At 43.5% G+C, this 42,760-nt stretch carries 41 protein-coding genes and 2 riboswitches; of the genes, 4 read left to right on the top strand and 37 right to left on the bottom strand.

Features of this window, described 5'->3' with window-relative positions; translation table 11 throughout:
• Window positions 1–53: 53 nt before the first annotated feature.
• From CHI10_RS06350 to CHI10_RS06340, 3 genes are read right to left on the bottom strand one after another with little or no spacing between them, the layout of a single operon-like run.
• Entirely contained in the window at window positions 54–881 is an 828-nt protein-coding gene (locus CHI10_RS06350; protein WP_095243472.1) for a MetQ/NlpA family ABC transporter substrate-binding protein, read from the bottom strand.
• An 18-nt stretch (window positions 882–899) separates the two neighbouring features.
• Window positions 900–1,550 (bottom strand): methionine ABC transporter permease, encoded by a 651-nt coding sequence (locus tag CHI10_RS06345; RefSeq protein ID WP_095243471.1) that lies wholly within the window; start codon window positions 1,548–1,550, stop codon window positions 900–902.
• Window positions 1,540–2,571, bottom strand: coding sequence for a methionine ABC transporter ATP-binding protein (locus tag CHI10_RS06340; protein WP_095243470.1), 1,032 nt, complete (start codon window positions 2,569–2,571; stop codon window positions 1,540–1,542). Before CHI10_RS06340 ends, CHI10_RS06345 begins: the two co-directional genes overlap by 11 nt.
• Window positions 2,572–2,729: 158 nt before the next feature.
• A riboswitch (SAM riboswitch) is annotated at window positions 2,730–2,831 on the bottom strand.
• Between the two features lie 100 nt (window positions 2,832–2,931).
• Window positions 2,932–3,031: riboswitch (SAM riboswitch) on the bottom strand.
• 181 nt (window positions 3,032–3,212) lie between these two features.
• Here CHI10_RS06340 and CHI10_RS06335 point away from each other — a divergent pair.
• On the top strand, window positions 3,213–4,628 hold the full coding sequence (locus CHI10_RS06335; RefSeq protein ID WP_095243469.1) for a PAS domain-containing sensor histidine kinase: 1,416 nt from the start codon (window positions 3,213–3,215) through the stop codon (window positions 4,626–4,628).
• Window positions 4,629–4,658: 30 nt separating this feature from the next.
• Here CHI10_RS06335 and CHI10_RS06330 read toward each other — a convergent pair whose 3' ends face one another.
• Complete coding sequence (locus tag CHI10_RS06330) at window positions 4,659–5,414, bottom strand: NRDE family protein (protein ID WP_095243468.1); 756 nt, start codon at window positions 5,412–5,414, stop codon at window positions 4,659–4,661.
• An 88-nt stretch (window positions 5,415–5,502) separates the two neighbouring features.
• On the bottom strand, window positions 5,503–6,606 hold the full coding sequence (locus CHI10_RS06325; RefSeq protein ID WP_095243467.1) for an AI-2E family transporter: 1,104 nt from the start codon (window positions 6,604–6,606) through the stop codon (window positions 5,503–5,505).
• Between the two features lie 244 nt (window positions 6,607–6,850).
• On the opposite strand from CHI10_RS06325, the gene CHI10_RS22245 reads away from it, so the two are divergent.
• Window positions 6,851–7,021, top strand: a complete 171-nt coding sequence (locus tag CHI10_RS22245; protein ID WP_179288967.1) for a hypothetical protein — start codon at window positions 6,851–6,853, stop codon at window positions 7,019–7,021.
• Between the two features lie 444 nt (window positions 7,022–7,465).
• Here CHI10_RS22245 and CHI10_RS06320 read toward each other — a convergent pair whose 3' ends face one another.
• The 7 genes from CHI10_RS06320 to CHI10_RS06290 form a co-directional block, all read right to left on the bottom strand.
• On the bottom strand, window positions 7,466–8,659 hold the full coding sequence (locus CHI10_RS06320; RefSeq protein ID WP_095243466.1) for a PDZ domain-containing protein: 1,194 nt from the start codon (window positions 8,657–8,659) through the stop codon (window positions 7,466–7,468).
• A gap of 179 nt (window positions 8,660–8,838) precedes the next feature.
• On the bottom strand, window positions 8,839–10,290 hold the full coding sequence (locus CHI10_RS06315; protein WP_095243465.1) for a S41 family peptidase: 1,452 nt from the start codon (window positions 10,288–10,290) through the stop codon (window positions 8,839–8,841).
• 258 nt (window positions 10,291–10,548) lie between these two features.
• The gene (locus CHI10_RS06310; protein ID WP_095243464.1) at window positions 10,549–11,901 is read right to left on the bottom strand and encodes a murein hydrolase activator EnvC family protein; all 1,353 of its coding nucleotides are present in this window, start codon (window positions 11,899–11,901) and stop codon (window positions 10,549–10,551) included.
• 157 nt (window positions 11,902–12,058) lie between these two features.
• Complete coding sequence (gene ftsX, locus CHI10_RS06305; RefSeq protein ID WP_095243463.1) at window positions 12,059–12,952, bottom strand: permease-like cell division protein FtsX; 894 nt, start codon at window positions 12,950–12,952, stop codon at window positions 12,059–12,061.
• The gene (gene ftsE, locus CHI10_RS06300) at window positions 12,942–13,628 is read right to left on the bottom strand and encodes a cell division ATP-binding protein FtsE (protein WP_048009813.1); all 687 of its coding nucleotides are present in this window, start codon (window positions 13,626–13,628) and stop codon (window positions 12,942–12,944) included. The genes ftsX and ftsE overlap by 11 nt, the downstream gene beginning before the upstream one ends.
• A gap of 440 nt (window positions 13,629–14,068) precedes the next feature.
• Window positions 14,069–14,422 carry a cytochrome c551 gene (cccB, locus tag CHI10_RS06295; RefSeq protein WP_048009814.1) on the bottom strand — a complete coding sequence of 118 codons (354 nt, stop codon included), beginning with the start codon at window positions 14,420–14,422 and terminating at the stop codon, window positions 14,069–14,071.
• 52 nt (window positions 14,423–14,474) lie between these two features.
• Entirely contained in the window at window positions 14,475–15,341 is an 867-nt protein-coding gene (locus tag CHI10_RS06290) for a YitT family protein (protein WP_095243462.1), read from the bottom strand.
• 283 nt (window positions 15,342–15,624) lie between these two features.
• Between CHI10_RS06290 and CHI10_RS06285 the strand changes: the two genes are divergently transcribed.
• A complete protein-coding gene (locus CHI10_RS06285) occupies window positions 15,625–16,122 on the top strand; it encodes a coiled-coil domain-containing protein (RefSeq protein WP_095243461.1) in 498 nt (165 codons plus the stop codon).
• 169 nt (window positions 16,123–16,291) lie between these two features.
• Here CHI10_RS06285 and CHI10_RS06280 read toward each other — a convergent pair whose 3' ends face one another.
• The 4 genes from CHI10_RS06280 to larB are packed head-to-tail and all read right to left on the bottom strand — an operon-like array spanning window position 16,292 to window position 19,311.
• Window positions 16,292–16,915 (bottom strand): HoxN/HupN/NixA family nickel/cobalt transporter, encoded by a 624-nt coding sequence (locus CHI10_RS06280; RefSeq protein ID WP_095243460.1) that lies wholly within the window; start codon window positions 16,913–16,915, stop codon window positions 16,292–16,294.
• Window positions 16,916–16,975: 60 nt separating this feature from the next.
• A complete protein-coding gene (gene larE, locus CHI10_RS06275; protein WP_095243459.1) occupies window positions 16,976–17,800 on the bottom strand; it encodes an ATP-dependent sacrificial sulfur transferase LarE in 825 nt (274 codons plus the stop codon).
• Between the two features lie 20 nt (window positions 17,801–17,820).
• Window positions 17,821–18,543 carry a nickel pincer cofactor biosynthesis protein LarC gene (larC, locus tag CHI10_RS06270; protein WP_048009819.1) on the bottom strand — a complete coding sequence of 241 codons (723 nt, stop codon included), beginning with the start codon at window positions 18,541–18,543 and terminating at the stop codon, window positions 17,821–17,823.
• 27 nt (window positions 18,544–18,570) lie between these two features.
• The gene (larB, locus tag CHI10_RS06265) at window positions 18,571–19,311 is read right to left on the bottom strand and encodes a nickel pincer cofactor biosynthesis protein LarB (RefSeq protein ID WP_048009820.1); all 741 of its coding nucleotides are present in this window, start codon (window positions 19,309–19,311) and stop codon (window positions 18,571–18,573) included.
• A gap of 61 nt (window positions 19,312–19,372) precedes the next feature.
• On the opposite strand from larB, the gene larC2 reads away from it, so the two are divergent.
• The gene (gene larC2 / locus CHI10_RS06260) at window positions 19,373–19,828 is read left to right on the top strand and encodes a nickel pincer cofactor biosynthesis protein LarC2 (protein ID WP_095243458.1); all 456 of its coding nucleotides are present in this window, start codon (window positions 19,373–19,375) and stop codon (window positions 19,826–19,828) included.
• Window positions 19,829–19,927: 99 nt separating this feature from the next.
• Here the strand turns inward: larC2 and CHI10_RS06255 are convergent, their stop codons facing one another.
• The 21 genes from CHI10_RS06255 to prfB all read right to left on the bottom strand — a co-directional run bounded on the left by CHI10_RS06255 (window position 19,928) and on the right by prfB (window position 42,587).
• A complete protein-coding gene (locus CHI10_RS06255) occupies window positions 19,928–20,557 on the bottom strand; it encodes a bifunctional 4-hydroxy-2-oxoglutarate aldolase/2-dehydro-3-deoxy-phosphogluconate aldolase (RefSeq protein WP_095243457.1) in 630 nt (209 codons plus the stop codon).
• 15 nt (window positions 20,558–20,572) lie between these two features.
• Entirely contained in the window at window positions 20,573–21,529 is a 957-nt protein-coding gene (locus tag CHI10_RS06250) for a sugar kinase (protein WP_095243456.1), read from the bottom strand.
• Between the two features lie 5 nt (window positions 21,530–21,534).
• On the bottom strand, window positions 21,535–22,419 hold the full coding sequence (locus CHI10_RS06245) for a fumarylacetoacetate hydrolase family protein (RefSeq protein WP_095243455.1): 885 nt from the start codon (window positions 22,417–22,419) through the stop codon (window positions 21,535–21,537).
• An 18-nt stretch (window positions 22,420–22,437) separates the two neighbouring features.
• Complete coding sequence (locus tag CHI10_RS06240) at window positions 22,438–23,397, bottom strand: C-terminal binding protein (RefSeq protein WP_286137203.1); 960 nt, start codon at window positions 23,395–23,397, stop codon at window positions 22,438–22,440.
• Window positions 23,398–23,464: 67 nt separating this feature from the next.
• On the bottom strand, window positions 23,465–24,412 hold the full coding sequence (locus CHI10_RS06235; RefSeq protein WP_095243453.1) for a U32 family peptidase: 948 nt from the start codon (window positions 24,410–24,412) through the stop codon (window positions 23,465–23,467).
• Window positions 24,409–25,320 (bottom strand): dihydrodipicolinate synthase family protein, encoded by a 912-nt coding sequence (locus CHI10_RS06230; protein WP_095243452.1) that lies wholly within the window; start codon window positions 25,318–25,320, stop codon window positions 24,409–24,411. Before CHI10_RS06230 ends, CHI10_RS06235 begins: the two co-directional genes overlap by 4 nt.
• Window positions 25,321–25,336: 16 nt before the next feature.
• Window positions 25,337–26,485: a galactonate dehydratase gene (dgoD, locus tag CHI10_RS06225; RefSeq protein ID WP_095243451.1), complete on the bottom strand. Its 1,149-nt coding sequence runs from the start codon at window positions 26,483–26,485 to the stop codon at window positions 25,337–25,339.
• A gap of 91 nt (window positions 26,486–26,576) precedes the next feature.
• Window positions 26,577–28,043, bottom strand: coding sequence for an alpha-ketoglutaric semialdehyde dehydrogenase GucD (gene gucD / locus CHI10_RS06220; RefSeq protein ID WP_095243450.1), 1,467 nt, complete (start codon window positions 28,041–28,043; stop codon window positions 26,577–26,579).
• A gap of 19 nt (window positions 28,044–28,062) precedes the next feature.
• The gene (locus CHI10_RS06215) at window positions 28,063–29,277 is read right to left on the bottom strand and encodes a UxaA family hydrolase (protein ID WP_286137202.1); all 1,215 of its coding nucleotides are present in this window, start codon (window positions 29,275–29,277) and stop codon (window positions 28,063–28,065) included.
• Window positions 29,225–29,524: a UxaA family hydrolase gene (locus tag CHI10_RS06210; protein WP_095243448.1), complete on the bottom strand. Its 300-nt coding sequence runs from the start codon at window positions 29,522–29,524 to the stop codon at window positions 29,225–29,227. The genes CHI10_RS06215 and CHI10_RS06210 overlap by 53 nt, the downstream gene beginning before the upstream one ends.
• Before the next feature lie 4 nt (window positions 29,525–29,528).
• Window positions 29,529–30,425, bottom strand: a complete 897-nt coding sequence (locus tag CHI10_RS06205; protein ID WP_095243447.1) for a fumarylacetoacetate hydrolase family protein — start codon at window positions 30,423–30,425, stop codon at window positions 29,529–29,531.
• A gap of 152 nt (window positions 30,426–30,577) precedes the next feature.
• Window positions 30,578–31,345, bottom strand: coding sequence for an IclR family transcriptional regulator (locus CHI10_RS06200; protein ID WP_095243446.1), 768 nt, complete (start codon window positions 31,343–31,345; stop codon window positions 30,578–30,580).
• Between the two features lie 63 nt (window positions 31,346–31,408).
• Window positions 31,409–33,619, bottom strand: coding sequence for a dihydroxy-acid dehydratase domain-containing protein (locus CHI10_RS06195; protein ID WP_095243445.1), 2,211 nt, complete (start codon window positions 33,617–33,619; stop codon window positions 31,409–31,411).
• 57 nt (window positions 33,620–33,676) lie between these two features.
• Window positions 33,677–34,927, bottom strand: a complete 1,251-nt coding sequence (locus tag CHI10_RS06190) for a nickel pincer cofactor-dependent isomerase, group 22 (protein ID WP_095243444.1) — start codon at window positions 34,925–34,927, stop codon at window positions 33,677–33,679.
• A gap of 16 nt (window positions 34,928–34,943) precedes the next feature.
• Complete coding sequence (locus tag CHI10_RS06185; protein ID WP_095243443.1) at window positions 34,944–36,218, bottom strand: TRAP transporter large permease; 1,275 nt, start codon at window positions 36,216–36,218, stop codon at window positions 34,944–34,946.
• 30 nt (window positions 36,219–36,248) lie between these two features.
• Complete coding sequence (locus CHI10_RS06180) at window positions 36,249–36,800, bottom strand: TRAP transporter small permease (RefSeq protein ID WP_048009837.1); 552 nt, start codon at window positions 36,798–36,800, stop codon at window positions 36,249–36,251.
• Between the two features lie 71 nt (window positions 36,801–36,871).
• Complete coding sequence (locus CHI10_RS06175; protein ID WP_095243442.1) at window positions 36,872–37,900, bottom strand: TRAP transporter substrate-binding protein; 1,029 nt, start codon at window positions 37,898–37,900, stop codon at window positions 36,872–36,874.
• Window positions 37,901–38,053: 153 nt separating this feature from the next.
• Window positions 38,054–39,319, bottom strand: a complete 1,266-nt coding sequence (locus tag CHI10_RS06170) for a TRAP transporter large permease (protein WP_095243441.1) — start codon at window positions 39,317–39,319, stop codon at window positions 38,054–38,056.
• Window positions 39,320–39,342: 23 nt separating this feature from the next.
• On the bottom strand, window positions 39,343–39,876 hold the full coding sequence (locus CHI10_RS06165; RefSeq protein ID WP_095243440.1) for a TRAP transporter small permease: 534 nt from the start codon (window positions 39,874–39,876) through the stop codon (window positions 39,343–39,345).
• A 66-nt stretch (window positions 39,877–39,942) separates the two neighbouring features.
• On the bottom strand, window positions 39,943–40,992 hold the full coding sequence (locus tag CHI10_RS06160) for a TRAP transporter substrate-binding protein (RefSeq protein ID WP_095243439.1): 1,050 nt from the start codon (window positions 40,990–40,992) through the stop codon (window positions 39,943–39,945).
• A 481-nt stretch (window positions 40,993–41,473) separates the two neighbouring features.
• A protein-coding gene (gene prfB / locus CHI10_RS06155; protein ID WP_142301765.1) for a peptide chain release factor 2 occupies window positions 41,474–42,587 on the bottom strand; the annotation gives its coding sequence in 2 pieces (ribosomal slippage) (window positions 41,474–42,514 and window positions 42,516–42,587; 1,113 coding nt in all).
• Between the last annotated feature and the right edge of the window lie 173 nt (window positions 42,588–42,760).

Here is a 42,760-nt window from a genome sequence, read left to right as displayed (position 1 = left end):
CCTCTGAGTCTAGAAGTGGGGGTCTTACTGCCCGTTAGACTGCGATATTTTAATTACCAGCCAATATCACTTAATGGAATGAAAGTCGGGATCATGCTTCCGTCATATTCTTTCGTGATGAAATCAGCAACATCATCTTCCTGGTAAAGTTCAGCAATTCTCTTAAGCGTTTTGTTATCCTTGTCTTCTGTTCTGACAGCAATGATATTTACATAAGGTGTAGCGGTTTCGCTTTCAATAAACACTGAATCCTTAGTTGGCTTAAAGCCGGCGTCTACGGCAATTCCGTTATTGATGACTGAAGCCGAGACATCCGGAAGGGCACGCGGCGTCTGCGCTGATACCATTTCTACAAATTCAAGGTTCTTCTTGTTTTCAACGATTTTATTCAAGTCCAGATTTCCGTCATAGTCCTCGGATAATTTGATCAGGCCAGATTCCTCCAGTAAAAGAAGGGCTCTACCGCCATTTGAAGCATCATTTGGAATGGCGATCTTGCCGCCTTCCGGAATGTCTTCTACAGATTTTACTTTCTCAGAATAAAGACCCATTGGTGCTAAAACAGTTGTCGCAATCGGTGTAAGATCCATATTATGCTCTTTAATAAAAGTGTCGAAATAAGCGACTGTCTGGAATGCATTCACGTCAAGATCATCTTCTGCGAGGGCGACATTTGGCTGTACATAATCTGAGAATGTCACAACCTCAATTTCAATGCCTTCCTTTTCAGCTTTTTCTGCAATAAAGTCCCAGATGCGTGTATCTGATCCGCTGACACCCAATTTAACCTTCTTAGTTTCTTCCCCGCCAGTTGTGCTTGAGCATGCCGCAATGAACACAGCCAATGCTAAAATAATGAATGATAAAAACAGTTTTTTCATGATGTGTTTCCTCCTAAGTTATCTTCTTCTGATTTTTTTGGATAAGATATTTCCGAATGACTGCAGGCCTTGAACCATGACCACTAAGATTGCAACGGTAATCAGCATGACGGTTGTATCAAATCGCTGATAGCCATATGTAATGGCAAGGTCACCTAGGCCTCCGCCTCCGACTGCCCCGGCCATGGCTGATGCTCCGACCAGACCGATTGTGGCAATGGTGAAACCTAATACCAGCGAACTGAGTGCTTCCGGAATCAGGAATTTAAGGATAATCTGTCCCGGCGTCGCTCCCATTGCTTCTGCCGCTTCAATGACTCCCGGATCAACCTCAAGCAATGAATTCTCTATTAATCTCGCTATGTAGGGTCCTGCATAAAAGACGAGCGGCACTACGGCTGCAGCAGTTCCAATCGATGTTCCGACAATCATCCGGGTGATAGGGATGATGGCTACCATTAAAATGATGAATGGGACTGATCTAAAAATATTAATAATGCTGTTTATGATGTTAAAAACAACGGTGTTTTCCAGCAGATGCCCTTTCCTTGTCACGACAAGCAATATGCCAAGCGGCAGTCCGATAAGAGCTGAAAACAGTAATGAGAATGCCACCATTTGGATTGTTTCAATTAAGGCTTCGATGATTTTTTCCTGATTAACTAGCACGTGATGTCACTTCCTTTATTGAAACTTTTTCCTGGCTGATGTACTGAATAGCACGCCTGATTTCACTGTCCGGACCCTGAAACTCGACAATTAGGTTGCCAAATGGTGTTCCCTGTAGTTCAGTAATATTTCCAAACAGGACGTTGAAATCGATACTAAACTTTTTGGCAACTTGCGAAAGCAGCGGCTGCCCGGCAGAGTTTCCGACAAAGTTGATTCTGAATACCTTTTGAAGCCCCTGCTGTTTTTCAATTACTTGCTTAATGGAGTCAGGTATTTGATCATTCATAACCGTGCTGACAAAGTTTTTCGCTGTTGGAGTTTTTGGTGAGGAAAAGACATTGAAGACGGTTCCTTCTTCAATAATTTTTCCTGCCTCAATGACAGCGACACGATCACAGATCTCCCTGATAACAGACATTTCATGGGTAATGATCAGAATGGTAATGTTGTATTCTTTATTTATTTTTTTCAGCAGCTGCAGGATCGAGCTGGTGGTCTGCGGATCCAGAGCTGAAGTTGCTTCATCACATAATAGAATGGAAGGCTGGGTTGCCAGCGCCCTGGCAATTCCGATCCGCTGCTTTTGCCCGCCTGACAGCTGATCCGGATAACTGTTCGCCTTGTCGGCAAGCCCCACGAATTCTAATAGTTCATGGACACGCTTTTTTATTTCATCCTTAGGGATCTTAGCCAGTGTAAGCGGCATCGCCACATTAGCAAACACGGTTTTCGAGTTTAGAAGGTTAAAGTGCTGAAAGACCATCCCGATGTTTCTTTTCACTTCACGAATTTCTTTTACAGATAAAGCCGTCAAATCATGCCCGTTGACAATGACCTTCCCTGAAGTCGGCTTCTCCAGCCAATTGACACAGCGGATCAAAGAGCTCTTTCCCGCACCACTGAAGCCAATCACTCCGAAAATCTCACCCTTGTTAATCCTTAAATCTATTCCATCCAGAGCAGCTACCTGCTGACCTCCGCTTTCATAGACCTTCTTTAAATTTTGAAACTCTATCATGTTGCATCTCTCCTCTGGTGTGACAGGTACCTATACCAATTTGATAAACTGGTATAGGTACCTGTCACCGCTTTTTAAACAACTATTCCTATATGAAAACTAAGAATTATGCCCTGAAATTTACCCCTTCCATCAGAAGAGGTTTTTTAAAAGTCCCCTCCTTATCTTTCAGGCTTTTTGCCTGCTGGATTTGGCACAGTGCGGTCTGCCTGCTGCCGAAGCTTCATTGGGCCAGGTCCCTCTGCTTCTCTTGATAAGAATTATTCATATGTTTATGAATAGAATCTTGATGTATTTTTCCGCATAAAACAAAAACCCTCTTCTAAAGAAAGAAGAGGGCAGCATTTATCAATGGTCCTCTTCTTATCTTTCAAGCAATGCTTGCTGGATTTGGCACGGTACACTTTTGTCCGCTGCCGAGGTGTCATAGGGCCAGTCCCTCAACCTCTCTTGATAAGAAGATTTTTCATATGCGGTTTTAATATGTTTATTACTTTACCATCTTAAAGAAAAGGAAGTCAATATAATTTTTTAAATATTTTCATTTGGTTAAAAAATGATAGTTAAATCCTATGTGTCTAATACCCTGACTCATGTATAATAATGGAAAAGTGTCATTTTTCATAAAAAGGAGGGACAAAATGATTATGACCGAGAATCCGGCAGATTTATGCGCGGACAAAGTCGAAGCGAGGAATCTGCAGCTGGCCATTCAGCATTCCAGTGACGTGATTGCAAGAGTGACAAAAGAAGGCATTGCTTTATATGTCTCCCCTTCCTGCCTGCCGACACTGGGGTATTCACCGCAGGATTTTCACCGGAGCAGCCTTTACACATACTGCCATCCAAATGACCGGGATCTTCTAAGAGATGCACTGGCCGAGCTCGACCAGCTTCCGCATAATCGGGTGACTTTCCGTTTCAGGCATAAGGAAGGACATTATTTGTGGCTGGAAGCCAATTTTTCAGTCATTAATGACGATAAAGAAATGATGTGCATCATTCGGGATATGACTCAGAGAATTATCATGGAAGAGGAAATTCTTGAAACACAGGAGAAGTACCGTTTTCTGGTGGAGTACTCCAAGGATACGATCGGAATGGTGACTCAAAAGGGGATTTGGACCTATATCAATAATGAAGGGAAGAAGCTCTTCGGGTACACGAGCATCAAAGAGATGATCGGCACCTCCCTCCACGACTACATTCCTCCTTCAGAACATTCCACCCTCGATGAATTTCTGCAAACAAAGCTGAGCGTGAATTTTGAGCTTAATCTGATCCGGACTGACGGACAAATAAGAAAAGCCGAAGTCCAGCTGATTCCAACCACTTTCAAGAACAGAAAGGTCTACCAGATCATTATCAAAGATGTAACCGGACAAAAGAAGACAGAAGAAAAGCTGCAGAATGCTGAAAAGCTTTCCGTGGTAGGTCAGCTTGCAGCAGGCATTGCCCATGAAATCCGCAACCCGCTCACAGCCATAAAAGGCTTTACACAGTTATTATACGAAGAACATAAAGACAATTTCGCAGAAGTCATTCTAAATGAGCTGGAACGTATTGAAGGCATCGTCAATGACCTGCTCGTTCTTGCTAAACCTCAAATAACCGAAATAGAAGAAACATGCCTGACAAACGTAGTAAAAAGTGTGATTACTCTATTGAACAGCCAGGCAGTCATGGAAAATATTCTGATCGAATTAACTCAGTCGCCCGGAGAATTCTTTGTAAAATGTGAAAAAGATAAAATTAAACAGGTGCTGATAAACATCATTAAGAACTCAATGGAAGCCATGCCAATGGGCGGCAAAATAAACGTCGATATCCGCCAGGAGGACCACTCTGTCATCATCACTGTCGAGGATGAAGGAATCGGCATACCGGAAGAACGCCTCGCCAAACTGGGAGAGCCGTTTTACAGCACAAAAGAAAAAGGGACAGGCCTTGGCATCATGATCTGCAAAAAAATCATTAAAAACCACGGAGGAAACCTTTACATCGACAGCAGGGAAAATGAAGGCACAACGGTGCAGATTACTTTGCCGTTTGCCTGAAAAAAGAAGCCAGATGCCTGAGCTGGCTTCTTATTTTTGAAGGATAAATTCCTGTTCCTGCGTCTCATCCCCATTATGAACCCTTTCCTTATAAAAAATTTCATCCTCTGACATCAGCAGCACTGTTGAACTCCTGGTTCCATAGCCATCGCTTTTGATAAATAAAGGAGACAGAATTCTTTCCCATTCAAGAGAAACTCCTGTTTTCGGAAGCCTATCATCCGGGGCAGGGTCTGCATTCCGGAGAAGTGTGAACAGTTCTTCTGTTAAGTTTCCCTCTGCATTATCTAAGAGAGCAGATAAGCCCTCCTTCCCTTTTTTTACCTTCGGCCACTCGGTATCCAGCACATGGTTGCTGACCCCGTACATCCCTGGCTGAAGCTGCTCTATTCGATCCTCCACGTTCGAATAATAAAAGAGCTCATCCAAATTGCCCGCCAGCAGATTGTAGCCGGGATAACTGCTGCGATGTTCAGATGCTCTGTTCATAAAGTCAGCAGGCGAAGCACTGCCCTTCAAAAAATCCGCCACCAAATCTCCTCTCGACATCTTGCCTTCTGTCACTTCATTCGGGTCGCGGTAATTTGTCAGAGCTGCAAATCGTCCATTCTTAGTAACACCCATCCAAGTCCCCATCTTCCTTAGATCTCGGCCAGCAAGAATGTGGGGGTGGTCCTCCCAAAAATGTGCAGGTGCAGTCGGACGCTCGTAAAATTCGTCGCGATTGGCTGCAGCAATGAGCTTATATTTCGGATGAACCTTGTATGCGAAAAGGATTAGACACATGGGGATCCCTGCTTTCGTTTTATTTTCATTATTACTTTACATGCAAATACAGCAAAAAGCCCCTTTCAGAAAAGGAGCTTCCCCATCTTCACGTAACCGTCTCCTCGAGCCGAGCTGCTTTCCTCGCCCTTAAAAACCTTATTGTATTTAAAACAATCGTTTTGGTCACAGCATAAGTAGGAATCGCCAGAATCATGCCAAGAATTCCGGCAAGATTGCCTGCAACCAGCAATAGGATAATGATGGTGGCCGGATGTGTGTTTAAGGTTTTGCCGAGAATCAGCGGCGACAGCACGTTCCCTTCAACCTGCTGGGCAATCACGATGACTACGACAACCAGAAGGGCCTTAGTCGGCGAGTCAAAAAGTGCGACGATTACGGCAGGTGCACCGCCAAGAAATGGTCCGACATAAGGAATGATATTAGTGATGGCCACAATCAGCGCCATAACAAGTGCATAAGGCAGATCAATGATTAAATAACCGATAAATGATAGTGTCCCTACAAACAGCGCCACAGTAATCTGCCCCTGAATGTAAGAAGAAAGGGTTTCGCCTGTTTCCTTAAGGGTTTTAACCCCTTCTTCTCTGTAAGCAACAGGAAGAAACTTCGAAACGGCGGCAGGAAACTTATCGCCATCTTTGAACATATAAAACAACAGGAATGGCACCGTTACAATCGTGATTGCAATATTCGTGACCAGGCTGACAATGCCGGCTACTCCCTGTGTCAAACGGCTTGGGAGCGTATTCGCATAATCCATAATGCGGGCTTCAATTTCTTGTATTGAAATGTAGTCCTGTGCCAAAAACCACTTAAACTCTTCTGTGTTAGACATTGAATTAACAAAGTCTCTTGTCGTTTTCGCATATCCCGGCAGATCATTGAATAATTCAGTAACCTGTCTGCTGATAAGCGGTGCAATGTTGCCAATCACAAGCGTCACTAAACCGATAACAGCTGCATAAATGATTAGAATAGCTGCCGTTCTTGGCACCTTATAGCGCTGCAGCAATCTGACCAGCGGGTTCAATAAGAAATACAGAAATCCCGTTATAATGATTGGAAAAAACAGAGTAGATACAAAGATGCCGACCGGTATAAACAGAAAAGAAATTTTTGTTGATACATAGATGATTGTTAAAATTATCAGTAATTGCAAAGTCCAGTAATGCAGTTTTTTCTTTGCCACATTGTCACCTTTTTCTATGAATAGATTAAATAAAGAATACCATATTCGCTTGTTTACTCCTACGAAGATGCTACTTCTTTTACGAATAGGGATGGAAAAGGTTTCGGAAAAGATGAGAGATTTCTTCTGGACTATCAAATTTCCACAGCAGGGAATATCAATTAAAAAAATAACATTTTTTGGTTTATAACTCCCATAAAACAGGGTATAAAGAACTATATAAATTCCAGGAGTGAACAGACATATGACCACATTAGACATTTTTAAGAAAGAACTCAATCTGCTGACAGTTGAAATGCAGCGCTGTAATAATTCAAGAATAAAAAATCAAATTCTTAGTGATATTCTTCTCATTCAGAGTGCAGTTATAGACATTCTCAAAACTGCTGAGCGAGCTATTCATAAAAAAATTTAACAGAGCCCAAAATGAAAAGAGCCGCTCAGCAGCTCTCTATTCTTTGCCATAAATTAATGAAACTTTTTAACACCAGCAATCCTCACCTTCACACACTACAAAATCATGATACCGGAATAATGTGACCGGATGCATTCAACTTTCTGCCTGTTGGGTTGCTGATGATTATAACAATCCTTTCATTCTCCCTTCCAATCTGTTATTCATACCATTGTTTTTTTCTAACGTATATCTGTAGAAACCTGACCTTTTTAATAAGACAAGGACACCTAATTTGGCAGCCTTATATCAATTAACGTTTGTTTAGCTCAATGTACCTTAAATCAAAATTCGATATAAAAAGGATGAAGTTTTTCGTTTAAACAAAACTCCATTCTTTACTGGAAACTTTCCCCAAGCTTTTGAAATCATTCCGTGTATTTATGTAACAATTTAATTTTTAAATTAAACCGCTTCACTATCCCATTTCTTCTCATCCTGCACAAACAGCAGCCCCAGTTCATGATGGTCACCTTCATAGAGAGCACGCTGAACGAAACGAACCTGCCCGTTCACATCAAAGACCTCGAGCTTGCAATGAGCTCCGTTCTTTTGCAGAGCCTCGTAGAAGCCTTTCTCATCATGGATTTTTACGCCATTGACTTTTGTAACAACCTCTCCCACTCCAAGAAACATTTTATCAGCTGGTGAATCAGGAACTACCCCGAGTACCATGATTCCCTGATTGCGCTTGGAAAAGTAAAACGGCGCCTGATCCTCTGCCATTCTCTGGCGTAGCGAGATGAATTCTCGCCCGATGATCGCAAGTGCAGCTGCACCCACAGCAGCAAGCGGATACCAGTAGCCTGCAGCTGATATCAGCAATAACAGTATGCCAAACACGCTGATTCTTTGTCCAAGCAGAGCTGTTGCCTCTTTAGGAAGCGTGCCTTGGATTCTCTGATGAAATCCGATTGAAAACGGGACAAGAATGAGTGAATACGTTTCACCGCCAATCGGCAGCATTGGCCACCACTCAAACGGCATCTGCAGCGCCTCTCCCGGGATCAATAGAAACACAGGCACCATCCAGATTCTTTTGGACTCGTGTATGCCGATAGTTTGTCCCCTTTTACTCTTTACAAGCCTTGGAGATGTACCTTTCCTACCGTTTCTTATAATCAGGAAGCCTTCTGCAATCACCAAAAGGGCAAGGAGAACAGCGATGGATGGGAAGATGGAAGAGTCAACATCTGATGCCGACTGGGCGAATGACGGCAATGGCCACTTCTGTTCAAAAGCAAACATTGTGGCGAAAAAGGCAAAGCCCAGCGTATAAACTGGCGCCATCCATCTCACTTTTGCCGTTAAGCTCCACAGAAACGTAAGTGCCGCGGTAAACACAATCGTCTCCAACGGCAGAACTATTCCCGCTCCCACCATTACCACGCTTACGGCAAGACCTGCCAGAATCCCCAGCGGAAGAAGCTGCCTCAACTCAAAATAGGCATTTTCTGCACGGACCGAAAAGTCCTTTCGCTCTCGCTTCACACGGGAAATACCTAAAAAGGCTGCCACAAAAAACAGGTAATAAAATACCGGATTCAACAGCAGCTTTCCCGTTCCTTTAAGAAACTCAAAAATCCACTCTTCTATCAAAATTGCCACCAGCCTCTATTTCTAAATTCTCATGAATTATGTAAACAACAGAAAACTCTATTACTCTATATTCTACCAAAAGCACCTTACAAAACCTATTACAATCTCGCTTTAAATAAAAAATAGCAGAAGGAAAAATCCTCCTGCTTCATTCGACAAAATTCGGGTGGTGCCTGTCACTATTTGGCTACATATCTCAAAGCCGTCTGCAGCTGCAGATCGTTCTGCTCTTTTTTCATTTCTTCGATGGCGGCCTGTTCAAGCGCTGCTGCGGTTTTTTTGTCTATTCGGCCGGTTGCTTCAAGCTCTTTTTGCTGCTGAAAGACTTTCACTGCTGCTTCAGTGGAATCATTGAAATAGCCATCTGTCCTGCCCGGAGCATATCCCAGACCCGCCAGAATTCCCTGTGCATTCTTCACCATTTCATTATTCATATCGATTGCCAAAGGCTTCTCCACCTGCAAAGGATGAGTCTGATAGATGTCCGGCTGTTTCACCTCAAGGGTAGGCTTGATTCCTTTGTTATGAATCCAGTTTCCGTCCGGAGTCAGCCATTTAAATAAAGTGAGTTTGATATTACTGCCGTCCCCCATCGGAACAGGCTGCTGAACAGTCCCTTTTCCAAATGATTTCTCACCGATAATGGCATAATCCTCCGCTTCTTTCAGGGCGCCGGCCAGAATCTCCGAGGCAGAGGCACTTCCTTTATCCACAAGAACGGCAATCGGATAGCTTTTTGGATTTTCTAGTGTGGAAAAATATCTCATTTTCTCCCCATTCCGCTTTTCAATCTGCAAATAGGGTTTGTCAGCCGTAACTAATTCCTTCAGGATTTCCTGAACAGAGGTCAGGAGGCCGCCGGGATTTCCGCGCACATCGATAACAAGTCCCTCGATCCCTTCCTGTTCCATTTCACTCAGCTGTTTCGCAAATTCTTTCGATGTATCTTCGGAAAAGGAGGTGATCTCCAGATACCCTACCTCTTTTCCTCTTTCCTTCTTAATTTCTGAGTAAACAGTAATTTGAGGAATCTCATCTCTTTTTACTTTTATCTGGAGAGGCTCCTTCAGACCTTGGCGTGCAACTTCAAGCTCTACTTTCGTACCTTTTTTACCGCGGATTTTCATGGTCGCTTTATATAAATCAAGACCCTTCACACTTTCCCCATCCACTTTTAAGATTTCATCTTTTGGCTTTAACCCCGCTTTTTCAGCCGGTGAATCCTTAAAAGGCGCCACAATAATGATTTTCCCGTCCACCATGCTGACTTCTGCACCGATCCCTTCAAAAGAGGATTCCAATGTATCACTGAATTGTTTTGCCGTTTCTTCATCCATATAAACTGAGTATGGATCTTCGAGGGTTGCAAGCATGCCCTGGATAGCTCCTTCCACAAGCTGCTTTTCCTCTACTTTTTCCACATAGCTATTTAAAATCAGCTGATAGGCTGTTTCCATCTTTTCGACCTTCTCTTGATCAGCTTGTTTTCCGTTTTCCTTGGAATCTATTAATTGATTTGGGGCTCCTGTCTGCGGAGCTTCCTTTGCCAGCCACTGCATGCCTGCATATGTACCGCCAGCCCCTGTCAGCAATGATCCCGTCATCAGCACGGCGATCCACTTTCTGCTCATCGTCATCTCCCTTTCCAGTTTCCTGCGTTTCCTGTATATATTCAGCGTCTGCGGTCTTCCCCGATTTTTAAGTAAATAAAAACAGCCCGCAAAGGGGGCGGGATGTCTTCGCTTATTTCATCCTATGTTAGGTGTGGACGAGTTATGATTTCTTTTGCTTGAGACTTTTTTAAAAACAAACGTCCCATAGGATTAAAGACCCTCTTTTCGGGTAAAAGAAAAGTGGAAGAAGCTAGGCTCCTTCCACTTTCACTATTTTTATAGAGGCACGATGCCAATTGGATTGATTGCATTTGTTTTGCCTGCATTCCAAGAACCTCTGTGAAGTTCGAAGTGCAAATGCTGGCCGTAAGATTGTCCCGTGTTACCCATGATGCCGATTTGCTGGCCTTTAGAAACAGTCTGGCCAGAACCGACAGAACGGCTACTCATGTGGGCATATACAGTAGTATACGTTTGTCCGCCTACAGAGTGGGCAATGAAAATCGCATTTCCATAGCTGCTGGAATAGTATGAACGGATGACAACACCATCAGCTGCCGCCATGATTGGCACTGTACCGCCTGAAGCAATATCTACTCCAAAGTGGTCACCTAATGAACGGTTACCAAAACCGGAAGAAAGTCTTCCTGATGCAGGTCTTGTCCATGCACCGCTAGATACTGAAGGTGCAGATACCTGCGGGCTGTTTGATGTACCGCTGTCAGATGATGAGCTGCTTCCTGCTGATGAAGAACTGCTCTTCTTGGCCGCTTTAGCTGCTTTAGCCGCTTCTGCTGCCGCCTTTTGTTTTGCCAGTTCAGCTTGTCTTGCTGCTTCTGCCTGTCTTTCCTGCTCAAGCTTGATCGCTTTTTGAATTGCCGCTTCCTGCGCTGCAAGAATCTCATTTTCTTCAGACAGTTCAAGCTTGTGGGCATGCATTTCCTCTTCTTTATGCTTTAGGGATGCAAGTAGTTTATCTTTCTCTGCTTTTTGAGCGTTTAAGCTCTTTTTCATGCCTTCAAGCTCGGCACGCATTGTTTCTAAAGAGGCTAGCTCTTCTTTTACCTGATTCTGTTTTTTCTCAAGCTCGTCTTTATCCGCCTGATGCGCTTGTAAAATATCCTGGTCAGCTTCTACGATTGTTGCAACTGCTCCAACGCGTTCAACAAAATCTCCAAAGCTCTGCGCACCCATTAAAACATCAATATAACTCACCATTCCGCCAGTTTCCTGGTAGTTGCGTGCACGGTCTTTTAATAGCTCATTACGCTTTTTGATGCGCTCTACTAATACTTTAATTTCTGCTTCAAGTTTCTCAATTTCCTTTTTAGTATCAGCGATTTCTTGATTCTTTTCTTCAATTTTAGCTAAAGCATCACTAATCGCCTTATCCAGACGCTCAATCTCACTTTGTACAGATTGCTGCTCGCTCTGGTTTTCGCTGATCTTATTATCTGTATCGTTTAATTTCGATTCTACTCCGGAACGCTGTTCGTTAATTTTGTTCTTTTGACTGTTTAAATCGTTTAGTTTATTTGCTGCAGACGCCTTCTCAACAGGCATCCCCACTGTTATGCTGCCAAATCCCAGAACGGCAGCTAATGATAATGTGATGATGGATTTCTTCAATTTCCGATTTCTCCTTTCAATGAACACCATATGTACAGGTTAATCGTTCTATATTTCATCCAAGTCTGAAACGTTTAGCTACTCTGAATCGTCTAATATAATGAAGCTTGAAGGCGCCTGGACAGGTTCCCCCCACCGCAGGGCCTTCTAAGCTGGTTTATACTTTCAGGAACTTTCTGACTGACATCAGGCTTCCCCATACACCAATGAGGGCACCCATCAGGATAAGAAGCCCGGAAATCTGATAGACAAACGGACTAAACTCCAGCAGCTTGACAAAATGTCCTTCAAGCTTTGGCGCTAAGTAATCATAGGCGTAATAGTATGCTGATGAAACAAGCGCAATTGGAATAATGGATCCAAGCAGTCCAAGCCATAAACCTTCAAGGAAGAATGGCCATCTGATGAACGAGTTGGTTGCTCCTACCAATCTCATAATCTCAATTTCGTTTCTTCGTGACATAATCGTAATTTTAATGGTATTGGAAATCAGGAACATGGCAGTAAATAATAAGCCGATAATCAGCACAAGGCCAACATTTCGTCCGGCATTGATAAAGTTGAATAGTTTTTCAACCTGTCCCTGCCCATATTTTACTTTTGCCGCATATTCCATTTTCTCAATCTGCTTTGCAGCTTTCATTGTGTCTGCCGGGTTTTTCGTCTTTACGATAAATACATCGTTCAGCGGATTATCCTGTTCGAACAGTTTGAAGGCTTCGCCTTCTTCACCAAGGCTGTTTATTAAACTATCAAGCTCTTTTTCCTTAGTTGAATATTCAACTGTTTTGACTTCGGGTATTCCTTCGATTTTTTGCCGTAAAACGTCCTGATCCTGCTCATTTGCAGCAACATCGATGTGAACGCGGATTTCCACGTCCTCTTCAATGGTTGTAGCCACCTTGTTGAGATTCATCATAATGACGAAAAATACGCCAACTAAAATGAGGGTTACTGTGACCGCACTTGCCGAAGCAAATGTCATCCAGCCGTTTCGCCCGAGACTTTTAAAACTTTCGCGGAAGTGCCGGCCCAATGTTCTAGCTTTCATAGCCGTAATCACCTCTTTGCTCGTCACGCACAATTCTTCCGCCTTCAATGGCAATAACGCGGTGCTTAATCGTGTTAACAATTTCTTTATTATGAGTTGCCATGACCACAGTCGTTCCTCTCGTGTTGATTTCATCAAAGATGTTCATGATTTCCCATGAGGTATCCGGGTCAAGGTTTCCTGTAGGCTCGTCCGCTATCACGACCTTTGGAGAGTTAACGATTGATCTGGCGATAGAAACACGCTGCTGCTCCCCGCCTGACAGTTCAGTCGGAAGCATTCTTGCCTTATGCTTTAAACCTACAAGGTCCAAAGTTTCCATGACTTGTTTTTTAATATTCTTCGGATGCTCTTCAATAACCTCAAGAGCAAAAGCAACATTCTCATAAACAGTCAAAGTTGGGAGTAGCTTAAAGTCCTGGAAAACAACCCCGATTTTACGGCGCATTAGCGGCACCTTTGCATTCTTCAATGTAGCCAGATTCACTCCGTCAATGGTGATCGTTCCGCTCGAAGGCTTTTCTTCCCGGTACATCATTTTGATAAAAGTGGATTTACCGGCTCCACTCGGTCCTACTACATAAACAAACTCACCTTGCTTAATATGAATATCAATCCCGCTGGCAGCTGTAACGCCATTGGGATATCTCTTATATACGTCTTTCATTTCAATCATGTATATCACCTAGCAATCTAGTGTGTATTAAGAATTAAATAAGCAGACGGCTTTTTTCGCTAAAAAACGACATCCTTTCGACATAGAGGATGACAAAATACTTGTAAATACTGCCTATTTAGCCATCTAAAATTCTCACACAACCCATTATAACATCATAAGTTGTCAAAATAACGGAAAAAATTATTACAGTTTCTTTTCAATCCTGATGATATTGTTACTATCTTCCTGAATTTCTTTAATATTCTAGTGCGTTATTCTCTTAATCGACTGATTTTTCCTTCTTTTTTCATATTGCTTTCACTCGATATTTGTCATAAATTGTGTCAAGTTGTAAATTAACACTTCTTAAAGGTGGGAGTTTTAACTTAAGCCGTAAATTGTACGCTTAGAAAAAAATAAAAACACCCTGCTAAACAGAGCGTTTTTATCTGATCTTATTATTTCTTGCCCGCTAGCCAAGATGCTACAGCAGAAGCTTCTTCTCCCTGAAGCAATCCTTTTGGCATAGCTCCTTTACCGTTAGCTATCGTGTTTTCAATATCTTCCTGTGATAGGTTTGCACCGATCTTATCAAGTGCAGGCCCTACACCGCCTTCAAGATTTGCACCGTGACAGCTTGAACATTTCTGTTCATAAAGCTTTTGTGCATCGCCAGCGTCAGCCGTATCAGTTGTTGTTTCACCGCCGCCGTTTGTCGAAGTGTCCTTGTCTTCAGCAGCATCGTCTCCGCCGCCGCAGGCTGCAAGAACTAAAGATGTACCCATCAGTAGTGCTAATAGCTTCTTCTTCACCTATAATTCCCCCTCAGGAAAAAATACTAAGTACAGCTATATTATACCAACTCTACGCTCGTTTGAAACCCTCGCCCAACACCTCAGAAGCATCCGCAACTATGATAAATGCTGTAGGATCAATGGTTTGAACCAGTTGTTTCAATTTTGTGAACTCCGTCTGATCCACCACACACATCAGGACCGGACGTTCATGGTCGGTATAACCACCGTATGCTGATAGTTTTGTCACACCACGGTCAATTTTATTCAAAATTCCTTCACGAACTTCACTTTGTTTTTCAGTAATGATTAAAGCCATCTTTGTCCGGCTGAATCCAAGCTGTATGAGATCGATTGTTTTGCTTGTTACATATAAAGCAATCAAGGCATACAGCCCCTGCTCTATATCAAAAATAATTGCAGCGGACAACACGATCAATCCATCGATTATCGCAACACAAGTGCCAAGAGACAAACCTGTATATTTGTTAATAATCTGTGCTGCAAGGTCTGTCCCTCCTGTAGATGCTTTACCCCTGAAAACAATTCCTAAACCAAGGCCGACGCCAATTCCGCCAAACAGAGATGCGAGCAGCGGGTCGGATGTCCATGGCTCATATTCCTTTGTCAGAAAAACAACAAACGGCAGGAAAATAGTCCCGGCCAGAGTCTTTGCTCCAAATTGTTTTCCAAGCAGCAGCACACCAGCAATAAAAAGCGGTATATTAAATGCCCACTGTACATAAGCAGGCTCCCAGCCAACAACTGCATCCAGGATCGTACTGATCCCGCTTACCCCGCCTGATGCAATCCGATTGGGAAGCAAGAACACATTAAACGCGACCGCTACAATACCTGACCCTATCAAAACGTATAAATACTCCAGCATTCGCTCCGCTTTTGTACTATAAGTATATCCTCTTCTATATTTGCCCATTTCTTCTCCCTCCGGTGTCCCCGATCTATGCACAAGCTGATATTCCATTTTTACCGTCAGTGAGTATAGCATGGAGTTTGTGGCCTGTAAATGCCATTGAACTGCCGTATTAAAGGACTATCCTCTGCCTTTTCATTATGTTGCGATAAAAGCGTTCAATTTATCATGCATTATTAATGTGTGAAATGTTTATGAACTTTGTGGAAGAATACTCCCAGGCCGCCTTCTCATCAGCATGAAATGCAGTGGCATGTGGTATAATGTCGAAAAGGAGGTGAGAAAGTTGGAGAAGATTCTTAATGAAATTTTAAGTACATTGAGGGACCATTCAAAGAGGTTTGATTCAATTGATAAGAGGTTTGATTCGATTGACCATGAAATCTCTGATGTTAAAAGCAGACTTGGGAATGTTGAGAACAGGCTTGGGAATGTTGAAAGCAGAATGGAGAATGTTGAGAACAGGCTTGGGAATGTTGAAAATAGAATTGAGAATGTTGAGAACAGGCTTGGGAATGTTGAAAGCAGAATGGAGAATGTCGAGAACAGGCTTGGGAATGTTGAAAATAAAATTGAAGTACTGTCTGAACAGATTGAGAACAATGCGACCGAATTCAGAAGCCATTTTAAGCATATTGAAACAAAGCTGGATCAGCATGAAGAGACTTTCCATGTAATTTCAGATACATTGATGGGTACAAAAATTGATATAGAACATCTTAGTAAAAAAAGCGGAGTCCACGAAACTGAAATAAACCAGCTCAAAAAACGCATCCACTCCTAGAGCACTCCCCATTCACCGGCTAGCTCAGTTAAAATTCCATAAAAAAATAAGCCTATGCCGGTAACATGCCAGCATAGGCTTTCTTGCATTTAATCCTGAGGCAAAATCAATTTTGAGCACAAAAACATAAATAACTCATTACTTGCTAAATACCCTATAACCAAAACTTCTAAAGGAATAAATCACTGCCAACCTCAAAAATATAATAAATCCCATATAGTACACTTGCAACTGAAGAGACCCTTATAAGATTTAAGTGTATTTTCTTTTGAGCTTGAGAAGTGATTAAAAAGGGCAACCCAAGAACAGTAGTAAAGAGAAGCATTCCAATAATTGTTCCTGCTCCAAAAATGAGGATAAAAAGAAAAGCTTGCAACTCTGTTTGAGCCTGTGCAGTTGTTAATAGAACTAAAGCTGCACTGCCAGCCAGACCATGAATCCCACCAATGATAAAAGACTTCTTGTGATAATGCTTTGTGTTCAGCCTTTGCTGTTTATTGTCCTTAAAGCCAGTAAAGCCAAGATATATAAGCATTATGCCCACTGCCAATTCAAGAGAAAGAGCAAGAGGGCCAGGAATATGCTGATTAAGTGCTATAACCGTTACCCCAAATAACAGGAGCATTAACGTGTGGCCCAGCCCCCAGAAAACACCTGAGAGCGAAGAGCGAACCAAGCGCTTTGTCTGGCTTGCAATTGTTGAAACCGCGATAATGTGATCGGGCTCTGTTGAATGTTTTATTCCTAATGTGAAACCAAGCAATAATATAGAAAGTAATCCGCTTTCAAGCATCTAAATTCCCCCAGCGGCAAAATTCTGCCTTTCCCTCTCCAATACAGTTAAGTTCCTTCATTATAAAGCTGTTCCTTCCAGCAATTTATTCATACTTCCGCTTTTATATCCAGCCAGGTCCATAGCTGTATATTTAAATCCAATCAATTTTAATTGCTCAGAGATTTCTTTATGATACTTTAAGAGTTCATTCATATCTGACGGATCAACTTCGATTCTTGCAATTTCATTGTGAACTCTGACACGGACCTGCTTGATTCCAAATCCCTTAATAAACTGCTCGGCCTCATCAACTTTCCTCAACTTCTCAATTGTGATTTTTTCACCATATGCTATTCTGGAGGATAAACATGCGAGTGAGGGTTTGTCCCATGTATCAAGTCCCAGCTCCTTGGAACGAATCCTGATATCTTCTTTCGTTATATCAGCCTCGGCCAGAGGGCCTCTTACATTCTTTTCAATAGCAGCCTTTACACCAGGGCGATGTTCTCCTAAATCATCTTTAATGAGACCAAAAGTCAAGTTATGATACCCTTTTTCAATCATAATTGGATACAAATTTTCAAACAGTCCCTTTTTACAGTAATAGCATCTGTTTGAATCATTTTCCGAATATCCGGGAATGGAGAGTTCTGACATCTTAATAATTTGATGTGGGGCATCAATGGCATTGGCGATTCGAATAGTTTCTTCCAGCTCGGAAGGAGGAAAAGATTCCGAGTCGGCTGTAATAGCAAGCACATTTTCTTTACCTAAGGTATCTAAAGCCACCTTTAATAAGTAGGTACTATCTACCCCTCCCGAAAATGCAATAATAATCCGCTCCATCTTTGAAAGTATTTCCTTCAGCTTTTGTTCTTTGACTAAACTGTTATGTATATTCATTTGGACACTTCCCCCTCCTGTTATTGTTCTCCGATCACAAACCTGACAACATTTGGGTGGGATTTGAAATCCTTTGACCCTGCGCCATATCCTATTTTCTGAACTTTCATGGAAGGCATGTTCCCGAACTCATTAGCCAGGGTACGGACAATGGCAGCACCAGTAGGTGTCGTCAATTCACTTTGAATGTCAGTTTTCCGCAATGGAATATCTTTTAGAATTTCCAATGTTGCCGGGGCTGGCACAGGATAAAGGCCATGAGCAATTTTGATATATCCATTTCCTGCAGCAACCGGAGTACAGACTACCTTTTCAATGTTTAATGTATTGTAAGCAATTGCGGTACCTATAATATCAATCATCGAATCTACACCTCCAACTTCGTGGAAATGCACCTTTTCGAGAGTGCTGTCATGTATTTTTGCCTCTGCTGACCCTATCGTTTCAAACATTTTTAGGGCCGTTTCTTTTTCTGCCTCTTCAAGGTCAGACTCTTCAATTGCTTTTTTTATGTGTGTATAGTGGCGGTGTGAGTGTTTTTCTTCTTCTGTATGAATGACTAATTCCGTACTGGAGATCCCCTTCTTTACAACCTTTTTTGTCCCTAGCGAAAACTCTTCCTTAATTACAGATTTAAGCTTTCTTTCTACAATTGATAAATCAACGCCCAATTCTGTGAAGGCTGCCAGAGACATATCTCCAGCAATGCCGGAAATACCACAATCTATAAATAATATGTTCATTACATTTACCCCGCTTTGTTTTTATGTTCAGACTCTTAGCATCAAAGAAGCTGAGTAGCCCGCACCAAATCCATTGTCTATATTCACCACCGTTACGCCGGAAGCGCATGTGTTAAGCATGCTTAACAAAGATGTAATGCCATTTAAGTGTGCACCATATCCTATGCTGGTCGGAACCGCTATAACAGGAGTGGAAACCAATCCCCCGACTACACTGGGAAGTGCACCTTCCATTCCCGCTACAACAATCAATACATCACACTTTTTAATCTCGTCAATTTGCGCAAATAAACGATGAATCCCCGCTACTCCAATATCATAAAAACTTTCGTAATGGTGTCCCATAGCTTCAATCGTCACTTCTGCCTCCCGGGCCACAGGAATGTCAGAAGTCCCTGCACAGATAACCCCAATTTTCTTCTCCGTCTTCAGTTCATAATCCTCAGGCTTATACAAAAGTGTTCTGCCGGATGAATCATATACAGCTCCATCCACCTGCCTGCATACTTCTTCTGCAGATTTTGGGTCAACCCTTGTAGCTAAAACCGTATTCCCCTTATAAACCAAATGCTTAAATATATGTAAAATTTGTTCTGTGGTTTTGCCTGCCCCAAAGATAACCTCAGGAAATCCTTGTCTGAATTCACGCTCATCGTCCACTTTGGCAAATCCGTAATCTGTAAAGCCCTTCAATTGTTCCTCAGCTTCCTCAATTGAAAGATGGCCATTTTTTAATTGTGCTAAAATATGTGTAGTATAAGATTGCATTCATTTCTTCCTTTCTTTTCTTCATCTAAAATATATACCAGCTAAAGGAGGCTCGTAAAAAATGCAGCATGGCCAAGAGCATACTGATCATGACATGGTTAAAATTGAAGTAAATCTGGACGACATTTCTGGAGAATGGCTGGGACATGTTATGGACTTATTGTTTCAATCCGGGGCCAATGATGTCTTTTATATTCCGATATACATGAAGAAAAATCGGCCGGGTACCATGCTCCAGGTTTTGTGTGAAAACAAGAAAAAATCCGAGATGATGAATATCATTTTTAGAGAAACCACCACATTGGGCGTGCGATACTACCCGCTTTCAGTAAATCGGCTTGGCCGGAAATTTCGAAAGGTCGAAACACCATGGGGGACTGTCTCTGTTAAAGAGGGGCTGATGCAAGGTGAAATTGTTCAGCAAGCCCCGGAATTCAGTGATTGCAAAGCTATATCTGAGCAATACGGAATCCCATTAAAATTGGTTTTTCAAGAGGTTTGGAAGCGGCTAAAATAAATCTAAATCAACTAATCCAACAATCTGGCAAAAGGACCTCTGCCTATCCTAATGGCAGGTCCTTTTGACTTGAATTAAGCTTCCGAAACTGCCAATGATTCAAGAATTTATTAATTCAGAAAATCCCTTTGCCTTTTCAGTCAGTTTTAAATAATCCTCATCCTTATTTAGATTCTTTGCATTTACTAACGAACTGCCTACTCCTGCGGCAACTGCCCCCGCTTTTAAATATTCCCGGACATTTTTGACATCAATACCCCCGGTTGGCATCAGCGGAACATGTGGAAGCGGCCCCTGCAGGCTTTTGAAATAAGAAACACCCATGACATCGGCTGGGAACACCTTAATAAGATCTCCGCCATTTTCATAGGCTGTCAGGATTTCAGTTGGTGTAAGGGCACCAGGGATACTGAGGACACCGTAACGTTTTGCCAGTTTAATGGTTTCCTTATTAACGATTGGCGAAAATATGAACTCCGCTCCAGACATAATGACTGCACGCGCTGTTTCAGGATCCAGCACGGTCCCTGCCCCTACAATTGTCTGGTTTCCAAACTCTTCTTTTACTTTTTCTATTAATGAGCATACTTTTGGTGTTTCTACTGTTATCTCAAATGTGCTGACACCGCCGGCCAGCAGCGCATGAGCAATGGGCAAAATCTGATCCTGACGTGCACCGCGAATAACAGCAACAATCTTGCTCTTCTTTAAATCTTCTAACGTGCTCACTGATTTCCCTCCTTTTTATCTCGTAACATCTTCCAGATTGCCTTTCATAAATGACACAAGATCAGATCGAGTTGGCAAGCCTTCTGCATCTCCATTCACCATTGTTACCATTGCTCCCATCGCGTTGCCCTGCAGTACTGCTTCTTCAAGCATTTTTCCTTCCAGCAGTCCTGAAAGGACACCTGCAGCAAATGCATCACCCGCTCCAACAGGATCGATTACCCGCTCAACCGTAAAGCCTGGGATTTTCTTCACCAAACCCGATGAAGATGATATTAGCGACCCTTCTTTTCCCAATTTCATAATGACTGTTTCAATCCCAAGATCATGAAATTTCTCTACATATTCCTCAGGTGAAAATGTGCCGAACAGAAACTCTGCTTCCGAAATGCCAGGAAGGACTATATCACTTTCAGAAGCATATTTTTTCAAAAATTGCCGTGCTTCTTCTTCATCACGCCAAATTTTCAAACGGAGATTGGGATCAAAAACAATTTTCGTCCCATTTCCTTTTGCTATCCGGATTGCCTTTTCAAGCATCTCCCGGCATGAGAGGCTTAGTCCTGGCGTAATGCCTGTAAGATGAAGATATTCAGCATCTAAAATGGACTCATCCAAAAGCCAGTCGGCATTCATTCTGCTAGCCGCAGAATCTTTTCTATAATAATAGACACGCGTGTCATTCAAGCGCCTGAACTCTTTAAAAAATACGCCTGTCGGCGCAGTTTGATCGCGCGTCACATAGGAAACATCCACTCCTTCGCCGCGGATGAATGACAGCATAGCATCACCGAATTCGTCCTCCCCAAGACGGCTGATCCATCTCGAACGATGTCCGAGACGGCTCAATCCGATGGCGACATTGGATTCTGCCCCGCCAAATTTCATTGAAAAAGAATGGGCATGGCGAAGCATGCCCTCCTCATTCGGTGTAAAAAGAGCCATCGTTTCCCCGATTGTTACAACATCCATGTCTATCAGCCCTCTTTCTTCTGTGAATCACCTTTTACGTAATTGGAAAGTGTTCCGATGTTTTCAATGGTAATACTCATTTTGTCACCGTCTTTCAGCCACACCTTTGGATCCCGGCCCATTCCAACTCCTGGAGGCGTTCCTGTTGCAATTAAGTCACCCGGTCTTAGCGTCATAGACTGCGATAAGAAGGAGATAATCTGCGGTATGGTAAATATCAGGTTGCTTGTATTGGAATCTTGCATAATTTCCCCATTGAGTTCGAGTGAGATTGATAGACTGTGCGGATCCCCTGCTTCATCCTTTGTCACAATCACTGGTCCTGTTGGCGCAAAGGTGTCGGCTGTTTTGCCCCGGGACCACTGTCCGTCCTTAAATTGCAAATCGCGCGCGCTAATATCATTCATGATCGTGTAGCCAAAAACATAATCGTTTGCCTCTTCTTCCGTTACCCGCTTAGCTTCCTTTCCCATGACAACAGCAAGCTCTGCCTCAAAATCAACTTCACTTGAATTGATAGGAATCTCCACCGCGTCATGATGGCCGACGATGGCATTCGCATATTTTGAAAAGATCACCGGTGAAGCAGGCGGCTCCATTCCGGTTTCTCTGCAATGATCAATATAATTCAAGCCAACGCAAATGATTTTTTCCGGAGCCTGCATCGGCGGAAGGATTTTCACATCGGATATTGGAAAAACAGCCTCCTCATTGGTACCCTGGCTAATAAGCTTTTCAGCAAGCGGCAGCAGTTCTTCACTTCTTTCTATAAAGGTTTTCAGGCACGAAGGAAATTGATTTCCGGCAAGTATTGTTAAGCTGATGGCTTTCTCTCCCTGGACAACACCAATATGCTGTTGAGAATTAATCGTGAAAGCAGCTAGTTTCATATTCGGCACTATCCTTTCTTACGTAAGGGCATAAGGTGTTTTTTCACCTTTTAAAACCTGTACGATATTTTTCGCGGCCTTTTGTCTTAGCTCCACCATGGCTTCCTCTGAATACCATGCGCTGTGCGGAGTAATAATGACATTATCCATATGAAGAAGCGGGCTATCGATGCTAATTGGCTCTTCTTCGGCTACATCGAGAGCGGCACCTGCTATTTTGCCATTTTCAAGCGCTTCTATCAGGGCCTTTTCATCAATAATCGGACCACGTGCAGTGTTAATGATGACAGCATTTTTCTTCATTTGGCTAAATCGGTCTGCATTTAATAAATGGAAGGTATCCTTAATTAACGGAACATGTACCGATAAATAGTCGGCTTCACTTATGATTTCATGCAGCTCCATTTTTTGCACTCCGGCTGATGCCATATCCTCTGCGGAAACAAAGGGATCATATGCGGCCAATTTAAAGCCAAGGGGTTTTACCTTTTCAATAAATCTTCTTGGAATGCGCCCGAACCCAAGAACTCCTACTGTTTGATTGGTAAAACGGTGAATAGGGACACAAGCTTTGAAATCCCAATTTCCTCTTTTTACTTCATTATTTAATAGAGTCACTTTACGGGCCCATGATAAAAGAAGAGCCAGTGCGTGGTTTGATACCTCTTCCATCCCATAATCAGGAACGTTAGCTACGGTAATGCCTTTTTCATTGGCTGCATCTAAATCAATCGTGTTCACACCAACACCATAGCGGGAAATCACCTTGGTATTTTCAAGGGATTCTATTACACGTCTTGAGATTGGTGCGTATTGATTTAAAATGGCGTCTGCATGTTTGGCCTGCTCGGCCACCTCATCTTCCGTTTTGCACTGCGCTTTAACGAATTCAATATCAAGGCCGCTATCTTTAAATACGTCTTCCTCATATTTGAGATTTTCAAATTCATAGTCTGTTAAAAGTACTTTAAGTGTCATTCTTTTCACCCCTGGAATAATAGTAAGAAATCCCTGGAACGGGTTGGAACCGCTCAGGGATTGAAAATTATTTAGCTAGCGTTTTTTCAGCCGTCGGAACCCCAAGCCCTTCTGCACCAAGCTTTGAAGTAACTGCTTCCGGATAGTAGCGTTCAATCATTTGAATACCAATGGAAGCACGGCGTACACGCTCTTTTACGAGTGAGATATTCGTGCTTTCCCATTGCTTTCCGGAAGGATACACATCCGGGTGATTGCGAAGGCCAAATTTAATATAAACGGGAGCGAGCACCCGAATGATTTCCGGGATTTCGTAGTAGCGCAGGAATCCGCCGAAATTATCCGGAACCTCCACGTACAAGTCAATTGGAATATCAATGGACTGGCGGATTGCAGCAAGCTTTGCGAGCGGCAATGCAGAAGGCACATTATACGTATCTGCTCCGATATCCTGCATCAGTTTTACTGAAACAGGGTTTGCCGAGCCCATTTGCACAGATACCTTTACAACGAAGTCTTCAGGAAGCTGGCCCTTTTTCTTCATTTCTTTTGTTAAAAGAAGAAGCCCCTCATCAGCTACAAGTGCGCCTCTTAAGCCCAGTTCAGCACCGCGCTTTAAATCTTCCATAGCATAAACAAGCTGATCCGCTCCCTCGTGGCGAAGCGCCTGTGATTTGCCCCCCGATGTAAACGGAGCTGCACTGATATCCCAAATGCCTCTTGGTCCTACAAATAAGCTTAACTCCATTCCTCGTTCTGCTGTCAGTTCGCACATTTCTTTGATTTCCTCATCTGTTTGAAGCATAATGCCGCTTCCCTGAGAAACGCGGTGAATCGTCAAGCCAAGGCGATCGATTTCTTCAAGCGTGGCTTTTAACGCTTCAGGCCCTTCAACACTTGGAATCTCAACCCGGTATTGTGCACCGTCCGGGAATCTTTTTGCCGATGTCGGCAATTCTTGAAAATCGCTGGATGGGTAGCCTAATTGTTCAAGCAATTCGCGGGATTCTTTCATAATTGGACGCCTTCTTTCGTTTTAATAGTTTGTAATAAACTTCGAACATTTTCACGTAGATCGGCAGGGTATACATCAAACGGAACACGATGGCCTGCTGCTTTTTCAAACCAGCGCTGATGAACAGCTTCTTTCATCGTTGTAAAAAAGGTCGGGCAATACGTATAAACATCCATCAGCCGGGAGATTTGCTGGTGGTTATTCCGGGCTTCAGCTAAATCCCCTCTTTGATAAGATTCATATAAATCCACTGAGACTTCTGGAGCAAATACAGCACTGCCATTGATGCTGCCAGCGGCGCCAATCATCAGGGCCGGGAGCATATGCTCGTCAAAGGCTGAGAAAACAAGGAAATCAGGACGGACCTTTTTCACTTCTGTAATTACCTGCCGGATATGGCCAAAATCACCGACAGTTTCTTTAATGCCAGAAATGTTCGGATAGTCTTTGGCCAATTTGACGATTAGCTCAACCGGCAAATTTTGGCCGGTTAATTGCGGGATATTGTAAATAAACACGGGAAGCTCTGTATGATTGGCAACAGTTGAATAAAAGCGATAAAGCTGATCATCCGAAAGCTTCCAATAGTAAGGGCTGACAACAAGCACACCATCTGCTCCCTGTTCCTCTGCATAAGAAGTCAGTTCAAGGACTTCCTTAAGAGCTGTGTGGCCCACACCAACCATAACTTTTACGCGCCCATGGATATGTTTAATCATTTCCCTGACATAAAGCTTCCGCTCTTCGATGGAAAGAGAAGAAAACTCACCTGAGCTGCCCATCAGCAATATCCCATGAGTATTCTGAGAAATCAGCTTATCAAGATACCTTCTATTCAGCTCCAAATCCAAATTTCCCGCTTCATCAAATAAAGTGACAACCGGGGGAATAATTCCATGAAAGCTCATTCGATTTCCTCCTCATTTACCATTCGGCAATGCTGCCATCTTCATGGCGCCAAATAGGATTTTTCCAATCATGTCCGGCTTCTGCTGCCTGCTTTACTTTTTCCTCGTTAATCTCTATACCGAGTCCAGGCTGATCCGGAATGTTTACATAGCCATCTTTATAGGCGAATACTTCAGGATTATTAATATAATCGAGAATGTCCATTCCCTGGTTATAGTGAATGCCAAGGCTTTGTTCCTGGATGATGAAATTTGGAGTAGAAGCATCCAGATGAACCGAAGATGCCAGTGTCATTGGTCCAAGAGGACAATGCGGTGCAATCGACACATCATACGCCTCAGCCATTGCGGCAATTTTCTTTCCTTCCAGAATACCGCCTGTGTGCGAAAGGTCAGGCTGGATAATATCTACATATCCGTCCTGCAGAAGCTGCTTGAATCCCCAGCGTGTATACATCCTTTCACCGGTGGCAATTGGACAGGTTGTATGCAGGGCAATCTCACGCAGAGCCTCATTGTTTTCCGGAAGCACCGGTTCTTCAATGAACATTGGGCGATATGGCTCCAGCTCTTTCACTAATGTTTTGGCCATGGTTTTATGAACGCGGCCATGAAAATCAACCCCTATGCCGAAGTCCTTGCCGAGTGCCTCACGAATAGAAGCCACACGCTCAATAACCGCTTCCACTTTTGAAAAGCTGTCTATGTAATTCATTTCTTCAGATGCGTTCATCTTAATCGCTTGAAAGCCCTGTTCCTGTTTTACTTTTGCTTCCGCAGCAACTTCAGCCGGCCGGTCCCCCCCGATCCAGGAATACACTTTAATCTTCTGGCGCGCTTTGCCCCCGAGCATTTCATAGACTGGTATATTGTAATACTTGCCTTTAATATCCCAGAGCGCCTGCTCGATCCCGGAGATAGCACTCATCAAAATTGGGCCCCCCCGGTAAAAACCGCCACGGTACATTGTTTGCCATATATCTTCGATGTCATTAGGATTACGGCCAATAATATAATCTGATAGTTCATTGACGGCTGCCTTTACTGTTTCAGCGCGCCCTTCGACAACAGGCTCTCCCCAGCCGGAAATGCCTTCATCTGTTTCAATTTTTAAAAACAGCCAGCGCGGCGGAACTTTATATAATGAAAGTTTCGTAATTTTCATATGGGCACCTCGCAACTTTTTGATAAAAAGGAGATTTCTATTTTGGAAATCTCCTTTTTAGGTTTGAATGGTTTTCCTCAATTTAGCCGATTTAAGAGCCTTTTATGAAAACTGTTTTAATGGCTGTATAGAATTCTTTTGCAGCTTCACCTTGTTCACGTGAGCCTGTACTTGAAGCCTTCATTCCGCCAAATGGCGCCTGAAGTTCTACACCGGCGCTTTCCGCATTGATCCGGACGAGACCCGCTTCAATTTCATCGATGAATTCCAGAATCGAGCTGATATCTGAAGTAAAGATCGATGCACTCAATCCATATTTAGTATTGTTTGCCACTTCGATTGCTTCTTCCAGGTCAACGGCTCTAATAAGCGCAATGACCGGCCCAAAGATCTCTTCCTGTGCAATCGTCATATCAGCTGTGACTTCTTCAAAAATAGCCGGTTTAACGAAGAAGCCGTTATCATATTCACCGCCTGTCAGCACTTCGCCGCCATGAACCAGTCTGGCACCTTCATTTTTTCCGATTTCAATGTACTTGTTAAATGTGTTGAACTGGCTTTCGCTTGCACAAGGTCCCATCCAGACTCCCTCTTTGAGTCCATTGCCTACAGTGATTTTTTCAGAGGCTTCGATTAACTTCTGCTTAAATTCGTTATAAACATCAGATTCTACAATGACCCTGCTTGAAGCCGTACACTTTTGTCCAGATGAGCGGAATCCGCCGCTGATGACCGCTTCAACAGCCTGGTCAAGATTGGCATTTTTCGCAACAATAACAGGGTTCTTTCCGCCCATTTCAAGCTGGAATTTGATGCCGCGCACAGCAGCTGCTTTCGCTACGCTTTGTCCGACACTTTCTGATCCTGTAAAAGTAATGGCATTCAATTTAGGATGATCGATCAACCCCTGGCCGATCTCAGAACCTGAGCCCGTTACAAAGTTTAAGACACCTTCAGGGAAGCCGGCCTCTGCAAAGCACTCGACCACCTTAGCAGCAGTGACAGCCGCTTCGCTCGCAGGCTTGAATACAACTGTATTTCCGTACACAAGTGCAGGCGCGATTTTCCAGATTGGAATTGCAACCGGGAAGTTCCAAGGTGTGATAACACCTACTACTCCAAGCGGTGCACGCTTTGTGAACATAAGGGCATCTTTATCAGTTGATGGAATAACATCCCCCTCTTTGCGCATTCCTTCCCCTGCATAATAACGAAGAATTGCAATGCCTCGGGCAGTTTCCCCTTTGGCTTCATGCAGAGTCTTTCCCATTTCTCTTGTCATGCTTTCGGCAATTTCATCCAGCCTTGATTCAAGAATGTTTGCTGTCTGGAACAATAGCTGGCCTCTTGCTGCCTGGCCAAGCTTGCGCCATGCTTTCTTTGCATTAGAAGCTGCCTCTACAGCCTGATTCAGTTCTTCCTCAGTCGATTTTTGCACATAGCCAACCGCTTCCTTTGTAGCAGGGTTAATGCTTTCAATGACATTTCCGGATGCAGATTCTTTCCATTCGTTATTAATGAAGTTGCTGTATGTTTTGGTTTCGATTGTAGTTTTCATGCTTATAATCTCCTTTTTATTAAAAAGTTGGACCAATACGCCAAATTCCAAAGTCGTGCTGCTTCAATATTTCTGCTTTTGTTAATTTGCCATTTGCGACAGCCTGGATTTCCTTCATGATCCGTCCGCCGACTTCTCCGACTGTTTCTTTGCCGTCAACGATGGTTCCGGCATCAAGATCCATGTTTTCGCTCATGCGTTCGAACATTGGTGTGTTTGTCGAGATTTTAATAACAGGGGCAATCGGCGATCCGGTAGGTGTTCCACGCCCGCTTGTGAAAAGGACGATTTGTGCTCCGCCTGCAACCATACCCGTTAGCTGTTCAATATCATGGCCCGGGGTATCCATCCAGACCAGCCCTTTTTTGGTTGGCCTTTCTGCATAGTCAATCACTTCTTCCAAACGTGTCGTGCCTGACTTTGTTGCAGCTCCGAGCGACTTTTCTTCAAGTGAGCTTAGGCCGCCTTCAATATTGCCCGGGCTTGGATTGCCGGTACGGATATCAACACCCATCTGGATGGAGCGGTTTTCCATCATTTTAATGACGGCATACGCCTTTTTTGCGACTGAATCATTCGCTGCACGGTTGGCCAGCAAATGCTCTGCACCGATTAATTCGGTTGTTTCAGCTAAAATGGCGGTGCCGCCCTGTTCAACAAGCATGTCGCTTGTACGCCCAACAGCCGGGTTTGCCGAAAGGCCGGAGCATGCATCCGAGCCCCCGCATTCTGTACCGACAATCAATTCGCTGAAATCACATAGCTCACGCTGCACCATAGATGCATCCTGAACCATTTTCACCGCAATTTTAGCCACCTCGGCAATGGTTTGAAGTGTGCCGCCATGTTCCTGTATCGATACGGTCTCGACCGGCTTGCCGCATTTGGCAATTTCGTCGCCAATACGGTGTGCCTGATGGGTTTCACAGCCTAAGCCGAGAACGATCACACCGTAAACATTTGGATTCATTCCCATTCCGGCATATGTTCTGGCCGTCTGGTCATAATCGGTTCCAACCTGTGCACAGCCATGCTGATGAATAAATGTAACGGTTCCGCTTACAAGCTCTGTTACCCGCTGTGCCGTTTGCGTTGCACAAGTAATCGTTGGCAGGATCAGCACATGGTTTCTTACTCCAACACGGCCATCAGGACGGCGGTACCCCCAAAACTGAAGCTTCTCATTGAACAACTTTGTCACCCCTTCCTCTTTTGCCTTCGAGATTATGAACATGCACATGTTCCCCTGCATCGATTGGAGCGACTGCTGCCCCGATTACCTCACCATATTTAATAATGTCGTCTCCCTGGGAAATGGCCCGTACTGCAAATTTATGGCCAAAACGGATAGGCTCAAGAATTCTAACTGTTTTTTCGATGCCCTCTGTTTTAACAATCACTTCCGCTCCCGCAGGTATATCGGAAAGAGCTACAGCTACACTATCCTTTTCATTTAAAAACAGTGTCTTGTACCCACTCATCAGCTCACCCCTTAGCTGCCTGCCCTACTTGCTGGCTTTGGACAACCGGGTTATTCAGGATGCCAATGCCAGGGATTTCAATTTCAATTCGGTCATTTTCCGCTAAAGTAAATTCGTTTGGCGGCACAACGCAGGTTCCTGTAAGAAGGACCGTTCCGTCAAAGATTTGGTTATCCAGCACCAGGTATTGGACCAGCTCATCCAGGGTGCGCTTCAGCTGGCTGACTTGAGCATCTCCATAAAATACAAGCTCTTCATCCCGGTAGATGCGGCAAATAATCTGAAATTCATAAGGATCTGAAACAGTCTCGGCCAATACAATAGCCGGCCCTATGGAGCAGGAATTCTTCCAAACCTTTGCCTGCGGCAGGTACAGCGGGTTTTCCCCTTCTATATCCCGGCAGCTCATATCATTTCCAGCCGTATAGCCAAGCACCTTGCCATCTTTATCAATGACAAGCCCCAGCTCAGGCTCCGGGATTTGCCAGTTGGAATCGGATCGAAGGTATACAGGATCATTGGGACCTACCGTTCTTGCAGATGTTGACTTGAAAAAGATTTCCGGACGCACCGCATCATAGACTTTGTCATAGAACGTTTCTCTGTCAAGCTTTCCTTGTGTGGCTTCATAGTTTCGCGCTTCCCTGCTTTTTTTATAGGTTACGCCTGAAGCCCAAACTTCTGGAGCATCAATTGGAGTGGTTAACTGAAGATTTTCCAGCGGCAGTTTTTCTGATTCCTCGGCAATCTGTTTTACAATATCAAACGGTGTTTTGTTATCTTCGCGCGCTTTAGCAATCAGTGACATAAAATCGCTGAATGGAAGGTCGGCTGCTTCATTCTCATTCGTTACAGCTGCCAGTTGTTTTTCATTTCCTTTTAGATAGCGGATAATTCTCATGTTAACTCCTCCTGAATGACTATTTGCCATTTTTTAAATTTTTAATTAATTCAATGTGTATTTAGGCTATGCCGGCAGCGTAAAGCCAACCAATTGGGAAGCCTTCTGAACAGGCTCCCCGCCGGCAAGGAAAATGATAAACTTTTATTCACTTAAATTTTTTGGTACTCATACCCGAGATCCTGCGATATGCTGGTGCTGCACTCTTTCAGAAGTCCCACGTGGTGTTCACGGTTTTCATCCGTTACTTTAGAAGCAGGCATGGACATGCTTATCCCGGCTATAACCTGACCGGAATAGTCTTTGATCGGAACAGCATAACAGACAATGCCCGGTTCGTTTTCTTCGTTATCCACTGAATAGCCAGCCGTGCGGACATGAGCAACCTCCGAGAGTAATTCTTCTTTCGAAGAGATTGATTTAGGTGTTTGTTTTGTGTACTGATAGTTTTCAAGAAACTGATCCAGTTCGGCATCTGTTTTCGTTGAAATGAGCGATTTGCCTACCGCGCTTGTATGAACGGGAACCCGGCGTCCGATGCGGGAGTAAAGAACCGTAACTCCGCTTCCTTCAACCTTATCGATATAAACTCCATCCTGTCCGTCGAGAATGACCAGATGGACCGTTAAGTTCGTCATGGCGGATAGCCTTTCAAGATGCTTTCTGGCAACTTTCCGCAAATCAAGATTACTCAGGACCATATTGCCCCGTTCGAAAAGCTTAAGTCCCAGACGATACTTTCCATTTTCCTCATTCTGGGAGATGTATCTCTGTTCCTGCAAAGTCTTCAGCAGCGAATGAACCGTGCTTTTATGCAGATTCATTCTTTTGCTTATTTCTGTAATGGATAATTCTCTTTCCCGCTCGTCAAATAAATCCATAATTTTTAATGCACGTTCCACTGATTGGATAATAGGCATTTCCGCTCACTCTCCTAGTTCTATTTAGCCTAATTTTACAGGAATTTTGACGAGCTTGCCTCTTTATTTTGCAACAGTGCCTGCTTCTTGAAACAAAACATCTGTCTCATAATCCAGAACTGCATCCTCGGCTACGGCCAGCGGAACCACTCCGTTTGCAGCATCCGTATGGCCATACATGCGATTGCTTGCTGCAACCAGCTTCTGGCGTGCCTTCATTCGCTGCTTTCTCTCTTCCACAAGAGACTGGCGATCTGCTTTTAAGCTGTCAGTAAAGGAATGGACAACCTTCCCTGCGAAAAGCTGGGTTTTATCTACAAAATCAATGCGCCTTCCCCGAAGCTGAAGATGTACAACATCACCTGTCTGAAGGAAGCCGATGCCCCCGCCTTCGTATGCTTCCGGTGTCATATGTCCAATTGCAGCACCGTATGTAACGCCGGAATAGCGCCCGTCACTGATAATGGTTGCGACCTTTTTCATGACCCGGTTGGCATTAATATGCTGCATAGGTGTAAACATTTCCGGCATTCCAAAGGCTACCGGACCCTGACCGGCAATGACAACTGAAATTTTCAATATGCCTTTTTCAGCCATCTCGTCAAAAAGCTTTTCGTATGATTCCTCTTTTAAAAGTTCCCATTCCGCTCTGTTGTTATATTTCAGTGTTTCAAGCAGCAGGTTATGGTCAAATAGCTTATCCTTTTTAATATCGTTAAGCAGATTCGAGTCAAGCAGGCTTCTGTTTGCATCATCTTCATTCTCAAAATAAAGAACAAATGCCAGCTTATCATCGAATTGATCAAGCTGCGGTGTCGGCATTCCGCTGATTTTTACCACTGCGCTTTCAAAGAAATTGCCCTGCAAAACATCCACTCCGCTAAATGCCCTGCGCGGTTCTTCAGCAGATAATATAACAGGATTTTCTTTTACATTTGATGCCTGGAGGCTTCTTGTGATGGCGAGACGCTCTCTCCAGGATCTGGCTGCAACTGTTGGCGCATCCTGATCCATCGGTACACCATGTTCAAGCAATTCGTAAAAAAGCGTTTCCATTCCCCTGCTCGTTCCGCTGCAGCACTGCATGGCGAGCGAGTAAATATCACGGCCTTCTGTCAGGCTATAGTCAAACAAATCAGGAATCGGATGCTCATGATGTATGCGGTCCAAATCCCATAGACTAAAATTGTATCCGCCATAGAGCATGCCCGCAACAATATGCATCATCAGGTTAGTAGAACCGCCGGATGCACTATGAATGCGGATCGCATTCTTGATATTGGCAGCCACAATATTGGAAACACCATACTTTTCTTCATTAATCATAGTGGCAAAGCTGTCAAGAACCGAATTGATCTGCCTTTGTGTCGGCGGATCTGTCAGCAGCTCCACCGCCGGATGAACAAGGCCCAGTCCAGCTACAAGATGTCTGGAACTATTACCGGTACCATTAAAGGCACAAACCCCTCCCTGTCCGTCACATGTCGCAACTGCCAGCCTCATTTCAAAATATTTATGCTGTTCCTTTGTTAAGATGCCCCTCTCATATGCACGCTCGAACACACCCTGGAAGGCTGTATTTGATGAACATTGCAGGATATATGCCATTGTGTCACGCAAATCAGCCGCCACATCAGCCGCACCATTCAATTCAGCTTTTTTCGCCAACTCTTCAAGCTCTGCGATTACATCGTCCGGAATCGAGCCGCCTTCGAGAACATGTGCAGGGGCAAATGTTGCAAAAAATGGAGCTTCGCCGCGGCTGCGTCTTACCCGATCAACATGTGCAAGCGCACTGACAACGCCCAGCGGCTGCTTATCACATCCTTGAATGACGAATGCACCATGATAACTATGTGCTTCCAGCTGATTGACAACCATTTGGGCAACAGCGTTCCTGCTTTGAAGTGAATAGCTCATCCCCTGATTGCTTTGGGCAGTGCCATCACACATAACCGGGGTGGAAAAGTAAAAGGGAACCCCGCCATTCTGCCAGATGCGGATGGCTGCACGTGCAGAGGTCTGATAGTCCATGATGTGAGCAGGATGATCAGATGAACCTCCGATAATGGCAATTCGCGGAGCATTTACTTCAAGGCGGTTGTAAATTTCCTCGAGTGTCCAATCCGGCTTTCCACCTTCATAGGAAGAACCAAGTGTCTGTTTTGCCCGATCCAGCAGTCCAGCTACCGTAATCGGTTCATTTGCTTTTCCCTGCACATTGTCACGGTATGGATTTACAGGATTATCTATAAGCGGATATAAATGTGTCATATGAACACTCCTTATCTATCAATCTGCAAGAATAGTTTTTTGCAGATAATCTTCGGATTAATCGAGCACCAATTCCTGGAGATCTGAAATAATTTCTAAATTGCTGTTTTGTTTCGCTTCCTCAATCAAACTCTCCGAGATCCAGATTTCTCCGATGTCTAATGTATTCTTGATTCGAACAGCTTTTACCTTGTTTAAGTCAAAGGCATTGCAGGTTTTAATTGCAGCTTTGACAGCAAGCTCTTTTGTTTCAAGCACCATTGGAAGCTTAATGACTTCGATCACGGTGCTGGTCAGAGCATTTGCATAGCCTTTTTCCCATATAATTTCATCCACTGCCGCTTTTGTTGTCATATCTGCCATACCAATGCCATTTGCGTTTCCATGCGTTTTTTCGGTCAGACCCAGGACAACTGTTCTTTTTATATCCGGTCCGCCTGAAGCATATGGGGTAGCGAAATTCCCTGTAATATTGGGATCCATCCCATCCCCTGAAATATCCTTTCCAAGCTCATCGACAATAAGCACATCAAACTCATCAAAATGGATTTTGGGCATAAGGGACTTTGCTTCCATTAACAGCTCCGGCTCGGCTGTTTCCAGGTCTTCCGCCGGCACAGCTATAACTTTTGCAATCTTGTCATAAGCATTCTCAAGTGATGCCAGGCCGAAAATGATTGGCGCCTTTGACAAAGAAATTTTCGCCATTTCCGGCACATGCTCTGCCATATATTTAAAACTAAAGGCATGAGCAGCTTCCGCCCCTTTTTGTTTTCCAAGCCCGATGGTAATCATTTTCATAAGGCCGCTTTCAACCGGTCCGCGGAATGCTGTATGCGGCTTAACCCGGTTAATGACAACAATTTTGTCAGCTTCATAGGCATTTCGGTCAATGTAGACTGGAAGCCCATTTGGCAGTTCGCCAATTTTGACAACTTCCATAGAAGATTTAATCGGTGCCTCTACAGCCCCCTCCGTAACGCCCAATTGGTGAAGCACATCGGTCTGTCCTTCAGCTGTAGCACCTCCATGGCTCCCCATTGCCGGTACAATAAACGGGTGTCCTCCTGCGCGTTTAATTTCCCTGACGGTTTCACGCACAAGAACAGGCAGATCAGCCAGACCTCTGCTTCCGACTGCAACAGCAACGGAATCGCCTTCACTTATTTTTGCCATCACATTGGTTTCATTCAGGGTTTTCCTTACCGCATCCGCCACATCTTCCAGCTGGGGTGCGCGAAAATTCTGTCTTACTTTTACCATTCTGGGAATAGGGATATCCTTTAAGATTTCTTTAATAATGTCCATTACCTTTTCTCCTTCATTAATTCAGCCATGCAAGCGGCACTGTAATAATTTCCGGGAACAGGATCAATAGAAGAAGCACAATGACATGAACAACCAGGAATGGCCAAATTCCTTTCGTCAAATCAACCAGGCTGATTTTGCTGATTCCGCAGCCAACATATAAAACAGTGCCCACCGGAGGTGTAATCAATCCGATACATAGATTGATCACCATGACAATACCGAAGTAGACTGGATCGATTCCGGCCATCTTAACAAGCGGCAGCAGCACGGGTGTGAAAATAAGAATAGCCGGAGTCAGATCCATCACAAGGCCAATAAGCAGCAGGAAAATCATAATGACCATCATTAAGATCAGAGGACTTTCAACTAATGATCCCATGTAGCCCGCAATCTCTGCGGGGACATTTGCGACCGTAATAAGCCAGGCTGATACCATGGCAGCAGCGGCCACAAACATCACAACACTCGTTGTTTTTGCTGAAGCAATTAAAACCTGGTACAGCTCTTCCAGCTTCAGCTCACGGTAAATGAATAAGCCAACAAACAAGGCATAAAATGCAGCTACAACGGCAGCTTCCGTCGGGGTAAAAACCCCGCCGCGCAGACCGCCAATAATGATGACTGGAAGCATCAAAGCAAAACTGGCATCCTGAATCGCTTTCCAAATTTCTTTGGCTGATTTTCTTGGCGGAAGCTCACTTGTATCCTTCCGTGACATGAAGAACCAGCCAATCATGAGCCCGACTCCCATCATTATTCCGGGAATAATGCCGCCCATAAATAGATCTGTAATGGATACACCCGCGGTTACCCCAAATAAAATCATGGGAATGCTTGGCGGTATAACAGGAGCTATAATACCTGATGCACAAATGATGCCTGTTGAGGTGTTTACGTTATAACCTTTGGCAATCATCATGGGAATTAAAATTGCCCCAAGTGCTGCAGTATCTGCAACAGCGGAACCCGATAATCCTGCAAAAAGAATACTGGCAATAATGGCTACAAAACCAAGGCCGCCACGAATGTGCCCTACCAGCGCCATGGAAAAGTCTACGATTCGCTTGGAGATTCCTCCTGCATTCATCAGTTCTCCAGCTAAAACAAAAAACGGGATAGCCATTAATGAGAAGTTGTTAGCTCCATTGATCAGGTTCTGGGCAACGATCTGGCTATCAAACGTCCCCATGGCAAACATCAGCATAACCGCGCTGGCAAGCAGGGCAAATGCAATTGGCACCCCTAATGTCAGTGACCCAAACAGCGACCCTAAAAATACTCCAATCATGGCGAATATTCCCCTCCTTTCCCTACGCCGTTATTTTGCAATGATTTTCTCTTCCTGGTCAGTGTTAACTTCTGCTAAGACATCGTCAGAGGATTGAACGATCGTCAGGTTATCAGATTTTCCCCGGATAGCCTTAAAGAGGCTTGCTATTATGATAATCATCATCCAAATGCTGGACAGAACACCTATCCCATATAAAAAGGAAAGGGGCATGCCTGTGGCCGGACCGGTACTGTTCATATTGAGAAGAGTCATTTTCCAGCTTCCCTCCAAGATCAGCCATAGCAGGTAAAGGACTATTGCATTACTGATCAGAAAGGCAACTTTTTGGAGTCCCTTTGGCAAGGCATTGACAACGATGTCCACGCCAAGGTGCATTTTATCCTTCAATGCAGCAATGGCCCCCAGGAAGACCATCCAGACAAAAAAGTATCGGGACATTTCTTCAGACCAGGTAAGACCGGAATTGAATACATATCTCAAAACAACATTTCCAAAGACGGAGAGGGACATGGCTGCCAGTGAAAAGGCAATCGCAATGTTTAATAGTTTGGTAGAAAAAGAGTTAATTTTGCTAAACACAGCTTTCTCCTCCCTGCAAATTTAAGCTCGGAGGAATAACAGGGTTATATCCTCCAGGCTTCTTCTTCCTGCTACTCTGCTTCCGCACGGATGCGATCAGCTAAATCCTTCGCCCAATCAAATTCACTGTAAATCTCTTCATACAAAGGCTGTGCTGCTTCTTCCATCTCAGCTGAAAACTCTTCTGAAGGAGCTGTAAACTTTAAGCCATTGTCTTCGAGGAATTTCTTATCTTCTTCATAGCTCTTCTCAAGGAGGTCAAATTCATAATCTGCAGCTTCTTTTGAGGCCTTTTCGATAATTTTCTGCTGCTCTTCCGTCAAACCGTTCCAAAAATTACTGTTGATAATATACAAGTTAGGGCTGAACATATGCTTTGATTCCAAAATATCGCTTTGTACCTCATACCAGCCGGATGCCCTAACTGTAGCAATTGGATTGTCCTGGCCATCAACTACTTTTTGCTCCATCGCTGTGAATACTTCAGAGATTGGGAGAGGAGTCACATTAGCGCCAAGTAATTTTCCCAGTTCAATATAGTTTGGTATATTTGGCATTCTTAAGCGAATTCCGTCAAGATCTTTTAAACTATCAATCGTTTTGTTTGAGGAAATCATTCTAAATCCATTTGCACTCCAGGCAAGAGGCTTTACACCATGTTCAGATTCAAGGTCTTCTGTCAATTCATCACCAATCGGCCCATTCAATACCTTTTTTGCATGGTCGAAATCTTTAAATAAGAATGGCCATTCCGGGGCGGCCATTTTCGGAATATCAGCCTGCATGATCAAACCTGGAATTCCCATTTCGATTGTCCCGTTGCGGACACCATCATAGAATTCTTTCTCGGCCCCCAATGTACTGTTCGGGTAAAGCTGAACTTCCAGCTCGCCGTTGGTTTCTTCTTCTACAATCGTTTTAAACTTTTCTTTCAATGCCACATTTTGGGGATGGTCCTCAGCAAAGTAATGTGCAACTTTGATTACCTTTTTCTTTCCTCCCCCATTTTCTCCTCCTGCTTCCTCCCCGCCGCAGCCGGTGAGGATTAAGAAGCTTGCAAGCGCGGTGGCTGCCAATCCAAATAACTTCTTGTTTTTCATCTTCATCTCCCCTTCGTTAGTTTTGCTGCAAATATCTAAAGTTGTTCATTGTCCTATAATATAAAACTGAGTTTTGTAATATACACAAAAAGGAAACAGCTATTCTCTTTATAAAAATGCTGTTTAATATCCGCTGAGCACTGATTTGCCCGTTTATAAGAACAGAAGTGAAATCTGCGGTATGACAATAATGATCAGCAGTGTGACTACCATTGCAAAGAAAAACGGCACAATCGCTTTAGATAGCTGTTCCAGTGTCAGGCCTGAGATCCCAGCACCCACAAACAGGTTTACACCAAGCGGCGGTGTTATAAAACCAATAGCCAGGTTTACGATCATAATAATCCCAAAGTGAATCGGATCGTAGCCTATCTGAAGGGCAACTGGCAGGAGTATTGGCGTTAAGATGATAATCGCTGCAATCGTGTCCATAAAACACCCTACAATTAAGAGCAATAAGGTAATGAGCATCATGATGATAAGCGGCTCGCTCGAAATGGAAATCATGGCTTCAGCGATTTGATTCGGAATTTGTTCAAGTGTCAATAACCGCCCAAATGCTGTAGCCGCTCCAACAATTACAAGCACAGAAGCTGTTGTTAAAGCAGAATCCACAAAAATCTGAGGCAAATCTTTGAATTTCAATTCTCTGTAAACAAAAACACTGACAATTAAACCGAAAACCACCGCAACTACGGCCGCTTCTGTTGGCGTAAAGATACCGCCGTAAATACCACCTAAAATAACAATCGGAATCATGAGAGCCCATTTAGCTTCCCAAAGAGCTGTTAAAATGCCCTTTAAGGTTGTCTTTTGGTCTGATCCAGTATAGCCCATTTTTTTTGAATGAAAGTAAGAATAGATCATTAAGCCAATTCCCACCAAAATTCCCGGGATGATTCCGGCAATAAACATATCTCCAATCGAAACACTGCCGGATACACCATAAATAACCATAGGAATACTTGGCGGAATAATTACGCCAATTGAACCGGCTGATGCAACAACCGCTGTTGCAAAGCGTTTATCATAACCTTTCTGGACCATGGCAGGAATCATAATCCCGCCAATCGCCGCAACAGTTGCAGGTCCTGAACCTGATATCGCTGCAAAAAACATACAGGTTACGATCGTTGCCATAGCAATGCCGCCTGTCTTATTCCCTACCATTGAATCAGCTACATTAAACAGCCGCTTGGATATTCCTCCCTTCCCCATGATTTCACCGGCGATAATAAAGTATGGAACTGCCAGCAGCGGAAAAGAGTCAACTGAGTTGGTTAATTCCTTCATCAGGAATTCAACTGGCATACTGCCGGTATATAAAATGGTGAATAATACGGCTAATCCGATTGCTATTCCTATTGGAACAGTTAAAAATAGAAATGCGGCAAATGAACCAAATAATACCCCCGCCATTCAGAATCTACCCCCTTTAAAATCTAGATCACATTTATATTTTGTTCAGCATCTTTTGGAAGTTCATGAGTTTTATCATAGTTTTTAATCGATATAATATTGCCTATGATATTTTGAATCAATCGGATGCCCGCAAGCCCCATGCCAACAGGTGGAGCAAGATATACAATGCCTGTCGGAATTTGAAGTGCAGGTGTTGTCTGTCCAAACATCAGCAGTTGGGATGCAATTCCGTAACCATAGAACACAACATATACGCAGAATACTAAAAAGAGGATATTAGAGATGAGTGAAAAATAAATTTTCGTTTTATCTTTAAAAAGAATGAGTGCGGCATCCACTTTAATATGGCGATGATGCTTGACAGCATAGCTGATACCGATATAGATCAGCCAGATAAAGCAGTACCGCGCAAGCTCTTCTGACCATGACAGTGAATTTGACATCACATAACGCATAAACACCTGTATAAAAATGACAGAAACCATGATAGCCGATAAAACGAATAGTATGTATTTTTCAAAGTTATCGTCCAGCCATCTTAGTACTTTTATCAAACTGATCGCCTCTCTTCTTCAAAAAGCAGCCGGCCATCGAGCGACAACCGGCTGCTCGTTTCAAATTTATTTTGCCTTATCAATCTCAGCAAGGAACTCGTCTACAATTTCAGCTCCGATTTTATCTTTGTATTTATCAATAACCGGCTTCACAGCTTCCTGGAACTTTTCAAATTCTCCCTCTTTGATTTCTGTAAAAGTCATTTCTTTCTTTAGCGTTTCAAGTGATTCGTCCGCTACTTCACGTGTACGCTCACGGTTAAACTTACCTGCTTCTACTGCTGCTTTCGAGATGATATCCTGTTGTTCTGCAGAAAGCTCTTCCCAAATCTTTTTGCTGAATAAGAAAATGAAAGGTGTGTACACATGATTTGTATTCGAAACATGCTTTTGTACTTCAGGATACTTACTTAACAATATTGTTGGATATGGGTTTTCCTGTCCGTCGATCGTCCCCTGCTGTAAAGCTGTAAATAATTCAGTGAATGCCATTGGAGTTGGGTTAGCACCAAGGGCTTTCCAGGCATCTAAGTGGATTTCATTTTCCATTGTGCGGATCTTCAATCCTTTAACATCCTCCATACCTGCAACAGGTTTTACATCGTTTGTTAAGTTACGGAAACCATTTTCCCACCAGGCTAAACCAACTAATCCCTGCTGATCAACCATTTCAAGCATCTTATCTCCAAAAGGCCCATCCAAAACCTTATCTGCCACTTCTTCATTTGGGACCGTGAATGGAAGGTCGAAAACACCATAAGCCGGTATAAAGTTTACAAGCGGTGAAGTAGATGGAATGGTCACATCAAGCGTACCGAACTGAAGCATTTCAATTGCTGAACGGTCATCGGCAATCTGGCCGGAATGATAGACTTCCACTGTTAAATCATCTGACTCTGCTTCAACCAGCTCTTTAAATTTCAAGGATGCCTCATATTCCGGATGCTTGTCATTGACCCCAATACTCACTTTGATTGTCCGCTTGCCCCCTTCTCCGCTGGCACTATCGGATCCTTTTTCAGAAGCGCCGGTTGAGTTTGATCCACCTCCGCATGCTGCCAACACCATCGTACTGAACATAAGAATGCTCAAAAATAAAATAGACAATTTCTTCATCAATCTTCCCCCTCAATATTTTTAAAAATGATAGTGACTCTTTGTTTGCGCTATCATTGGAAGTTCACAAAACTTTTTAATTTATAAAAACGCTTTCAAAAAATCATTAAATATTTTTAAGTTTATCACTCCTTTAAATCGTTTTGTTTTACATTATAAAACTCAGTTCTGTATTCGTGAACATATTTGTATTTTAACGTCAGCTTATTTTATTTGTCAAACTATTTTTTATATTCAAAAATGGTCGTGAAATTAAAACTATTTCAATAAAATGATTGGAGTTTATGATGCTATGAAGTATTAAAGGGAGAAAGGATTTAATGATATGCTGACAAAGCATTTTCAGAAAAAATTTTTCTGCATTATAATCTGGACCTATCTGGAAATCGCGGGCGATATATAGAGATTTTATATTTAAATTTTGCAACAAAAAAAACCAATGCCGGTCTCTCTGCCGGCATTGGCTTCTTATCTCCTAATATTAATCCTGAGGCAAAATCAATTTTGACCGCAAGTATGCGTTAATAAACGTATCCAGGTCTCCGTCCATAACTCCCTGGACATTACCTGACTCCGTGTTGGTACGGTGGTCTTTTACCATGGAATATGGGTGGAAAACATATGAGCGGATCTGACTTCCCCAGCCGATATCTTTTTGCTCACCGCGGATTTCGGCCAATTCAGCTTCCTGCTCCTCGATTTTCTTCTGGTAGAGCTTGGCTTTAAGCATTTTCATGGCATGTTCGCGGTTTTTGATCTGGGAACGCTCTGTCTGGCAGGTTACCACGACATTTGTCGGCAAGTGGGTGATACGGACAGCAGAGTCAGTTGTGTTGATATGCTGACCGCCGGCGCCGCTTGCACGGTATGTGTCGATTTTGAGATCTTCGGTACGGATATCAATTTCAATTTCATCATTGAATTCCGGCATCACTTCACAGGAAACGAATGAAGTATGGCGGCGTCCTGATGAATCAAATGGTGAGATCCTGACAAGGCGGTGCACGCCTTTTTCAGCCTTCAAGTAGCCGTAAGCGTTATGTCCCTTGATGCTAAGCGTAACACTCTTGATCCCCGCTTCATCTCCCGGCAGGTAATCCAGGGTTTCAACCTTGAAGCCTTTCTTCTCTGCCCAGCGTGTGTACATGCGAAGCAGCATGCTGCCCCAGTCCTGTGATTCGGTTCCGCCTGCACCCGGATGCAGTTCAAGAATGGCATTGTTTTTATCATATTCTTCGCTTAAAAGAAGCTGAAGCTCAAAGTCGTTCAGGCGTTTTACCAGGTCCTTAAGCTCTTCCTCAAGATCAGCCTGTAATTCTGCGTCGCTCTCTTCTTTTACGAGTTCATAAGTTAATTCCAGATTCTCAAACACTTCGTATAAATCGTGGAATTCAACTACCTGGTCTTTCAGTGAGTTTGATTCGCTGATCACAACCTGTGCCGCCTGCTGATCATCCCAGAATCCTGGCTGCAGCATGACATCGTCAAGCTCAGCAATGCGTGCCTCTTTGTTTTCTAAGTCAAAGAGACCCCCTAAAGTCCGCTAAAATCTTAGCTGTTTTTTCAAGTTCATTGCGAATATCTGCTAATTCCATTTTGGTCACCTCAAAAATTATTTTTTCCTATTATAGCGTGATTATCTGTAAAAGCCTATACCAGCATATGCCTATACAAGCTTTTTCCAAAGAGCGAAGCCGGCAAAGCTATTGCCGGCTCGGGTGTTTATTTTAAGCGAGAAATAAATTTTTACGTCGATAACTGTCTAGCT

The organism is Bacillus sp. 7894-2 (genome assembly GCF_002272225.1).
In the GTDB taxonomy this organism is placed as follows: domain Bacteria; phylum Bacillota; class Bacilli; order Bacillales; family Cytobacillaceae; genus Cytobacillus.
The sequence above is the reverse complement of the archived record's forward strand: the minus strand, read 5'-3'. Positions and strand labels throughout refer to the sequence as shown.

What these genes read in the sequence shown, in the direction of transcription:
- CHI10_RS06215 (WP_286137202.1), bottom strand. Translation starts at nt 29,277, where the DNA reads ATGTTCATAATCTCGAAGGCAAAAGAGGAAGGGGTGACAAAGTTGTTC.
- CHI10_RS06245 (WP_095243455.1), bottom strand. Translation starts at nt 22,419, where the DNA reads ATGAAACTAGCTGCTTTCACGATTAATTCTCAACAGCATATTGGTGTT.
- CHI10_RS22245 (WP_179288967.1), top strand. Translation starts at nt 6,851, where the DNA reads ATGACCACATTAGACATTTTTAAGAAAGAACTCAATCTGCTGACAGTT.
- ftsE (WP_048009813.1), bottom strand. Translation starts at nt 13,628, where the DNA reads ATGATTGAAATGAAAGACGTATATAAGAGATATCCCAATGGCGTTACA.
- CHI10_RS06340 (WP_095243470.1), bottom strand. Translation starts at nt 2,571, where the DNA reads ATGATAGAGTTTCAAAATTTAAAGAAGGTCTATGAAAGCGGAGGTCAG.
- CHI10_RS06200 (WP_095243446.1), bottom strand. Translation starts at nt 31,345, where the DNA reads ATGCCTATTATCCAATCAGTGGAACGTGCATTAAAAATTATGGATTTA.
- CHI10_RS06330 (WP_095243468.1), bottom strand. Translation starts at nt 5,414, where the DNA reads ATGTGTCTAATCCTTTTCGCATACAAGGTTCATCCGAAATATAAGCTC.
- larE (WP_095243459.1), bottom strand. Translation starts at nt 17,800, where the DNA reads ATGAATATACATAACAGTTTAGTCAAAGAACAAAAGCTGAAGGAAATA.
- CHI10_RS06185 (WP_095243443.1), bottom strand. Translation starts at nt 36,218, where the DNA reads ATGATTGGAGTATTTTTAGGGTCGCTGTTTGGGTCACTGACATTAGGG.
- ftsX (WP_095243463.1), bottom strand. Translation starts at nt 12,952, where the DNA reads ATGAAAGCTAGAACATTGGGCCGGCACTTCCGCGAAAGTTTTAAAAGT.
- larC2 (WP_095243458.1), top strand. Translation starts at nt 19,373, where the DNA reads ATGCAGCATGGCCAAGAGCATACTGATCATGACATGGTTAAAATTGAA.
- CHI10_RS06290 (WP_095243462.1), bottom strand. Translation starts at nt 15,341, where the DNA reads ATGGGCAAATATAGAAGAGGATATACTTATAGTACAAAAGCGGAGCGA.
- CHI10_RS06350 (WP_095243472.1), bottom strand. Translation starts at nt 881, where the DNA reads ATGAAAAAACTGTTTTTATCATTCATTATTTTAGCATTGGCTGTGTTC.
- CHI10_RS06335 (WP_095243469.1), top strand. Translation starts at nt 3,213, where the DNA reads ATGATTATGACCGAGAATCCGGCAGATTTATGCGCGGACAAAGTCGAA.
- dgoD (WP_095243451.1), bottom strand. Translation starts at nt 26,485, where the DNA reads ATGAAAATTACGAAACTTTCATTATATAAAGTTCCGCCGCGCTGGCTG.
- CHI10_RS06315 (WP_095243465.1), bottom strand. Translation starts at nt 10,290, where the DNA reads ATGAGCAGAAAGTGGATCGCCGTGCTGATGACGGGATCATTGCTGACA.
- CHI10_RS06190 (WP_095243444.1), bottom strand. Translation starts at nt 34,927, where the DNA reads ATGGACATTATTAAAGAAATCTTAAAGGATATCCCTATTCCCAGAATG.
- CHI10_RS06195 (WP_095243445.1), bottom strand. Translation starts at nt 33,619, where the DNA reads ATGACACATTTATATCCGCTTATAGATAATCCTGTAAATCCATACCGT.
- CHI10_RS06235 (WP_095243453.1), bottom strand. Translation starts at nt 24,412, where the DNA reads ATGAAAGAATCCCGCGAATTGCTTGAACAATTAGGCTACCCATCCAGC.
- CHI10_RS06160 (WP_095243439.1), bottom strand. Translation starts at nt 40,992, where the DNA reads ATGAAGAAATTGTCTATTTTATTTTTGAGCATTCTTATGTTCAGTACG.
- CHI10_RS06205 (WP_095243447.1), bottom strand. Translation starts at nt 30,425, where the DNA reads ATGAGAATTATCCGCTATCTAAAAGGAAATGAAAAACAACTGGCAGCT.
- CHI10_RS06175 (WP_095243442.1), bottom strand. Translation starts at nt 37,900, where the DNA reads ATGAAAAACAAGAAGTTATTTGGATTGGCAGCCACCGCGCTTGCAAGC.
- CHI10_RS06170 (WP_095243441.1), bottom strand. Translation starts at nt 39,319, where the DNA reads ATGGCGGGGGTATTATTTGGTTCATTTGCCGCATTTCTATTTTTAACT.
- CHI10_RS06230 (WP_095243452.1), bottom strand. Translation starts at nt 25,320, where the DNA reads ATGAGCTTTCATGGAATTATTCCCCCGGTTGTCACTTTATTTGATGAA.
- larC (WP_048009819.1), bottom strand. Translation starts at nt 18,543, where the DNA reads ATGAACATATTATTTATAGATTGTGGTATTTCCGGCATTGCTGGAGAT.
- CHI10_RS06250 (WP_095243456.1), bottom strand. Translation starts at nt 21,529, where the DNA reads ATGGATGTTGTAACAATCGGGGAAACGATGGCTCTTTTTACACCGAAT.
- larB (WP_048009820.1), bottom strand. Translation starts at nt 19,311, where the DNA reads ATGCAATCTTATACTACACATATTTTAGCACAATTAAAAAATGGCCAT.
- CHI10_RS06210 (WP_095243448.1), bottom strand. Translation starts at nt 29,524, where the DNA reads ATGAGTGGGTACAAGACACTGTTTTTAAATGAAAAGGATAGTGTAGCT.
- gucD (WP_095243450.1), bottom strand. Translation starts at nt 28,043, where the DNA reads ATGAAAACTACAATCGAAACCAAAACATACAGCAACTTCATTAATAAC.
- CHI10_RS06240 (WP_286137203.1), bottom strand. Translation starts at nt 23,397, where the DNA reads ATGACACTTAAAGTACTTTTAACAGACTATGAATTTGAAAATCTCAAA.
- CHI10_RS06280 (WP_095243460.1), bottom strand. Translation starts at nt 16,915, where the DNA reads ATGCTTGAAAGCGGATTACTTTCTATATTATTGCTTGGTTTCACATTA.